Raw genomic sequence first — 57671 nt, forward strand, 5'->3', positions numbered from 1 at the left:
CGAGCAATAACCCGCCCAGTAAACCCAGTGCAATACCCAATAAGGTCACTAACGACAAATGCAGTCCGAATAACACCCGAATTTGCTTGCCTGAAGCGCCAAAGGTTTTCAGCATGGCCACAACATCATAGTGGCGTTGACAGTAACGCTGCGCTGCAATACCAATCGCGGCGCACGCTAATGCAATACCGAGTAAACTGGCTAGCAGCAAAAAGCGCTCCGCACGTTGCACAGCTGAAGCTATCGGGGAATCTCCCGATTGCACATCTACCCAACGCTGGCTGTTATTGAGCAAAGGTTTAGCTTGCAGTTCAAAGGCCGTTAGCTGCTCTGCATCGCCAGTAAATTGGTATAAATACGTCACCCGACTACCAGGTTGAATAATACCTGTCGCCGCCACATCATCTAAACGTATGAGTAATACTGGTGAGGACGCAAACGGATTAAACCCTGCATCCGGTAAACGACTAATCTCTTCGGTTAGCGATAACTCACTATTGCCCAATTCAATGCTTTTTGGGTAGCCAAGCAAACCACCTAAACGATTTTCAAACCATGCTTGCCCCTTGCTTGGTAATGCTCGAGTGACACCGTTACTCAGTTCTATATCGCCTTTTAACGGATAGCCATCACCTACCGCTTTAACGGTCACTAATTGAAATTTATCGCCCGAATACACCATCGAGTTAAATTGCATGTTAGTGACGTGGGCAAGGCCTAACTCATTGGCAACTGTAAGGACTTGTGCATCAAGTTCAACCGGTGAGTCGATAATACGGTCGGCGGCAATAAAGTTAGAGGCTTCGCCATTAATGGCTACTTGTAAACGCTCACTAACCCGCGCGAGCCCGGTCACGGATAACACCGCTAACGTAATAGCCAACACGATAAGAATTAATTGTCCTTGAGCGAGTTCACGTTTAAACAATCTCCACGCAATTTGCCACTCCATTAATTAACCTCCGCAACAGGTTCCGCGCTCACATGGGCAGCCTTAAGATTATCTGCGTATGGTTCTGACAAATGGCCATTTTCCATCACTAATTGGCGTGCGCAACGTTTTGCTAAATGTAAATCATGCGTCACTAACACCAACGTGGTGTCACTTTCTTGGTTTAACTCAAACAACATATCAGCAATTTTATCACCATTCACACTGTCTAAGTTGCCTGTTGGTTCATCTGCAAACAGCACTTTGGGTTCACAAATAAAAGCTCTGGCAATAGCCACACGTTGCTGTTCACCACCCGATAACTGTTTAGGCAAATGATTTAATCGATGAGATAAACCAACGCGATTGAGCATGGTTTGGGCTTTCTGCTTGGCATCTTTCACCCCTGCAAGCTCTGCGGGTAGCATAACGTTTTCAAGCGCTGTTAAGGTATCAACCAGCATAAATGACTGAAAGATAAAACTGACTTTTTGCTTACGAAGCGCTGCTTTTTGCTCTTCATTTAATCCGGATAAGGCCACCCCATCCAACACTATCTCACCAGAGGTAGGTGTATCTAATGCTGCAAGTAAACCCAATAGTGTCGACTTACCTGAACCTGATGGTCCCAAAATGGCGATACTGTCTCCTTGCTTGACTTCTATATTAATGCCGTTGAGGATAGTCAACTCTCCCTCTTGGGTCACGACAGTTTTATTGAGGTTAGTTACAGTAATGGCACTGGTATTTCGATCGATATTATTAGACATACAATCCTTCTTATATTCGTCACTTAAACGCGTGCTTACCAGCGTGTTTATACTGATAGTTATGAGTGTACCGACCTATGCTGCCACGATTTTGATATTAGGTGATAGCTTAAGTGCAGGCTATGGCATGCCAGAAGATCAGGGATGGGTACAATTATTACGTAACCAGTTGCCTCAGCATCAGATAATTAATGGTTCTGTTAGTGGTGAAACAACGGCGGGAGGATTACGTAGACTCCCGAGTTTACTGGCTTCAAGCCAGCCAGACCTGATTGTCATTGAGCTAGGTGGTAATGATGGGTTGAGAGGTTTTCCACCTAATAAACTGAAATCAAATCTTACAAAAATCATTACCCTATCGCAGCAACAAGGCGCGAAGGTGTTATTAACTGAGATTATGGTACCACCGAATTACGGCCCGAGGTATGCCAAATCTTTTACTCAGATTTATCATCAGTTAGCCGAACAATATACTATTAAGTTAATCCCTTTTTTCATGCAAGATATTGCCACCGACAAAACGCTTATGCAGCGCGATGGCATTCATCCGAATGAACAAGCTCAAGACACTATTACGCAGTTAATGTTACCTTGGATCACACAAGTTTTATCCGAGTAAACACTTAAATTTGAACAAGTTTTGTTCGACATGTTAAAAACATTTTAATAAAGTGATCGAAAGTCATTTTAATTTAAGCATCAATGTTTAAAATGGACACTCAGCAAGCGCATTAAATAAGCATAAACATATAACGATAAACTTTAGACAACAACTAAGGCAATAAGGAAATAATATGTCCGTCAGTCGTCAAAAAAAAGTATACTTGCCAACAGCAACACGTAAAAATCAATACATTACCATTGGTTTTCCGTTAACTGATGAATATCTTAATGCATACAGTGATTTAGAAACTTGTTACGATGAATTTAGCAAACTCGTCTATCAACTAGCCGAAAAGCAAGAATTGTACAACGTGCACGTTGTCACTACCGATAAATTGCCTATGGTACGCTTCCACAGTGAAGCTTATTGCTTAACCACAGATGAGCAATTACGTTTTTTCTATAACCCAGCCCACCATGAGGCTAACCGTTTACACAGCGTTGCAGGCTTTAGAGCTAGAAAACTTAGAATTGTATTTTTAGCCACTGGTAATGACCTTCGCAGTAATTCGGCTGAGTTTCACTCTCATGTGCAAAAATTTATAGCTGAACTAAAACCATTATTACCCGTTAAAAATGTGCCAATTAAAGTCCGTGACCACCAGCATATTTCTTATGATTTCTTTGCTAAAGCAAAAGGACTAAAAGAAACCTACGGTTATAAATTACGCGCTGTTGATAGTCGCTATCAACGACGTCATTGCGAGCTACCAGAAAATGTCAGCACGCTCAATTATGTCACCATAAACATTCCAGTTGACCGCCGTATCAAAAAGCAGTTACTCGCAAATGATACCACCGACTTTACCAGTGTTTATCAAAAGGTATGTGACAAGTTTATCGAAGCGACTAAAAGCAAACAGCTTAATCGTGTTGCGGTGGTTGCCAACGGCAAAATACCACTTGTACGTAACAGTAAGTATGAGCAATTAACCAGTACTAACGAATTTCAGATGGTTGGGTTTGATCCTCATGCAGAATCACCAGAGCCGATTTGCCACTGGGATGCGAACAAGCTTGTAGACGTTTTCCGATTTGTGATTGTCGCAGGTAAAAGCGATGAAACAGACGAAGGCTATGGTCGTTTTATGAATCAAGTTGAAGAAGCTATACGTGTATTTACCAATGAGTTCGATATTGATAAAGAACACGCCGATGTCATTTTACGTTTCCATCAACACATCAGTTACAAAGCTTAGTCACTCATAAGCTTTACAGTATAAAAAACGACAGCCTAGGCTGTCGTTTTTGTCTTTAATCAATTGCGTTGTGGTAATGTTGCTGTACTACACCGATTGATTACGCTCCGCAAAACGATTCATCATAGTTGTCACTGATAGTGAAACGCCATGAGCAATTTTATCCGCTAGCTTTTTCTTCATTTGATATTGAATTTTAATCACTTGATGGGTGTTAACCAAGTCTAAAATTACATCATCGCTGGTAGAAACCGCATCGATAAGCCCTAAGTCAATTGCTTGCTGGCCATACCAATGTTCGCCAGTGGCAACTTTAGCAATGTCCATATTAGGACGATAACGGCCGACAAACTCTTTAAAAAGCACGTGAGTTTCTTCTAATTCCTGTTGGAACTTAGCTCTGCCTTCATCAGTGTTTTCACCAAAAACGGTTAAAGTACGTTTAAAGTTACCTGCGGTGTGCTGTTCATAATCAATATCATGATTTTTTAACAAACGATTAAAGTTTGGTATTTGCGCAATCACCCCAATTGAGCCCACTATCGCAAACGGTGCGGCGTAAACCTTATTAGCCACACACGCCATCATATAGCCACCACTTGCAGCCACTTTATCCACGCAAATCGATAATGGGATATTAGCTTGACGCAAACGATCTAACTGACTTGACGCTAGGCCATACCCATGAACCATACCGCCACCACTTTCAACATTGACCAATACTTGGTCATCTTTATCTGCGATGGTTATAATAGCGGTCACTTCTTCGCGTAATGACGCGACTTCATTGGCATCTATACTGCCTTTAAAATCAATAACGAATACTTTGCCTTTGGTTAAGTTTTGTTTCTCAGCCGCTTTTTCGGCTGCTTTTACTTGCTTTTCATAGGCTTTAAATTGTTTTTTAGGCAGTAACTCTTCTTTCAACTGATGCTTTAATTGCATTAGCTCATCTGAAATATCAGTCAGTCTTAGCTCACCTTTATCAGATTTGTTTTTCATGCTTGCTGCCAGCACAAATATTACTACCGCTAAAATAGCGACAACAATGGTTACCGCTTTTGCTAAAAACAGGCCGTATTCATATAAAAATTCCAAAACTCGCTCCATACAGGGATGACAATCTTGCGGTATTTTAACAGTAATAACCGACAAGTAGACAATAAAAAACCCAGCTAATTGCTGGGTTTCTTAAGATATTGCGTACTAAATAGTAAACATTAGTTACAGCTTTGGATCACATCGCTGTTAGTCACAACAATCGTAGCTTGTCCTAAACCTGCTGTTTTTGCAAAACCAGCAACTTGAGACTGCATTTCAACAGTCGCAGCAAGAGCCATTCCGTCTGTTACACCATCTACTTCACCTGGGCTAACAATCGAACTGTGATGGCCTTTAGAGAAGCGTACAGCACCAGAACCTGGCGTTGTAGTATCAACACATCCTAGCGATAGCGAGGTAATTAACGGTTCAGTACCCGATAATGGGAAACCTTCAACGCTGTTAGGTAATGTTTGGTCACCTAAGTTGCCTGCCCCATCGCCAACCACTTCAATTAAATGCACTGGTAAACCAGTAGCCGCTAATTTTTCGCCATGGTTAATTGGGTCAGCAGAATCGACAGCTGTTTGCACTGCAAAAGCAAATGTTGGTATAAACTCAGCATACACTGCTTGAACTAAAGCAGCATACTCGGCACTACCTTCCTCATAACCTGCAGTATTTGCAGCAGTAACGAGAGCGGCAAACGTACTAGACGCGGTGACATTGGCAAATAACTGTGGACCAAATGCAGCAGAACCCGCAAATGCACCAGCTAAACCACCAGCAGGCGCCACTAACGATGCTGCATTAATTGCATAAGCGTTAGGTAAAGCATCACCCGTCATAGGATTAACTAACCCAGTACTGGCATAAGTAGAGAATGTAGTGCCAACAATGCCACCTAAACTCAAACCTTGAGCACTGATTTTAGACACGTCGAATACTTGAACGTCACCGTCTGCGGCTAGTTTTTGCGCCATTCCAGTCAATAATAATCTTAACCCTAATTGGTCTAAGGTTGCTTGACGGAAATTGTCACGCACTGTCAATGTGCTGGCGATGTTAACAAACACTAATGGGTTACCATTGGTGAACGCATTAGGCTTACCGACTACAGGACCAAAAGCTGGGGCTGTTGCTGATATCTCATAAGTGCCGTCTTTGTCTAAATCAAATGAACGAGCACCGTGCAATGGCATATCAATCGCAATAGTGGCAACACCAGCTGCAGCGTATGTACCCGCATAAGCTAGTGCCATTTCTTTACCACCACCTAAACCATGCATTGCGATTGTGGTTGGCCAACCACTTGTTGGAGGCACAAAAGTTCCACCTTGCGCAGCGGTAAATGCTGCAAGCTTAGCCGCATTCGGTAAGGTAATTTGAACTGAAACAGTTTCATAACCTTTGATAGCCGGAATAGGGTTAAACTTGGTTAAATGTTTCGTTTTATCTGCAGCAGTACCATCGTCAAGTTTCCACTGTTTACCTGCAAGTAATGCAGGATTACCCAACGCTGCTTGAGGATCTACACCGTTATCAGATGCTTGTGCAAAAAAGTTAGCTTGGCTTAATGTACCCGCCTGTAAAGCTAGCAATACCGACACAGGGCTGTCACCTTGAGCAAACCAACGGCCATTAGGTGCTGTTGGAGCACCATCGACGATTGGGATCACACAGCCAGCTGATGAACAATCACCGTAGATTGGCAGTTTAATTTTGGCAGTATAAAGATCAGCCATATCGGCGACTACATAGGCTGCACCCGATGCTGGCGTTAACCCAGCAGCCTGAGCAACTGTCAATCCAGTTGGCGTAGGTGCTTGCACAAATGAAGGTGTGTAAGCAGGATTAGAAGCCATCAATAATTTAGTGGTTTCATACACATCAGCGACTGACTGAGTGGTAAATAAACCTGAAAAACTAATCGATTCAGGATCAACACCGTGTGTTTCAGCAACACCTTTTTCATAACTGTTGACCAGATACTGCAGCATTTTTTGTTGTTCTGTTTCAAGCTGCTGTGTTTCAAAATCTAACTTTAACAGACCATAAGTTGTTGACGGAGCAATAGCACGGCCTAGCGAGTCTTGAATAAGATCGGTAGTCACATAGATATAAGACTGACCAGCTTTTAATGGTTTAATCGGTACTATGGCAACTTTATTGCCTGATGCTTTTGATACAAAATCAACACCAAATTGAAGCTCTTCACCTACTTTACAAGCTGAAACTGAAGGTGCTGATTTACACTCAGCATCACTTGATAATGCTCCGCCCACCGTCGCTTCAAACATACGCACCGCACCAGGTTGAAACACAGAGGCTGCATCTAACGTTAATGCATTGCCCTGTAAATCATTAGCAAGTTCGACAGTAATTGAAATTGGTGAACTAGTTGACCATCCATCTAATGCACCTAATGCAATTTGAGGATCAGTATAGTTACCGCTGGCTTCGCCAGGGATAGATAATGTGCCATCAGTGGTTCCACTGAAGAGTAAGTCGTTTGGTAATGGTACTTTGCTATTAGCAGGATCAAACTGCATATGTGAAACAGGCACTAACGGCTCAGCATTATCTACTGCTTCGTTAAAACTGTCACCACCACATGCTGTCAAGCCAAGAGCAGATGTTATTGCAACACCCAAAATGAGTCTTTTCATCTTTTTTCCCCAAATCTTGTTTTAATAATTTTGTTTTCCCCAAGAATTGGTCACAATAGTCCTATCATGCGACCATAAGGACTTATGTTAGTCCTTAACTATTCTCAAGTTAACGTAAAATTATTGAGTTAGCTACAAGTTTGTTACATGCAAATGACCTATTCTCATACAATTATTAATCATTTGTTTCAAACGGTCGTTTATTTTTTATCCGGTACTAGATTTGACGGGCGATTGCGCTAAGAGGAAATAATCAATCATGTTGGAATATCAAGCTGCAAAAGATTTACTCAATAACAAAACAATCTTGGTTACGGGCGCTGGAGACGGTATTGGTCGTGCAGCATCAATCGAATTTGCCAAACACGGCGCAACGGTAATTTTGCTCGGTAAGACCGTTAAAAAACTCGAAAACGTATACGATGAAATTGTTAATGCCGGTTATCCAAAGCCAGCCATTGTACCGTTAGATATGAAAGGCGCGACCGAACAGAATTATATTGATATGGCAGACACCATTGCCGAGCAGTTTGGTCATTTAGATGGTTTATTGCATAACGCATCTCAGTTGGGGGCATTAGGTCCATTTGAGCATATCGATTTAACCTCGCTTGAAACCATTTTAAAGGTCAATGTCACGGCTCAAGCCATCATGACCAAGTCATTATTGCCTATTATGCGTAAAGCCGAGCATGCTTCAATTGTGTTTACTTCTAGCGGTGTTGGACGTAAAGGTCGTGCTTATTGGGGACCTTATGCATTTTCTAAATTTGCCACTGAAGGCATGATGCAAGTGTTAGCTGATGAATGTGATAATACCTCTGTAAGGGTTAATAGTATTAACCCAGGCGCGACTCGTACAGAAATGCGTGCAAAAGCTTATCCTGCTGAAGATCCACAAACACTAAAAACAGCTGAACAAATTATGCCGACTTATTTATTCTTAATGGGTAATGAATCTATCGACACCAATGGCCAGGCACTTAATGCACAATAGTTTACCTGTATTAGTTAAGCTGCATTAGTTAACCTGCATTTGGGCTCGCTGATATAAAAAACGGAAGCAATTGCTTCCGTTTTTGTATAAACAGGCGTCTCATTTAGAAACTCATATTCTCAGTATTCTGGCTGACTAACTTTTCACCAATTCCTGTCACCATGGTTAACTGTTTCAGATCGGTAAATTTGCCGTTTTTGGTTCGATAGTCAACAATCGCTTTTGCTTTGGCTTGCCCAATACCTTTCAGCGCTTGTAATTCTTCAGCGCTGGCTTTATTGATATTGACCTTTTGCATAGCCGTTGACTTTTTCTCCATCGATTTTGTGGCTTGTTTTGTGGGCTCTGCCATTGTCTTTACCGTTTCAGCGGCGTAAGAATGACTACTTAACAAACAACATAAACCCATTAATAATGCAGTTAATGACAATGATTTCATTAGATTCTCCTTTCCTTCCTTAGTTTGCTGGTATGCGTCCTTCTCCATTACCAAGCTCGAACGATTCGGAACGCGTAGGGTTTCCGGATCGGAGGCTAACTGTAGTCAATAAACTCACATTGTACAAAAAAAACACATATTTTATTCGTTCTTATCAACAGGCTGAGTTTGTTTCGATTTGTTTTTGGACATCATTGACGAGGTAAACTGCTTTAATTCACCCAATAAATGCTGATGAACGTGGGATAATTTAGGCTTATTGTGTTTATTAAATGCAATAGGGCGACACAAACTCATAGCTTGATAACCGAGTCTTGCGGTAAGTAAACCGCCACCGAGCCCCTGTGCAATTCGGGCAGATAACTTGCCGGTCATTTCCACCGATAATAATTGGGTGCCTAAATCGGTAATCACCTCTGTGCTCCCCGCGTAAATAAGATTAACCACAATGCTACGAATAAGTTTTATCCGACTCCAATAACCTAACTCAATCGCATAAATAGCAGCGACTTCATTGATCATTTTTTGATTACGCCACAAAATAATAGCCATATCCAGCGCGGCGAGCGGACTGGCTGCTAATAATAATGCCGACTCTGCAGCAAAACGATTAACTCGCTTTTTAGCGAGTAGATCACGTTCAGACAACACGATATCTTCAAATAATACAACGATTTCAGCATCATTATGTTCATGGCTACAGGCTTGTAGATATTGTTGCTTTGCCTCGTTATTTGGGTATTTGGCTAATATTGGTGCCAGAAATTGTTTAGCTTCACCCATTTGCATGCTTTGCGACAACCGTTCAGCTTTCGTTTGATGGTCACTCACCTTTTTAAGATTAACTAATTTACGCCATTCTTTAAGGGTCAACACCATCGCCCATACACTAACAATGGATAACACAGTTGCATAAAAGCCAAATAACCACGGACTTTGCTGAAGAGAGTCAATTAACCCCATCACGGTTTGAACTATGACGAAGAACACCAAACCAATAATCGATAATCTTGCCAATAGTGACCAACGCTTGGGTGTTGCAGGTTTAATGCTGTCTTCCATTGAGGCTGGTAATTCTATTAAGGATTTCTCACAAATAAAGTCAATGTCTTCAAACGGTTTAGCGGGCTTAATAGGATCCGCTTTGGAATGCGCCTCTTGAGTCACGATTAAGTCTGACTCCGTAAATATTTGCGATTTCTTTATCGGCGAACTATGTGTAGATTCATTCATAACTAAGGCCCAAATTATTGCTCAAAATAAATCCATTAAGACAATTTATCGCCTAATAGGAACTCTAAAAGGTGATCGAGACGAATGTGTTCAAATTGCGGATTGTGATCATGAATATGACTTAAATTAGGCGGCAGAAAAGCACTAAAACTAAATCCTTGTTGTTGCCAAAATTCAGCATCAGGTAATGATGCCGGAACATCGCCAGGATATAAGGTCACTTTCTTGCCATCAAGCCCAGTCCCTTTTACCACTTCTTGTTGAACACCATCAATATTGACCATCCCATGTTGAGTGGCCTTAATCGCACTTATTGCCATGGTTTCAACTTCACTGCCTTCAAAATTGGCATAATGCTGGCTTTGTTGTAGCATTGCGGTTAACAAACTGAGCACATGACTCTGTTGATCACGGGTCACTCTGTCTACTTGGCTAGCAGCAAATAATACTTTATCAATCCGCGGTGAAAACAGACGTTTTATTAAACTCGACTGACCAAATTGAAAGCTCTCCATAATGCTGTTAAGTGCACGGCCCATGTCATTAAATTGCGCCTGACCATGATTAAGCGCATTTAAACAATCAACTAATACCAATTGGCGATCAAATCGAGAAAAGTAGTCACGATAAAAGGGCTTAACGACTTGTGATACGTACTGTTCATAACGCCGTTTAAGTACGTGATAATTTGAATCACTTGAGCTTGCAGATAATTCCGAATGCTGAATTGGACTCAAGGTAATCAATGGAAAGAATGTCAGTAACGGGGTATTTTCATATTCACCCGGTAATAACATACGCCCTGGTTGGGCGTGATAAAACCCCTGTTGCCGAACCAAATCAACCAATAAGGTTTGATACAAATCAGCAATGTGCTTAAGGTGCTGTTCATCAGCTAATTGGCTTAACTCTAACGTCTCTACAGCTTGATTGAATGCGCTAAATAAGGGCGAGTGACGTAAACATGTCACATTAACCTGTTGTGATAAACACCATTGAGTAAAATCTTGTTTAAGCATCGGTAAATCAAGTAACCACTCACCTGGATAATCAACAATATCTACGTACAAGGTTGCGGTATCTGTTAATTTAGCTAACAAACCTTGCTGAGGCTGATACTTAATGGCTAAACGTAATTCGGTAATATTTTTGGTTGAAGCAGGCCAATAAGGAGGCGACGAACATAATGCATTCATTGCACCTTGATAATCAAAACTGGCAATGTCTAAATCGGGTTGCATAGCGCGGTTGACAGCAATTAACCGACCTTCGCGTGCCACTTGCCATAATGGTAAAGGATTGTGCTTGGCGCTTTTTCCTGCATGCAATAACTGATTGACTAAGCCACTAATAAAAGCGGTTTTACCTGCACCGGATAACCCAGTAACGGCTAATCTGACATGACGATCGGTACTGCGGTTAACAATAGACTGAGCGGTTTGGCTGACTTTAAACAAGGAACGATCTAAAAATCTCATGATGGCTGATGGCTCCCCAAAAAAGACGGGCGGATAACCGCCCATTAGAAGGATTAAAGACTATTGATTTGGCGTTTAAGATCAAAGTTGTCTGAGGTGACATGTTCTTCGAGTCGTCTTAAACGGAGTTCTAATCCATTAAATTGACGATTAACATCAAACAACGCTTGCTTTGCAGGTTCACCTGCTTGCCAAATTTTCTTTTTAATTTCAATATCTTTGTGATTTTCTTTGTTATCTAAGTTTTGTGGTTTGATGTCTAATATCATCCATAAGGCAATATAAACAACAAACACAATCCCTGTTCCACCGAGTAAGAATATCGACACAGCAATGACTCGCACTAGCCATGTTTCAAAGTTAAAGTAATCTGCAATACCTGAACACACCCCAGCCACTTTACCATTTTTTGGGTTGCGGTATAGAGTACGACCATTAGATGGGACCATGTTTTGCTCTCCATTCTGGTGATTCAGTATCTAAAATCGCTTCTAATGTTTCAATGCGACCGCTCATTTTTTCAGCTTTCGCAATGAGACCATTAAGCTGGTTAAATTCTTCCTCGGTGAGCCCCTGGCTCACTTGTCGCTTACTGCGATAATGAAGAACCAACCAGATAGGTGCCACAACAACCATAAAGATGATAATTGGTGCAATAAGAAGATCCATATCCATAACTCACCTCTGAATAAATTTACGCTTTAGATTTAGGTTGTGCTTTCGCACTCATTTTTGCTTTTAATGCTGCTAATTCATCATTCACAGAATCTTCTGCTTCTAATGCTGCAAACTCGTCAGCTAGAACGTTCTTTTTACCTAAATCATATGATTCTACTTGTGCCTCAAGTCCTTCAACTCGGCGCTCGTATTGTTCAAACTTCATCATTGCATCATCGATTTTGCTTGAATCAAGCTGCTTTTTGACTTCTAAACGTGAAGTGGCAGTTTGCTTACGCATAATGATGGTTTTTTGACGAGCACGAGCATCATTCAATTTTTCTTGAAGTTGAGCGATTTCATCTTTTAAACGAGCGACATGCTCTTCAACAACTTGCAGTTCCATCTCAAGTGCTTGCAATAAACCAACCGTTTTTTGCTTTTCACTCAACGCGGCTTTGGCTAAGTCTTCACGATCTTTGGATAACGCTAACTCAGCTTTATTCTGCCAATCTTGAACTTGCTCTTGAACACGAGCAATCCGGCGAAGTAATTCTTTTTTCTCTGCCAATACTTTAGCGGAGGTTGAACGTACTTCAACAAGTGTGTCTTCCATTTCTTGAATGATAAGACGGACCATTTTTTCTGGATCTTCGGCTTTATCAAGTATTGCGCTGATATTTGAATTAACGATATCTGCGAAGCGAGAGAAAATTCCCATAATGTGTTCCTCAAAATTAACGTGGATGTCGCAGTTGGTATTACACATTACGTGCCAACATTTACAAATGCAACAACATCATATACTTAAACAAATATTTAACTTTTGCTTTCTTTTAACACTCAAGCCATTTATTATGATTTTCACCAATTATTAGTCTAATTCACTAACAATTTTGCGAGTAAGCTAACTGTGAGCAAACAATTCCAGCAAGACAATCTCATCGGCCAATCTAATGCACTGCTTGAAGTATTAGAACATGTGTCTAAAGTCGCGCCATTATCTAAGCCGGTGCTCATTATTGGTGAGCGCGGTACGGGTAAAGAATTAATTGCCGAACGACTACATTACTTATCCCCTCGTTGGGATCAAAGCTTTATTAAACTCAATTGTTCTTCATTAAGTGAAAACTTACTCGAAAGTGAACTCTTTGGCCATGAATCTGGTGCATTTACGGGTGCGAAAGGACGACACGAAGGCCGTTTTGAACGCGCCGATGGCGGAACACTGTTTTTAGATGAATTAGCCAACACTTCTGGATTAATCCAAGAAAAGTTATTACGTGTCATCGAATATGGTGAATTTGAACGAGTCGGTGGCAGTAAAACGGTTCAATCTGATGTGCGACTGATTTGTGCCGCCAATGAAGATTTACCTACCTTGGCTGACAATGGTGAATTCCGAGCGGACTTACTCGATCGTTTAGCCTTTGATGTGATCACCTTGCCACCATTAAGACATAGAACCGAAGACATTATGCCATTGGCCGAACATTTTGCTATTAGCATGGCAAGGCAACTATCACTAGAATATTTTAGTGGTTTTAGTCCGTTGGCGGTAGAACAATTAATGATGCACAGCTGGCCAGGAAATATCCGAGAATTAAAGAATGTCGTCGAGCGAAGTGTTTACCGTGAAGGCGCTGATGGCCAAGAGATTGATCATATTATTTTAGATCCTTTTGCATCTCCCTATCGTCCTGTAAATCGTGTCAAAACCCGCGAACGTCAATTAAATCAAATAGAACATGCACCAACACCAGTGACGGAATCGGCTGAGTTAAATATTAAAACGGAAACATCTGTGATGCTTAATAGCATCGAATTCCCGATAGATTTTAAAGAATACACCGAAAACAGCGAAATAGAACTATTGCAACGAGCATTAGCTGAAGGCCAATATAATCAGAAAAAAACCGCCGATTTATTGGGCTTAAGCTACCATCAGCTTCGAGGTATTTTGAAAAAGTACAATTTACTCGACAAGAGCTGAATCAAGCTTGGATATGCTCATTGCCCCAATGCAATGAACACTGTTAAAATACCCACTCAAAGTCGATAAAAAATGATCACACTATGCCTGTTATAGTAAAACGCTGGTATCAGCAGATGTCTTTATGTCTCTCCAGCATCATGCTGGCTGCATGCGGACAAGTGCAATTGCCTTCTGGCCTTGTGTATTGCAGTGAAGGTAACCCTGAAAGCTTTAACCCTCAGCTTGTTACATCAGGCACCACTATTGATGCAACTTCACATCAAATTTACAGTAGACTCGTCAATTACAGCCAAGAAAAAGCCGAAATCACACCTGGTTTGGCGACATCATGGCAGGTGTCCGATGATGGTTTAAATTATCTATTTACTTTACGTCAACATGTGAGTTTTCATAAGACCCGCCATTTTACTCCTGCAAGAGACTTTAATGCAGATGATGTGTTGTTTTCGTTTAATCGGATTATTGATCCACTGCATCCCTATCACTTAGTCAGTAGAACCGGTTATCCATTTTTTCAAAGCATTGGTTTTGCTGATTTAATTGGCTACATTGAAAAAGTAAACGACTACCAGGTTATGTTTCATTTAACTCGGAAAGACGCTTCTTTTTTATCTAATCTCGCCACTGACTTTGCCGTAGTGTTGTCGGCAGAATATGGTTATCAACTGTTAGCGCAAGGCACACCTGAAGATATCGATTATTACGCGGTAGGCACAGGACCTTTTCAGCTTAGCCAGTATGTGAAAAATGAATATATTCGCTACAAAAAGAATCCAGTTTATTGGGGCCCTAAGGTCGAGCTTGATCAATTAGTGTTTGATATCACCCCCAGAAGCACCGCACGTATTGCTAAATTAATTACCGGAGACTGCAGCGTTTCAGCATTACCTAAAGCTGGTGAACTGGCAGTGCTTGACCAACATAAAGATATTATTATCGATGCAAAACCTGGATTGAACGTCGCATTTTGGGCATTTAACACTCAAAAACCGCCATTAGATGATGTTCGTGTAAGACGCGCACTTGCGCATGCTATCGATAAAAATAATATTCTAGACGTGGTATATAACGATACCGCTGTCGAAGCGACAGGCGTTTTACCTCCGGCATCTTGGGCTTACAGCAAAAACTTATCTCCAAATGAATATAACCCTGAAAAAGCCAAAGTATTACTGCACCAAGCAGGTGTATCTAACTTATCCATTAATGTGTGGGCCATGCCAGTGGCGCGAATTTATAATCCGAGTGCATTGAAAACAGCGGAGCTCATTCAGGCCGATCTAGCCCGTATTGGCGTAAAACTGAATATCATTAGCTATGATTGGAGTGTATTCACCCAGAAGTTAGCCAGTTCCAATTATGATTCAGTGCTTATTGGTTGGAATGCGGATAATAGCGATCCTGATAACTTTTTCACTCCACTATTAAGCTGCGCCGCATTAGCTTCTAATAATAATCGCTCTCGTTGGTGCAACAAAGACTTTGAACATCTGTTAACCCAAGCTCAGAGCGTATCGACTCAACCTGAACGTAAAGCATTTTATCAATCAGCAGAAGCTATTATTAGCGATCAAGTTCCGCTAGTAACAATCGCACATGCCAAAAAAGTGGTATTGAAAAAGAGTAATATTACCGCCATGCAAATTAGGCCTTATGGCGGTATTTCCTTCGCCAAAACAACTCAAGCAATAGAGGGAACTGAATAAATGTGGCGTTATCTTTTTAGTCGCATAACCCTGTTTATGGCCACGTCGCTAGTCATGGTGGCCGTACTCTTTATGGCATCAGGACAGTTTCCTGTCAGTAAAGCATATTCTCTGTCTGGGGTTCAATATCCCACGCTTGAACAACAACAGCAAATAGAGCAAGACTATCAACTAAATGATAACCAATTACTGCAGTTTACCGCCTACTTGCGCCAGCGCTTATCGGGTAACTTTGGTATTTCCAGTAACTCACAGCAAGAGGTATTGGAGGAGCTTGAAGCAGTACTACCTGCGTCTTTTGAATTATCATTGTTTTCTGGTTTTATTGCCGTATTTTTTGGCGTGCCCATTGGCGTGCTAGCCGCATTAGGTAATAACAAAGCACTGCAACGCAGTATTTTAGCCATCACCTTAACAGGCTATTCTATCCCGGTATTTTGGCTCGGCTTGACCTTATCTATGTGGTTTGGGGTGAATCTCGGCTGGCTGCCTATTTCAGGGCAAATCAATTTACTTTATGAAATTGAACCTGTGACAGGTTTTATGCTGGTCGACACTTTATTATCCGATTCTAGTTATCGCATTCCGGCGTTTCATGATGCTTTATTACACTTGATTTTACCGGCGGTCACTTTAGCGGTACTTCCTTTTACATTGGTAGTGAGGATCACCCGGCAAGCCATTTTAAATGTGATGAATCAAACCTATATCCGCGCAGCTGAAGCTCGCGGTTTACACACGGCTAAAATTCTACTCCGTCATGTTTTGCCCAATGCCTTAATTCCGGTAATAAAAAGTATTGGTTTAATGCTGGGATCATTTGCAAGTTATGGCATTGTGGTTGAAGTGATATTTTCGTGGCCAGGGGTTGGCAGTTGGTTAGTGTCGGGCATTTACCAGCGTGACTATACTGTTATTCAAGCGGGTATCTTATCTGTTTCATTATTAATTATTTTCTTAAGCATTTTGATTGATTTACTGCATACCGCAATCAATCCTATGAGCAGAAAGGAATTGTATGCCTCGAATTAAAATATACCAAGAAGACCATATAGCCTCGCCTATGTGGCGAATGTGGCAAACATTTTCTGCTAACCCATTTGCGGTGATCGGTCTATGGGCAGTTATTTTTTTATTAATATTAACTATTTTCGCCCCGTTTATAGCGCCTTATTCAGCAGAGATGCAAGACCAACAAGTATTACTTTTACCGCCATCATGGGATCCAGCAGGTACTGTAGAACACTTCCTTGGAACTGACGATCTAGGACGAGATATTTTTAGTCGAATCTTACACGGCGTACAATTGACCTTTGGCATGTCATTATTAATTGTTACTGCATCGCTGATATTTGGTTTTATTATTGGTTCTCTTTCAGGAATGATGCACGGCATAAAGTCGAGTGTGTTAAGCCACTTGCTCGATGCATTATTGTCTATCCCATCGTTATTAATGGCTATTCTAGTCGTCGCAGTTATGGGGCCTGGGCTTAATAATGTGTTTTGGGGCGTTGGGATTGCGATGGTTCCACAATTTGTGCGTGCTATCCATCTAGCGGTTCATGAAGAGCTTCAAAAAGAGTATGTTACCGCTGCCAAATTAGACGGTGCCAACTCGTTACAAGTTTTTTGGTATGTCATCATGCCCAATGTATGGGATGTGGTGATTATTCAGGTCACTATGGCAATATCTGCCGCAATACTCGATATTGCCGCTCTCGGTTTTTTAAACCTTGGTGCACAAGCACCGAGTCCAGAATGGGGTGCAATGGTCGCACAAGGGCTTGATAATTTACTGCTTGCGCCTTGGACCGTTACTATCCCAGGTGTCGCGATTTTGTTTACTGTATTATCGGTCAACTTAGTCGGCGATGGTTTACGTTCTGCGCTTGCACCGATAAGAAATTAACCTATGCCTTTACTCGATATTCGTAATCTCACCATTGAATTAGATACACCTGAGGGCACTGTGAAAGTGCTCGAAAAAGTCAGTTTGACTATTAATCCAGGTGAAATCCATGGACTTGTTGGCGAATCTGGCTCTGGGCGCAGTTTATTGGCCAAAGCGATTCTAGGCGTACTAGGTCCTAATTGGCATATTATTGCTGACCGTATGATGTGGGATGGAAAAAACTTATTAGAAATGAGTTCCAAGCAACGACGCTGCCTGATGGGCAGTGAAATGGCGATGATTTTCCAAGACCCTTCTGGCAGTTTAGATCCGGTTAAAACCATTGGCAGTCAATTGATTGAAGCTATGGTACCCAACAAAAATATTCCTTTTTGGCGACGTGGAAAGGCGACCTATTTAAACGCGCAGAAATGGCTCCACAAAGTCGGTATAAAAAAACCAAAACAACTGATGAAGTGCTATCCATGGGAATTGTCTGAGGGCGAATGCCAAAAAGTGATGATTGCGATGGCTGTGGCGAATCATCCTAAATTGCTGATTGCCGATGAGCCAACCAACTCAATGGAGCTCAACACCCAAGCGCAAATTTTCAGACTATTGTCGCAACTCAATCAACTGCAAAACGTGTCTATTTTATTGGTTAGCCATGAGCTAGAAACCATGGTGCACTGGTGTGATAACTTAACGATTTTGTACAGTGGTCAAGTTATGGAATCAGGCCCTGTTAGCGAAATGGTCGCAATGCCTTATCATCCTTACACACGGGCATTATTAAAAAATCTACCTGACCATACTGAAAAAATGCGTCATAAAGCTAACTTACCCACACTGCAAGGCTCTTCGCCGTCGATGCAGCATTTACCTGCCGGTTGTCGGCTTGGTCCACGTTGCCCAGAAGCCCAACGCCAATGTGTAAAACAGCCTAATCTTGAACATATTAAAGACCGCTATTTTGCCTGCCATTTCCCTTATAAAAGTGAGCAAGAAGATGACGATGCCATTGCTTAAAGTAACCGACTTAAGTAAACAATACTTAACCGGTTATAAGCATTTTAAACCTCAATATTATCAGGCTCTCTCTCCGGTTTCATTTGAACTCGGTCGTGGTGAAACCTTGGCTATTGTGGGGTCGGTCGGCTCGGGTAAAAGTACCCTCGCCCGAATTCTAGTGGGTGCTGAACAACGCAGTGGCGGCGACATATTTTTTGAAGGTGAAGCTTTAGAAACACGTAATTTAAAACAACGGTGTCGGTTGATCCGGATGATTTTCCAAGATCCGACAACCTCGCTTAATCCACGTTTATCGATTGGTAACTTACTTAAAGAACCGTTACGGTTTAATACCCAATTAAGTTCAACTGAACGAAAAACATTGGTGATTGAAACCTTAAGAAAAGTCGGCTTATTACCTGAACACGCAGAGTTTTATCCACACATGATTTCCGAAGGCCAAAAACAGCGTGTCGCTGTTGCACGTGCCTTAATGCTTAACCCTAAAATTATTATTGCAGATGAAGCACTAACGGCTTTAGATTTATCGGTCCGGTCTCAGATTATTAATTTGCTATTAAAGCTGCAAAAAGAGATGGGATTATCGTATATTTTTGTATCACATAATCTGAATATTATTCGTCATGTAAGCGATAAAATTATGGTGTTGCAAAATGGTCATATGGTCGAGAAATCAACTACTGAGGCCTTATTTACTTCACCACAACATGAATACACCCAACGACTCATTCAAGAACAAAGTCAATTTATGCAAAAGCGCTAAACTGCTCCAACCACTGTGGTTTTGAGGGCGTTTTAGAAAAAATCAGTGCCATTTGGCCGTCGAACTATTTATCCTAGAGCCAATGTTAAAGGAAGAAGCTTAAATATGATTATTAAACCTAAAATTCGGGGCTTTATTTGTACCACTACTCATCCAGTAGGTTGTGAAGCCAACGTTAAAGAACAAATCCAACTCATTAAGGCCAAAGGCAAAATTGCTAATGGGCCTAAAAAAGTATTAGTGGTCGGTTCTTCAAGTGGCTATGGCCTTTCATCTCGTATCACCTCAGCATTTGGTAGCGACGCTGCCACTATTGGTGTGTTTTTCGAAAAACCAAGCTCTGAAACCAAACCCGGTACAGCGGGTTGGTACAACACCGCGGCATTTGATAAGTTTGCTAAAGCAGAAGGCTTGTATTCAAAAAGCATTAACTGTGATGCATTCAGCCATCAAGCAAAGCAACAGGTGATTGAGCTTATCAAGCAAGATTTAGGTCAAATCGACATGGTGGTTTACTCACTGGCTTCTCCAGTACGTAAAATGCCTGACACCGGTGAAGTTATCCGTTCATCACTTAAGCCAATTGGCCAAACGTATACTGCCACGGCTGTTGATACCAATAAAAACACCATTATCGACACTTCGGTAGAGCCTGCGACTGAGCAAGAAATTGCTGATACCGTCACTGTAATGGGCGGCCAAGATTGGGAATTATGGATGAGTGCGCTAAGCGACGCTGGCGTATTAGCTGACAATTGCAAAACGGTTGCTTATAGTTACATTGGTACCGAATTGACTTGGCCTATTTATTGGCATGGCGCTTTAGGCAAAGCCAAAATGGATTTAGATCGTGCAGCTCACGCCCTTGATAGCAAATTATCAGCTACTGGTGGCTCAGCTAACGTTGCAGTGTTAAAAAGTGTAGTGACTCAAGCGAGCTCAGCAATTCCAGTAATGCCACTTTACATCGCCATGGTATTTAAGAAAATGCGCCAAGAAGGCTTACATGAAGACTGTATTGAACAAATATACCGTTTATTCAGTGAACGCCTATACCGTGTTGATGGCCAAGCACCAGCTGTTGATGGCGAAAATCGCTTACGCCTTGATGACTGGGAACTTCGCGAAGAAATCCAGCAGCATTGTCGTGATTTATGGCCGTTAGTGACCACAGAAAATTTAAGCGAACTCACTGACTATGATGAATACAAACAAGAGTTTTTAAAGCTGTTCGGTTTTGGTATTGATGGTATCGATTACGAAGCAGACGTGAATCCTAGTGTAACGTTTGATGTTATTGAGCTATAAGCCTAATTTCAACAAGTGTTAACGTAAAACCATAATGCACTGCATTATGGTTTTTTTATGAGCGATACATTGTGAATATTCATATTTATAACAGTAAAGTCTGTCAAAATGCGGCGAGTTTAGCTAATTAACATACCGTTATTGCTAAGCCGTGCTAAAACAACCGTCTTATTATCTGAAATCGGGCCTGAAGTATTTCGAATTGAATTCAGCGACATCATTTTATCATACAAATAAATGTAACTCAGCCATGAGTTCATCAAGGCTTAATAACTTAAGTTAAACAACGGGTAAATAAATGAGTACCTGTTGTGGAGATAACGCTTGTCTTGGCTCATGTTGCGCTAACTTATTATCATTAATGTCGAGTCGTTCTAAAAACAATGGGTAATTTCGTAGTGTAATATCATTAGCATTAACCCAATCGCGATACAGGTAATCTATTGCCGCTGTTAGACCATTGTCATCACCACTGTATTTAATCATCGCACATCGTCCCTGAGGGATTGATTTGAGCTTAATCTGGCTCGACTCAGACACTATAGCTTGTGTCTCGGCATTTAACGATACACCAAGATCAATTCGATATTGCATTTTAACAGATAACTCAGGGGTTGAGTAAAGCAGGTTAAAGGTTCTGCAACTTGTAGGAAATAAGCCAAACTGTCGACGCCATTCAATAAATCTCGCAATGGTTTGAGGTAATAAAGCCGGATCACCATGATGTTCCATCACCGCTAATGCCTGCGCATCAAACGATACAATATCAACAGAGTAAGATTGCTTATCTTGCTGATTAGCATCTACTCGAAATGATTTAAGCGGTTGTTGCTTCGCAAAAAAATTGCCCCAATCAGGTGCTTGCTGAAACGATTCAGGGCTTTGACCTATACTGCGAGTAAACGATTCGATAAAATGCTGTTCGTTACGATACGCTAATTTAGCCGCTATAGTAGCCAGAGAAACTTGCTTGCCAAAACCTAATAAATGGGCAGCTTCTAGGCTTTTGAGCAATTCAACATAAGCGTCAATAGACATATGGTACAGCGCAGTAAACAATGGGTCGAAATGACATAGTGGGATGTGGGCAATGTCGGCCAACACTTGTCGATCAAAAGGCTCATTTAAGTGTTGATCTAAATAGGCTAATGCACGCTCAAATGCCTGATCAAGTCTGTGGCTCATGCCCTCTCCTTTGGATTAAATTGTTACTGTCGATTATTTATTATAACTAAACCAATGTAAATTAACGATTTGTACACATGCAATAAACACACTTTTGTGCTAACAATGTGGCAATGTACACTAGTCGACTAATTGAATATCTAAACCTTCTAGTAAACTTAAGGCTTCGAACCGACTGAATTTGGCTTGCTTAACGTTATTAGCAGTAATATTAATTTGGTAATTCAACGCATCGGTAAAATTCGCCTTCGTTAAATTTGTATGACTAAATTGGCTTAAATTAAAATCGGTCAGACGCAAATCTGCTTTGTTTAAATTAGCTTCTCTAAAGTCGACATCATGAGCGCGGCAATCAACAAGTGAAAACTCGGGTAAATGCAGCGCATAAAAATTACTGCCATCGAGCAAACATCGTTCAAACTTAATTGTGGTTTGAGCCATAAACTGTGGCCACTGAGCTTTAGTCCAATCAATACCTATGGCTTTACTGTCGCTAAAAGTCACATCATCAAACTCTGTCGCAACAACTGACATTACGCTTAAATTACATTGACTAAAAACACACTCAATAAAATGGCAATGATAGAAATCACTTTGACTAAAATCACATTGGGTAAAATGACAGCGTTCAAAAGTAATATGTTTGAACTGTAAAGCAACGCCCTTAATCGATTCGAATAAGTCATCGCTGTAGTGCGATAACCCAAACAATTCACTAGATTGTGTATTAGAGATGGTCTTCATGGCTTAATACCTTATAAACAAAAAGACCTAGACGTGAGCCTAGGTCTTTTAGTATTTCATCTGTTGCGACGACTTAACTAGTCGGCAACTGGATACTCAATTTCAGCATCAGCTTTAAGTGAGGCAACCACTGCTCGATAATCAGCTTCGCTGTATTGAGGCGCAATACGTTGTTTAAGCGTATTGATGAGGTTGTCATTAATGCCTTCAGCTTTATTGACTTTATCAACCACAATAACCGCATAACCTGTCGCTAACGCTGCAGTATCAATTGTGACACTATTTTCAGCAGGAGCGGCAATTTTGAAGGCTTTATTGGTGATAGCTTGATCAATATCCTGATTAAAGCGACCTAGTTTAGCTAATGTCGTCAATGAAGCACCTGTTAGCGTGTTATTACCCGCTTTTAACTGTGCCATATATTCCGCAGCTTTGTCACGAGCACCGTCATTCGCTTTATCTTGCTGTAAACGTTCAACAATACCAGCTTTTACTTCAGCAAATCCCATAACGCCAGCTGTCTGATGTTTTTTCATGCGAATAACCACTACATGGTTTGGCGCAAGTTCAATCACATCGCTGTTTAAACCACTTGCTAACACTTGGTCAGAAAATGCGGCTTTGATAAATTCAGGATTGTTAAATTTAGCCGGTACGTCATCACGCGAGAATAACTGCGTTGATTGTACTTTTGCATTAACCGCTTGCGCAGTTTCAGCTAAAGTATCAGGAATTTCATAACTGGTATCAGCCAACTTAGTTTGTAAGCTATAAAACACATCTAAGGCTTTCTTTTCTTGTAGCTGAGCAACAATTTTCGCTTTAACGTTTTCAAAAGCGGTTGCTTGGCTAGCTTGTAAATCAAGCAGCTTAATAATGTGGTAACCAAACTCACTTTTCACAATTGACGAGACTTGATCTTTTTGTAATCCAAAAAGTGCTTCATCAAATGCAGGGTCCATTACGCCTTGTTCAAACCAATCTAACTTACCGCCCTGTTGAGCACTAAGCTGATCGTCAGAATCAGTTTTTGCTAACTCAGCAAAATCTTCACCCGCGGTTAACTTGGCTTCAATAGCATCAGCTTTGGCTTTATCTGCGCTGTCATCGTCAGTTGCGGCGACAAAAATATGCGCAGCAAGACGTTTTTCAGCCGTTTGATATTGCTTTTGATTCTCTTCGTAATAAGTTTTCACTTCTTCATCAGAGGTTTCGCTGTTTTTAGCCATGTCGGCAACATTCAATTCAACATACTCAAGGCTGACTTTTTCAGGGCTCATGTATTGCGAAACATTAGCATCGTAATAAGTTTGAGCTTCTTCATCAGCGACAGAAACAGTTGATAAAAACGGTGTTGAGTCGACGACTAAGTAGCGAATATCACGGGTTTGGCCTTGAACTTCTGCAAGCTGTTTAGCTTCACCGTCCAGCACAAACTCACTACCAACAAGCGCATTTAATAACTGACGACGGGTCATATCTACACGCATCATGTTTCTAAAGCTTGTGGTTTGATAACCTAGTTGACGCAATACAGCTAGGTAGCGTTCGTTATCAAATTGACCGTCGGTTTGAAATGCAGGCTCTTCGATAATCGCTTTCTTGATTTGCTCATCTGATACACGTAAGCCCAACTTGTTGGCAGCTTGATCAATGAGCTTATCGGCAATTAAACGATCCAATACACCTTGCTTAATTCCGTTCATGTAGGAGTCGTCAGCCGCTAATGCAGTAAACATTTCGCCTAGCTGTTGCTCAATACGCGAGCGTTCATTTTGAAAAGCCTGTTCAAGTTCGTTGGCGCCAATTTCGTCACCATTAACAACTGCAGCAGGTACACCCGTGTTTGAGCCTAAATAACTGCTCACACCGGCAAAAGCAAAAGAAAGTATCACAAGTACTAGAATTGTTTTAGCAACAATCCCCTGTGATCCTTCACGAATTTTTTCTAACATCTGAATTCTCGCTTGTTGCGATTAATAAAATAAAAAGGCGCATCACCTTGTGGATGCGCCTTATTGTAAATTATATGGAGTTATCAGACGCTACCACGGGTATGACCCAATACTCCCAATATGTATTATGCTTTGCATAACAATATTGCTTTTCGTAAAAAGCACCGCCTAAGCAGTGCTTGTATTACGAATGCCTTACAAAGGCCACGTTATTAACTATTTAGTTAACAGCGTCTTTTAGCGCTTTGCCAGCTTTGAACGCTGGAATGTTCGCAGCAGCAATTTTAATTTCTTTACCCGTTTGTGGGTTACGGCCAGTACGTTCAGCACGTTGACGTACTTCAAATGTACCAAAACCAACTAGAGAAATCTTATCGCCATCTTTAAGACCTTCCGTTACCGCAGCGATAAAAGAATCTAGTGCGCGGCCAGCAGCAGCTTTAGAAATATCAGCACCAGATGCGATTTTCTCGATTAGTTCAGATTTGTTCATGTCATCCCCTTGAATGTTATTGTCGCGCCGCAACCAAATCTATGTTTAGAGCGGTCTGCGGAGGCTTTATTTTATAAGCTTGATAACACACCAAACTTAGTACGAAAACCAAAAAATGAAATTGGATACTGCTCAACGCCAGATGCCCCAAGGGCTTGGTGCGTCTGACTATCCACAAACCTAGGCTACCACAGGTCAGCGTTTTGTTAAGCCCCTTTTTTCATTTTTTTCATGCTCTACAGCAATTTTTTAACTAACAAGCTATTTTTTAACCACTTCAAAGCCTTCAACTGGTCGCTCAAGCGCCAATTTCAACACTTCATCTATCCAACGCACTGGATGAATGATTAAATCAGCAATCACATTTGCAGGAATTTCTTCCAGATCGCGTTCATTTTCTTGAGGAATTAATACATGCTTAATTCCACCGCGATGGGCTGCTAATAGCTTTTCTTTTAAACCACCAATAGGCAATACTTCGCCACGTAGAGTAATTTCACCTGTCATGGCAACATCACTGCGCACTGGGTTACCTGTTAAACTAGACACTAACGCTGTACACATTGCCGCACCCGCAGATGGACCATCTTTTGGCGTCGCACCTTCTGGTACATGCACATGAATATCTCGTTTTTCATAAAAATCATTGTTAATACCAAGATTTTCAGCACGAGCACGTACTACTGTCATTGCCGCTTGAATCGATTCTTTCATCACATCACCCAGCGAACCGGTATAGGTTAATTTACCTTTACCTGCTACTGAGGTGGCTTCGATTGTTAATAAATCGCCACCAACTTGAGTCCATGCAAGACCGGTTACTTGACCGATTTGGTTATTCGATTCAGCTTTACCGAAATCAAAACGTTGCACACCAAGGAATGACTTTAAATTTTCCTGGTTAACTTCAACCATTTTGACCGTTTTATCAAGCAAGATATGCTTAACCACTTTGCGACAAATCTTCGACAATTCACGTTCTAATGAACGCACACCCGCTTCACGAGTGTAATAGCGAATAATGCCTAAAATAGCGCTGTCATCAACCTTGATTTCTTTTTCTTTAAGACCGTTACGTTCAATTTGCTTAGTCAGTAAATGCTTCTTAGCAATATTGAGTTTTTCATCTTCGGTGTAACCCGATAAACGAATAACTTCCATACGGTCAAGTAAAGGGCCAGGTATATCCATTGAGTTTGACGTAGCAACGAACATCACATCTGATAAGTCATAATCAACTTCAAGATAGTGATCGTTAAAGGTCGCATTCTGTTCAGGATCGAGCACTTCTAATAACGCTGACGATGGATCGCCACGCATATCAGAACTCATCTTATCGATTTCATCGAGTAAGAATAATGGGTTTTTAACCCCTACTTTAGCCATCTTTTGAATGACTTTACCTGGCATAGAACCAATGTAGGTACGACGATGACCACGAATTTCCGCTTCATCACGTACGCCGCCTAAAGCAACACGAACATACTTACGGCCGGTTGCTTTGGCAATCGACTGGCCCAATGAGGTTTTACCCACACCTGGAGGTCCGACTAAACACAAAATAGGCCCTTTAAGCTGCTTAACTCGGCTTTGAACCGCTAAATACTCAAGAATACGTTCTTTGACTTTTTCAAGCCCATGGTGATCGGTATCGAGTACTTCTTGCGCCTTGGCTAAGTCACGCTTTATTTTTGAGCGCTGCTTCCAAGGTACCGCAGTCATCCAGTCAACATAGCTGCGCACAACTGTGGCTTCAGCTGACATAGGTGACATCATTTTGAGTTTGTTTAACTCAGCAGTGGCTTTTTCTTTGGCTTCAACTGGCATGCCAGCTTCTTCAATCTTACGCGCCAATACTTCAAATTCGTCGTGGCTTTCGTCAATATCGCCTAACTCTTTTTGAATGGCTTTCATTTGCTCATTCAAATAGTATTCGCGTTGACTTTTTTCCATCTGTTTTTTAACACGAGTACGGATTCGTTTTTCGACATGAAGCAAGTCAATTTCCGATTCCATCATCGCCATTAAATATTCCAGACGCTCACCGACATTGATCATCTCAAGGACAGATTGTTTGTCTTCAAGCTTCAATGGCATATGTGCAGCCATGGTATCTGCTAAACGAGCGGCTTCATCAATCCCCGACAATGAAGTTAATACTTCAGGTGGGATTTTTTTATTTAACTTGATGTAGCCTTCAAATTGACCGATAGCACTGCGAACTAACACCTCTTCTTCTTTATCACTTAATTCTTCAGACTCGAGGTATTCAGCTGTTGCGGCAAAGAATTCTTCTTCTTGGGTGTATTGCTTGATTTTGGCACGCTGGCCACCTTCAACTAATACTTTTACCGTGCCATCTGGTAATTTAAGCAACTGTAAAATAGAGGCAACAGTACCAATATCGAAAATATCGTCTTTGGTAGGCTCATCAAGATCAGCATCTCGCTGAGCGACTAATAAAATTTGCTTGTCTTGTTCCATTGCCGATTCTAGGCAACGAATAGATTTTTCCCGTCCCACGAATAGCGGAATTACCATATGCGGGTAAACTACCACGTCTCTAAGTGGTAACACGGGGAGTTCGATATGCGCTTCACGCTCTTTAGTCATGGCTCGATTCCGTTTAATGAAATTGACTTATTACTGAGTATATTGGGGTGATGTTATCAGTTTCAATGGCTAATACGAAAAAAGGAGCCCAATGGACTCCTTATTTTTCAACTTCCTGACTATCAGTGCAATTATTGCTCGCCTGAAGCAGCCTGTGTCTCAGTGTTTTCGTAAATCAAAATAGGGGCTGACTCGCCTTTTACTACTGATTCATCAACAACGGCTTTAATCACGCCTTGTGTCGACGGAATATCATACATTGTATCGAGCAAGATGCTTTCAACAATAGAACGTAATCCACGTGCACCGGTTTTACGTGACATTGCTTTTTGAGCGATGGCTTGTAATGCATCGTCACGGAATTCAAGTTCGACATTTTCCATCTCAAATAATGCACTATATTGTTTAGTTAATGCATTCTTTGGCTCAGACAGAATCTGTACTAATGCAGCTTCATCTAACTCAGTTAGCGTAGCAACAACAGGTAAACGACCAATAAACTCAGGAATTAAACCAAACTTCACTAAATCACCAGGCTCTACTTGGCTAAGGATTTGTGAAATAGTCGCTTTATCCGCTTCGCCTTTTACTTCGGCACCAAAGCCAATTCCGGTTCCGGTGTGTGCACGTTGCTCAATGACTTTTTCAAGTCCAGCAAACGCACCACCACAGATGAACAGAATTTTAGACGTATCCACTTGCAAGAATTCTTGTTGTGGATGCTTACGTCCGCCCTGTGGAGGAACAGAAGCAACGGTGCCTTCAATTAACTTAAGCAACGCTTGCTGAACACCTTCACCCGATACATCACGAGTAATTGAAGGATTGTCAGATTTACGACTGATTTTGTCAATTTCATCAATATAGACGATACCGCGTTCCGCTTTCTCAACGTCGTAATCACATTTTTGCAGTAGCTTCTGAATGATGTTTTCAACATCTTCACCCACATAACCAGCTTCGGTTAATGTGGTTGCATCTGCCATAGCAAAAGGGACATTAAGTGAGCGAGCTAACGTTTCAGCCAATAAAGTTTTACCGCTACCGGTTGGACCTAATAGTAAAATGTTACTTTTACCTAGTTCAACGCCATCTTTAATAGCGCCATTACGTAAACGCTTATAATGATTGTATACCGCTACGGCTAACACTTTCTTAGCCTGATCCTGACCGATTACGTAGTCATCAAGATGTTTGCGTAATTCATGCGGTGTCGGCAATTTGTCTTCATCACGTTTGGGTGAAATCTCTTTGATTTCTTCACGGATAATGTCATTACATAAATCAACACATTCGTCACATACATAAACTGATGGACCAGCAATGAGTTTTCTGACTTCATGCTGACTTTTTCCGCAAAAAGAGCAGTACAGCAGTTTGCCGCTGTCACCGTTATTTTTGTTATCGCCCATTATTCTACCTCTGTTTACAACTTAGGTTGAACCTAAGCTCTGCTTGTAGATACTTATCATAACCACATTGATGACTGAACGCCTTTCAATACAGAATACCTGAAAGTATCTAGAAAATCAGCTACCAGTTTTAGCCGCGACTCGTGAGTAATGAATCGACAATACCATATTCAACAGCTTGAGTAGCACTCATGAAGTTATCACGGTCGGTATCACGTTCAACAACCTCTAACGGTTGACCAGTATGGTCCGCTAACATTTGGTTTAATTTATTCTTAATACCAAGAATTTCTTGAGCATGAATGGCGATGTCGGATGCTTGACCTTGGAAACCGCCTAATGGCTGATGGATCATCACTCGAGAGTTCGGTAAACAATGACGTTTACCTTTAGCGCCACCGGCTAACAAGAATGCGCCCATACTCGCGGCTTGTCCCATACATACGGTACTCACATTAGGCTTAATGAACTGCATAGTGTCATAAATAGCCATACCTGCTGTGACAGAGCCACCAGGAGAGTTAATGTACAAATAAATATCTTTATCTGGGCTTTCTGACTCAAGGAATAATAATTGAGCAACAATAAGGTTAGCCATGTGTTCTTCAACTTGACCAACTAGAAAGATGACTCGCTCTTTTAATAGACGAGAGTAGATATCATAAGAACGTTCACCTTTAGCTGTTTGTTCAACAACCATAGGTACAAGAGCATTGAGTACTGATTCTGGTGCTTTATGCATTATTCATTTCCCTAAAATAAAAATGGCCCGCATGAGAGGAACCTCATACGAGCCATTATAAATGGCGAACGGCTTGTTAAGTCAAGCTTAGCTTACGCTCGTCCGGTAGCCTTGTTCATAAATTCTTCAAAAGCGACGTCTTTAACGGTTACTTTTGATGATTTTAACAATGCTTCCACCGCTTGCTCTTCAAGCGCTACGTTGCGCATGTTTTGCATGAGTTCTTTGTTTGAGTTGTAGTATGAAACAACTTCAGATGGATCTTCATACGCTGAAGCCATAGATTCGATCAATGTATTAACACGATCATCTTCTGCTTTTAGTTCGTTTGTCTTGATGACTTCGCCTAATAGCAAACCGATTTTAACACGACGTTCAGCTTGTTCAGTGAAAAGTTCAGCCGGAAGTTCAGGCATATTTTCAGTTTGACCACCAAAACGCTGCATAGCTTGTTGACGAAGTACATTCACTTCACCCTCAATAAGCGCTTTAGGAATAGCGATGTCGTTTGCTGCAAGTAAACCAGTAATAACCTGTTCTTTCACATTCGCTTTTAACGCTTGTTCTAGTTCACGAGTCATGTTTTTACGGATTTCAGCTTTAAGTGCATCTAAGCCACCTTCAGCAATACCAAACAATGAAGCAAATTCATCATTCACTTCTGGCAGATTAGCCGCTTGAACTTCAGTTAAAGTAATAACGAACTTAGCCGCTTTACCTTTCAAGTTTTCAGCGTGGTAATCTTCAGGGAAAGTCACTTCGATTTCGAATTCATCACCTGTTTTATGGCCTACGATACCGGTTTCAAAACCAGGGATCATACGGTTGCTGCCTAATTGAAGTTCGAAATCATCAGCTTTTCCGCCTTCGAATTCTTCGCCGTCAATAGAACCGATAAAGTTCATTTTAACTTTATCGTCAGCAACTGCTGCACGTTCAACAGCGGCAAAAGTGGCATGTTGCTTACGTAATGTTTCAATCATAACATCAACGTCAGCATCATTAACTTCAGCTTTAGGCTGTTCAACTGCAATGCTATCTAAACCCGTTAGAACAACTTCTGGGTAGATTTCAAATGTTGCAACGAATTCAAAAGAATCACCTTCAGTTGAACCAGGAGTAAATACTGGTGCACCTGCAGGATTTAACTTTTCAGCTACGATTGCTTCAATAAAGTTGCGTTGCATCACTTCACCAGTGATGTCTTGACGAATGGCTTTGCCATAACGCTTGTTGATTTCGCCGATAGGCACTTTACCTGGGCGGAAACCTGGAAGACGAGCACGCTTAGCTTCGCGCAATACATTGTCTTTAACCAATTTCTCGATTTGCTCAGCAGGTACAGAAATAGTTAGGCGACGCTCTAGGCCTTGAGTTGTTTCAACAGAAACTTGCATTGTTTTACCTCGAAATATGTCTGACGTTCTTTGTAATGGTCGACAACTCAACCATTAGATATTCGTTTCTTGACCATGGATTTAGCTCTGAAACCCAGCACAGCGATATTATTGATGCTGAAGACGCTGTTGGTACAGGTAGCTTATTTTTGATATTTATCAAGACGCGACATTATAGCTACCGTTTTTAACAGAGTCGAGCCTGAAAAGGTCGATTTACATGATAAAAACGCCGACTTATGTTCAATTTTGACGTGTTTGCACGTTTAATGTGCGAAATGAGTTTTTGACTTACGCTCGAAAGGACTAGGAGCAAAATAATTATCGTGATCAAATCAAACTTATCTGTACCCGTTAAAAGGGTTATACACGATAGTTTGATTTAATCAGAAAATGGGGTGACTGATGGGGCTCGAACCCACGACAACCGGAATCACAATCCGGGACTCTACCAACTGAGCTACAATCACCATTGAAATGGTACACCCGGCAGGATTCGAACCTGCGACCACCCGCTTAGAAGGCGGGTGCTCTTATTACCACCTAAGCAAAGTTACCTTACCTTACCTGTCTTGGCAACGGACGAGTGAATTATAGGTGTTTTTTTTTGTAATGCAATACTTTTTTAAAATGAGTTTACTTGTGTTACCACCAGGTATAAAGTTACCTGTATATTTATTCGACATTGATAAAGATAAAGGAATTTTGAAATAATGATGAATTCAACTACCCCTCAATTTCATACCATCTTAAATCAAGAAGTCGAATATATGAATGGTTTGCTCATACCAGTGCTCTACCTCAATACGGTCGATGGTATTAAACGAATGGAGTCACTGGTCAATTATTCTATCGCCAATTCTGATAAAAGCATTTCATGGCATCGAACAAGAGTTAGAGCTATCGGACTCTTCTACGACTTTTGTCAATGCGAATGCAATATTTCAATTTTAAAAGGCTCAGCTCCACATCGGACTATATTCAGGTCTTTTTCCAATTCATTATTGATGGGAACAATAGACATAAAATCAGGATTAGACTCGACAAAACTATACTGGCCACCAAGTTCAATTGCTGTGACAAAACGAGTATGTTCTGCAATTACTGATTTTATTAGTTATCTGAATGACGAAGGAATTTCAAACAGCACGTTTTTGAAAACCGAAAGTTTAACAACTCTCAACAATGAGCCTGCATCACTCAAATTCTTAATTCAAGCAATCATCATAAAAAAACTTTCATTTTTGGGGCATCTTTCCAGTGCCAGTAAGCTGGCCAAAAAATTACAAGATCAAAAACATCTTGAGATTATTAAACATAGCTCCTCTACTGTAACTACATGGTCCGCCGAATCAGCAAAGCGCTTCCCTACAGACCTAATAGGGCCGTTGTTCAAATATGGTTTTATTTTGGATGATAAATCTGAAATTCCACACGAACGAGAAGATATAACAGCTAAAATGATCACTTTATTACTATTTTTTTCTGGTACGAGAAATAGTGAGCCCCTTCATCTATGGTTCAACGACGTAACTCCTGACTACTCAGGAAGTGGTTTGTGTCAAGTTCATTTAAGACATCCTAGTGACGCTAAGACTTTTATTATAGGCGAAGACAAACTACGTTCTCAGTATTTAGCAGAAAGAGGACTTATGCCCAGAACCAAAGGACCATCAAAGAGCTACAAAGTCGGATGGAAGAATTTATTGACTGATAAATCGTTAACAGCACCTGTATTTTTTCTTCATTCAAATGCTCAATTTCTTTTTAATCAGATGTATATTTATTATCTCACCGTGTTTCGACCTAACTTGATTGAAGTAAATCGCAACCTAGGTAGACCCGAACATCCATTTTTGTTTGTATCTAATGGTGTAAACCGTGCGACTGGAGAAAGCTACATTGGAAGCCCTTATAGTTTAAGCGCATACAAAAAAGCATTTACAAGAGCTTTAGATCGGGTAGAGAATATATTAGATATAGTAATACCCAGAGGTTTAGAATATGGAACAGTTCCACATGGGGGAAGACATTTTTTTGCAGGTTCGCTAGCAGACATGGGAATTCAGCCTAAAATCATCCAAAAATGCTTAAGGCAGAGGAGCGTACTTTCTCAGGGAGCCTATACTGCACCCACATTTCAACGAATCCAAGATAGTCTCAATCAAGCAAAACAAAGCATGGACAATACCATGCCAGCACTATTAGACAATGTCGGTATAACATTATGAATGACTTTAAGAAAATGCTCATGACATTAGTTAGCGGTGAATTAACTCGAACTCCCTCACTCAGAGCAGATAATCTAGAAAAAACCTCAAATAATTCTCTTTCAATAGACATAGAGAAGTATTTTAAATTAGTAAATATTTATAAAAATACAAGCTCTGTTACTAACAAGCGACTGATTAAGAGAAACATTTTTCAAGTAACAGATGTTATCGCTGGATATCTAAAAATAAGTAAGATAAGTGACATAACCCCAGAGCATTGGACCACAATGCTAAATCAAGTAAAAACTCCAGAGCTTCAATACGATCCAGATTTAAGTCAACAGTACATAATCGCGATTCGAGGAATAGGTGAAATTCTTTCTAAAGTAAATAAAAATCTATTTTATTTCGAGTATGCCAAGGTTAAGAGGACAACCAAAGCACGATTACAATTAACCGAAGGCTTAACTCCTAATTTAAAAAAGTGGCGAAAACTGTTTATTCGCTGGATTGATGAAGTATTGCATATAAAGAGTTCAAAACTCCACTACGAAGCACTTACTCATTTTTTTTCCTACCTTGCATTGCTAGATGAAAAAGATATTGATCCTTTAATTTTTCTATCTAATCAACGTAGCAAGGAAACGCTAGAATATTTCAGAAAAGAATACCCAAATTCTTACGCTAGATATCTAAGTTACTTATATCGATTCACACAGTGGATTGTAGAAGATCAAATGTCTGAACTTGATGACAATGGTTTTTTTGTTTCAATTGGTCACCCATTAATTACAACTTACCAATATGATAATTTGCAGAACAAGACAAAGTCTACGACATCTCATTCTGAAACAGTTCAAGTAAAAATTCCGACAAGCTTCTTAATCACAATGCAAGAAATCTTGACTGAAGATGATTATAAATGGCCAAAATCATTGTCAAATCAATATTTTGATTGGTTAAATCCCCGCACAGGCAAATTAGAATCAATTTGGAGTCCAGTACATACCCACACTTTTTTAACCATGATAGAAATACCGATCCGCAAAATACAAGTCTCCATGCTCGATTCCGGTGAGGGAGATCTGCAACGCTATAACCCTCGAAATAAAAGATGGCAAACGAATAATTCTCCACATAAAGGCTACTGGAATGATCTAAGAGCAGTAAAACCAGATCGTGGTGCCATCACAAAGGTCATAGACGGACTGAGTGAAACGGTTGGTTTTTATATCAGTACCAATAAAACAGCAGATATCGCTGTCGGTTTTGGACCTGAATCAGGGTATACAATACCATGGAACAACGAAATTTTAATTAAGCAATTTGACGAATTGAGAACATGGCAGGAAAAATATTTTCCCGTACGTGGACCACTTCCATATAGAAATCTTATTTCGGGTTCTACTAGCGACAGTAAGCCATCTAAGTCAGTGTTAGAGCAAACACCCGATCGTTTTTACCTTTTCCGATGTCCAATTTCCTCATCTATTGGCTCTCCAGCTAGCAATAATATCTTAATGAGATTTTGGTGGTCGCTCATGGAAAAACTAGAACAACGTCTCAATGAACAAGGAGAAACTGTTAAAATTGTACTGAAAGTCAATGAGAAAACAAATCAAGTAGAAAGAACTTTGTTTACACCACATGGTTTGAGAGTTGCAGGGTTAACAAGCTTAGCCGAGGCTGGCGTCCCCATAGAAGTTCTCAGCAAAATAATCGCTGGACACGCTTCAATATTAATGACTATTTATTACTTAAAATATGGCAACAGCTACATAACAGACACATTAAATAAGGCTAGGCGAGAAATAGAAGATAATGCAAAAAAAGATCTAAAAAATTGGTTAATTGAAGCAACATATGATGAAGCTAAACGTTATATGGTTGCAAATAATGAAGCTGGTTTAATGACTTTACTTGAAAATAAAGCTTTAAGTGCAATATGGGGTGGAACTAGTTTAGGCATATGTCCATTCGGTGGTAGACGCTGTGATGATGGTGGTCCTTTAATCAAAAAAGAGACCGCTTCCACTAAAGCAAAATTTGGTCCAGTTCCTGGAGGCCAAGGTAATTGCATGATGTGTCGACATTTTGTAACCGGATTACCATGGTTAATAGACTTGTGGCTACATGGTAACAAGCTGCTCGAAGAAATAAGCTTTCAAGCAAAGGAAATTAATGTACTTCGATCAAAACAAACAGTACTGACCAAGCAGCGATATCAGCTTGCTAAAAATAATCAATCACATTTGATTATGCCAGATATGATATCGAAGATTAAAAACCTAGATGCGCATATTGAAACGAAGTCTGAGCGACTAGAACAGACCATTTACAATGCTCATGCCACATACAATTACATTACTCGTGTCCGAAAACTAAAACCATTAAATAGTGAATGTAACACTGCAAATGAATTTGAACAAAATTCTGTAACAACAGTAAACAATGATCTAGGAATTGATTTAATCGAAACAACCGACTTCCAAGTTAAAAATCTACTAGTACAAGCAAGTAGAGTGTATCCAGAAATTGCGGATGCCAGAGTAGAAATGGAGCGAGACCATTTTGTGGATCAGATATTGGTAAATAATGGTTTACCACCATTAACTTTTTCGCCGTTAACCAAAGAAGAAAAAAGTTCAGCAAGCGATGCTTTATCAAGCCTTCTTTTAAGTAAAGTCGGGGCTGCTGAATGTGAAAACTTAAATAAAGGGTTAACGATGTTTAGCGATGTGGGTATCGAAAAAAAAATACATAAAGTTCTTGATTCGGCACAAAAAAATCAATCAAGATTAGTAAATAGGAGTAGAGGATGACCCACCATGACCCATTGAATGAAGTTAAAAGTCTTTTCATCCTGCTTCAATCCGAAGTCAAAACTTTAAGCACTAAGAGTATGCTTGAACATATTAATAATGCTTGTGTGATAATACATAAAAATGGCGGACAGGTAGCTATAGCACCTATCGTGTCCATGTTAAATAGCAGCGGAGTCAAGATATCGAAACGCACTATTTATAATAAAAAAGATGGACCATATAGGAGACTTATAGATGCATGGATTAAGGTTTCAAATAAAACAACTATTAAAGGCAGTTTCAAAGGAAACATTAAGCCTGAAAATGACCTTCAGCTAATTACTGATGATGAATTAAAAACCATTAGCAATCACGTATTGCGTTATAAGTTATCTCTTATTACAGGTCAAATAAAAGGACTGCACAATCAATTGAATACAGCTAGAAGCTTGAAAGAAATGCCTTTGCTTAGTGCTACAATCACAGATCCACATCAACTCGATCATCAGGTACAAGATAATATGAGATTAAATGCCTACGATATTGATGTTTTGAAAGATTTTATTAAACAATCTAAATCGAAGAAAATAAGCTTCGACGAAGATGAAAGTCTAGTTGCTGCTCAAGCAATCACAAGACACGAGGTCCTTAGCCAGCCGGGGCTCAAAGATATTATAGAAAGGATTATCAAATCTTTTACCCCACCAGAAAGTTAAATGCCAAAGAAAGCAATAAAACTTAAGCCTTGCTATTAATCTAATTGTTGTGGTTGAATTAGCCGAATATTTCAATAAAGGCATATAATGCCACTAGTGAAGTGAATATGACAAACGAATAAATAAGCAAAATAAGTTTAAAAGGACTACAATTTACTGTTGAATAACTTTGGACACTATCTTCCCTGTTGTGTTATCCAAACGATAATTTGAGATAGTTCCATCTACAATACATTGGATTACATCTAGAACGGTTGTCAGCGGAACATTAAACCATTCTCTAGGGGTATAAATTTGGCCACTATGGCTTTTGAGAGTAACGTTTAGGCGCCTAGCAGCAAGGAATCCATGCACCAACGCTTCTAGCTTCTGGGCATTAAGATTAAAGCACTGACTGGTTGAAACAATTCTGACAGGCGCTTCAAGAAAGGTACTATCCTTCTCGGCGTGCTTTATTCGTTGCTCTACCGCAGTATCAGTAAAACCAATCTTATAAAGATTTTGTTTATAGGGAGTTAATACAGGATCTGTACTTAACGTTGCCAGCACATAAACCCATCCTGTTGGAATCGCATCATCCGATGGCTGCAATTTATGGCTGCTGAGTTTTACTTTACGTCCTTCTTTATCCCTCACCAAACCATGAGTCAACGACTGATACAGCATGTTCATTTCAGTGCCGTTTTCAAACACTAGATGTAAACGAGCATTATAACCCTTATATTCAGCAAGACGTTTGCCCACGCTTGAAACATAGCCCACCAAGCCATTGAGAATAAAGAAATCCCCTTCAGCAATTTGCAATTTATGGGTGAAACGCTCTACCCCAAAAGCTCCCTCTTTTAATCTTTCATGCAAGGTATTAAATAGAGGGGCAAAGCGAGGAAAATCAGCACAGGGTTGGCGTTGGGCAATTTCATCGGGTGATTCTTTTTTGTCAGCAGAGACATGTTTTAAGCTAAATATGTCCGGCGTCTCAAAGTCTAGCAAACCATCATCATCATCATCAAAAATATCTTCAAATGAAGTAACCAACTCAGATTTGTTGATATAGCTAGATGGCTCTGGTTCGGCGATTAAACCGAAATCAGAATGCTCTGCGTTATTGAATATCAACAGACCATACTCATCGAACTTGCGCAAATGTTCGCATTGCTCAATATTTCCTCTGATGCTGCGAAGCCGTCTGGCAAGGAGCTTCTCATCAAGCCGTGCAACACTATTATCCTCAGGTGGGCGGCCATGCTGGGTGTAAAACGCAACGATTTCAGCGAATTGACTTCCTGCTAGATCTACTGGCAAAACTTTAGTCTTTAAGGGCTGTACATCCAGTAGATCGAGTTCATCCTCCTCACCAAAAATGTCACCTAGAGATGATTTATTTGCCAAGCGCTGTGTCGATAAGTGGATCATCTCACTACCCCTGCTTAGCCATTTGTTGTTGCTTCACCTTACGAATAAAAGCCAGCGCCTCGGCATAGCGCACTTCGATTGGGTGACTTGAGTTTAACGATGGATCGCGATCATTATCGCGTTTGAATTGTTTAATCTTGGGCCATAGAATAACCGCTTCCTCTTCGGATATTTGCGATTTACTGGCACTAACTGCTTCCTGAATCGTTTTCAACATAGCCGCTGTCACTTGCTTTGATAAGATTTCATAAGCACCGTGGAACGGATTAACGGCATCAATCAGGTCGATGTCCAGATTATCGATGCAGATAAACTTCTCGCCCATTTTCAAAAACTGTTGACCCACTACATTTTTGTTTGAAGACTCATCTTTTTCATCTTGGTTGCCTTCTCCTATATCCACCTCCGCATCCGGTGGCAGATTTTCTCCATCAATCAATCCACCCGCTTTACCTATCAAGATGCTTTGTAACATACCCACGCGTACCTGCTCTTGCTCTTCTTCTGTCAAATTAGGATAAAGGGTCTGAATAACCGCAGGTAATGCCACTTGAGTAATTGTTTCTGGAGGCGTTGTTTCTGCAATAGCCTCCTTAACAACTTGTTCTTTAGCTATTAGGGCTGCCATTATTTCGTTCTTATCACCGTTAAGAATATCTATGACTTGCTGGGATACCTTTTTACCAGCAGAGGTATCATCAACAATGACTGTATTGGGAGGTACAGTCTTGCCGTCCCATTGTGAACGAGGTTTAAACTGAATGGTGGGAGCAAGGATTTGTTCCATTAACAGGGAAGTGGTGATCGCCTTAAGCATATTATTGACAGATGATCTAACATCATCATCCTGAGCATCAGGCTGAGCTATCAGGTTGGTAAACTGGGCATGTTTCTTACCGGCGCAATCACGCGTTGCACGACCAATAATCTGTACAATCTCTGTTAAGGAACTACGATAACCTATGGTTAAAACATGTTCACAGAAAGGCCAGTCAAACCCCTCTTTAGCCATACCAAGGGCGATGATGATATCCATGTCATCCGCTGTCTTTATATCCCTCAAGTAAGCTTGGATTTTCGGCCGTTCAGTGACGTTATCATCGACCAAGTTGGCAATATTGAGCTGGCGGCCATCTTTTCCCAGCACATGCAAAATACCGGTTTCAGGGTCTCGCTTCGACACTTCCCCCAATACATCCAAAATAGCGTCCACTTCAGCATGCTTATCCTTGGTCGATTCGCCGGAGTTCACATTGGGGATATGGATAATTGTTCTCTTACTTGGATCGAGTACTGTCGGCAAGGCATCTTTGTATTGACCTTGGTAAAAATGATAGCCGATACCTAATGACTTAAGGTGTTTATAGCCATTTAACTGCTCGTAATAGGTGTAGGTCACCTTAGTAAACTTGGCCTCATCCTCAGCAAGTAGAATAGGCACAGTATCGCCACGAAAATAGGAGCCCGTCATGGCCACTATATGGGCACTCGACTCTTTCATTAAACTGTCGATAAGGCCGCCCAAGCGATTTTCACCATCCGCAGAAACATGGTGAAACTCATCAATTGCCACTAAACAATGATTAAAATCGCTTACGGGGATTGTTTCGAAGGCAAAGCGAAGGGTGGCATGAGTGCATACTAAAATGCGATCTTTACTTGCCATAAAGCGCTTAAATGCATTGACTTTGCCTTTATCACTGCCATCCACACACAAATTATTCTCAGGGCTTACAACCCAATCGACAAAAAAGCCAAATTCTGTGAGCTGGGTGTTTTGAAAAGAGCCGCCGATAGATTTTTCCGGCACAGCCACGATCAGCTTACGCAATCCTTGGTGTTCCAATTTATCCAAGCCGAGGAACATCAGGGCGCGGGACTTACCACAGCCTGGCGGCGCTTTAATCAGCAAATACTGGCTTGCTCGCTCAGTAAAAGCACGGGCCTGCATCTCGCGCATACCCATGTCATTATGATTTGAGCTCTGGCCGGTCTGGCCATACTCGACATGCAATAAATTGTTCATCACGGAATCCTTTCGTCTATTAGTTCCAGCCTCCTTCACTATGTAAGCGGCTGGGTTAGAAATTAATTTATTGAGAAACCAGTGCCTCATAGCGTGCCAGCAGACAACTTAATCGGTCGGCCGAATCTTTAAAGGGGCGTTCACGATAGAGGCTATCGACTGCTTTATCGAGTGCTTGATGAGCAATCAGTAACTGAGGTGGCATCTTATCGGGATCATAAAGCTCTGCCAAAGTGCGGCCTGGGAAGTCTGCTCGAGTAAGGATAACCTCTTCAGCCAATTGCTCTATCTCTTGGCGCTGTGCTTCTGTAATATTTGGCCATGGGAAAGGATTGTAAACTACAGATGCAGAATAGCGATAATCACTTTTTAAGCGACCCGCAACCAATCGCATCCAATCGTTATGCAACAATGAGGTCAGTATTCCAAACTCATATAATGTGCCATTGGGGATAAATAAATTCGCATCGCTGCATATCACATCAGACGAAAAAAAGCCTATAGGTACGTATCGTCTTCTTTCTGATGAATGGCGCGGAACAAGAATGTAGCTCAAAGGCGTATTCAGGTCTCGAAACTGATGTGGTCGTTCTGCTAACTTCCGAGCTCCTTTATCAATGCTTCTTAAACGAACCTCAGCGACTTTATCAACTCGAGCCTGGACAATTGGCATCTCTTTTATCTCAGTTTCTGTAGCTTCGGCTAACCACAAACACCAACGCTCTTTACCATTCAAAAACTCAGTTGCACCGAGGACTTTTTTAATCCAACGTTCCGCTTGCGGCTCACGTAATAATAAATCATCTCGTTCATTTCGGGTTAGAAAAAGGTGACCACCATCTGTGGGCTTGTTTCCATAAACAAGTGGCATCACATTACTTACTATCGGTGTAGATCTTCCTAAAACAGCGGTGTTGTTGCCCTCGACTAAATATGGACTGATATTAGTAACTAAACGACTATGCAAATTTGTCTCAACCTGTTGGAATAGACGACGTGAGGTGACTCTTGAAGAAAGACCTACAATAACCACATGAACAGCTGCTTTATCTCTAGCGTTATTAGTCCAGACAAAAGTAGGGTAAGCAAAATGAATTTTAAGACCAATAGAAAAAATATTTGGCCAAAGTGAGGCGACTTGTTCGCCCTGACAAATGGAATTAGTAGAGACCAGAGCTAATTCAGCTCTGGAATTCTGGATATATCTAGCCCCTAACCAGAACCAGCAAGCCACATAATCTAGATTCCCAAATCCAGTAAATTCACCAAAAACGACTTGCATATCCGACTTTTGCTCATCAGTTCTGCCAAGAGTGCCTAAAAATGGCGGATTACCGATGACATAAACTTCATCCTCAGTCTTTTTTGGACAAATTGCATTCCAGTCAAATTGCAGGCTGTTGCCGCTATGAATATTACCGCTCTCACGAAGGGGCAATGCTGGCGGCGCAAAACCGAACTCCAGTTGCCATTGACTATTGAGCTGATGTTCGGCCAGCCAAAGGGACAAACGGGCAATTTCACAGGCGAAATCATCAATCTCGATACCGTAAAATTGTGACAGATGCAGGCCACTCATCGCAAAACCTTGCAGCTCAACCTCAGCCAAGGCTTTGATAACTGTCATCTCCAGTTTACGCAGCTCTTTATAAGCGACAATCAGAAAGTTACCCGAACCACACGCAGGATCGAACACTTTGATCTGTCCCATACGTACCAATAAGGCTTTCAGCCCTTTGGATCTCTTAATGGCTACTGACTGCAACTGTTTATCCAGCTCAGCTTGCAAGGGGTCAAGAAACAGTGGCTTTATCACTTTCATTATATTGCTATATGAAGTGTAGTGTTGTCCTAGACGGCTGCGCTGCTCCACGTCAATAACGGCTTGGAACATGCTGCCGAAAATATCTGGATTGATCTCACTCCAATCCATGTTGCCGCATTCGAGTAACAGCCTACGGCCCTTTTTACCTAATTCGGGAACGGGCTCATCTGAGGCAAACAGTCCACCGTTTACATAGGGGAACGCGGTAAAGTGTGCGGGTAAACTTTGCCGTTTCGGGCTGGTGCTGTCTGTGTTTAGCACCGAGAATAACTGGTAGAGGAAGCTATCTAGGTCGCTTCCATCCTCTTCGGTATAACTCTTAATAGCGGAAGTGAATTGGGCAGAAGAAAAAATACCAGTGTCCTCGGCAAAAAAGCAGAATAGTAGCCGAGTGAGGAAGACATTTAGGGCATGAATATCTTCTGGTGTACTGAGGTGATTGTGGGTACGGATAATATCGAACAGCTGACCCATTTTCTCAGCAGCCTTCACATCAGCAGGGTTTTCGCTGCCGATGATGGCCTTCTCAAGACCCACCAAGGGTAAAAAGAAGCCATAATTGCTGTGCAATTCGTCTAACTCTATATCGAGCCGCTCTTTACTCAGCGTATCCCAAACCAGAATTCGCACAAAATCGGTGATAATTACGAAGCGGATCTTATTTTTGGCTATCGCTGTATCTGCAATACGCAGTTCAAAGATAGAGTCGAGATCTTCGCCTACATGGACGTTTTGATAGTAAAGCTTATTTTTTAACGCAACATGACCTGCTTCTTTCGCGACGTTGCGAGCGCCACCTTGACGAACTTGAGTAATCGTCGCTTTGGGGAAATCATAGGCAGTCATAAAGCCATAAATGAATTCTTCGCGGTTCAGCTCATTGGTTAATTGTTCGAGCTGTTCAAAAATCTTTGCCTGATTGACGGCCATTGATGATCCCAAGGTTTTATAAATTGTAAATTACGAAAAATTAATTTAATAAACACTTTACTCTCACTACCAATGACGAGCAACATAAAAAGTGATTAAAAACATGGTCTAATAAGGTTTTTACTAACAAAGGTGTTGATTAATAGTGTAAAGTAAAAAGTGGATATATCTAAGGCCCCCACCACTCACTTTGAGCATTAATGAGATACAGATAAAAGGTTTATTCATTTTATTAAACTCAATGTATTAAATATTTTTAAAATAAATAAATTCAACATTTACATTTAGTTAGCGTATTTTTCATTTGTGAATGACATTATCAATTTATCAAAACTGAAAAATTTTGTCATACAGACTAATCGATTTTAACTTTATAGTGGGCTCTCGAAGGCATAATTTCTTCAAATTCACAATCCAGTGCCGTAGCAATTTTATACAGTGTTTCTAATCTAATATTGACAAGACCTCTCTCCATTTTTCCATAATTGCCTCTTTCTATACCCGCTAATGTCGCAAAATCTTCTTGAGAATATCCTGCACTTTTTCGTTTTGCCCGCAACATTTCTCCAAACTCAATCACTAAATCGCTCACCCTAATTGTCCCTTCAGGTAAATTGATTAGATTTTCATGTTGAGGTGAAAAGAACCACGCCCTATAATACCCATTATCGAAATTATTTTAGGTTACGTCGAAATGTTAGACCCGGTTGTAGCTCAAATCATTAAAGCCATTAACTTTGACAATTTCACAACGAGTGAAGTGAGGTCAGCTTTTTTAGCATTAAAAAAAGATCCAGAACTTGAGCCTGCGAATGTTAGACGAATGATTTATGCAGAACTGATGAAACTCGTTAGAACAGGATGGCTGATAAAGAATATCCCTAAGTTAAAAGGTCAAACCAAGTTCAGTAAAACAAAACTTTTCAATTCTAATAATATACCTGTTAAACCTATGGTTATTGAGCATGGAAATACAGCTAAAACTGATCACAGCCATCAAAAACTATTAAGCAAATTAATTCATTACAAATCAGAGCTATTGCAAAGCTTAGGTGAGTCAGAAGCTTACAAAGAGATATATCACGACATGCCTGAACTGGCTGATGAAATCCAGCCTAAATATGACATGGCAAGAGATAAAAATACTAAGTTGCTAGGTAAAATTAAGGCTATAGAAGAAATCATAAAACAGAGAACTATATGAAACTTAGAACATGGCAATCAGAATGTATTACCAAAATTTTAAGACAATATCGCAATGGCAAAAGTCATTTTTTAACACTAGCAACACCAGGAGCTGGTAAAACATTAATGGCATCTGTTCTAGCTGATGAACTTTTAAAAAATAATCTAGTCGATTTGGTACTTTGTTTTTCCCCCTCTTCAATTGTGGCTCAAGACTTTGCTGAGAGTATGGCGATAAGCATTAAAGGAAAATTTGATGGGCTGATGGGGGCAAAGGGCGAATCACTCACTTACCAAAGCTTGTTACACCTCGATGAATCATTTTGGAAATTATTCGACACTAATAGAATATTGGTCATTTTTGATGAAATTCATCACTGTGCGGGGTCCAATCTTGAAAATGCCAATGCATGGGGCGAGCAGATCATACTAAATATTCAGAACAAAGCTAAATATACCTTAGCATTAACAGGCACGCCATGGAGATCAGACGCAGCACCAATCGTTTTATCCCAATACTCTAACCTAGATAGCAACATTTCATGTGATTACATCTATGGGCTTGCTGAGGCACTTAGGGATAAGGTATGTCGTGTACCTCAAATTATCGCTGTAGATAATAATCAAATATCGTTACTTAAGGGGAATGAAACATTAGCTTTTCACAGCTTTAGCGATTTACTATCAAATTCAAATACGACCTATCAAGAGGTTATCGATAATGAAGATGTTATTAAATACCTCATATCTTCATCAAATAAAAAGTTATCGCAAATCAGGCAAGTAAACCCAAATGCTGCTGGGCTTATTGTGGCCTCATCAATTAAGCAAGCTTATAAAATTTCCTTGTTAGTTAAATCATGGTTTAACGAAGCTGCCGTTGTCGTTACTTACAAAGAAAACGATTCAAGTAGTATCATTAAAAAATTTCGCAATGCTCAGACTAAATGGATTGTTTCAGTTGGCATGATCAGTGAAGGTACTAACATTCCACGTCTACAGGTTTGTTGCCATCTAACGAATATTAAAACCGAAATGCATTTCAGACAAATCTTAGGACGAATTTTAAGAGTAACGAAATCAGATGATCAACAAGCCATTTTGTATATGCCAGCAGAGCCTAAATTGCTGGAATATGCTTATAGAGTTAAAGATGATATTCCGTTTGAAGCCGATGTTGTAAAATCCGAAACCATGAAATCGAGAGATGAGTTAAATGAAAGTAAAAGCAGTTTACCAGTCTCTTTTGATACTCCAACATCGAAGTCTGTAGATATTGATTTTCAATTAGAAGAGACGTTTTCTGAGCTTGCTGAATCATTAAATAACTTGTATTCAGAAACGGTTTACGAAGACATTTTACATCGTAAATCAGAACACCAATTATCGGCGGCTTATGATAGTGGAATCAATATATTTGGTCGCTTCAAGCTAGAGGCTATAGCGCTAGGCTTAACAGATTTGAGATAATTAAATACATGAACGCATTTACACAATAATTTGTTGATAAACTGGACTGAACAATACTACCGACGAGGTTTACGATTAATGGCTAATGGGCAACAAAAAGCAAAACAAAACCTTGATGCATTTCAATCCTGGGTAGCAACTCAACAAGACGAGGACTTTAAACAAATAATATTTAGAGGTCAGTTGAGTCGATCTGAAGTGGCCAAAGCAACAGGTTGTGGTAAATCTGCACTGAATCAAAATCCTGAATTACGACAATCTTTAAAACAATTAGAAGATGACCTTCGCGATAGAGGTGTTCTTCCTCCCCTGACCCACATTGCAAAAAAAGAAATTGATAAGCCTAAACAATACGATAACACTGCTAATCGTAAAGCAGTTGATTCAAAGCGTTTATCTTTATTAGAGGCCGAAAATATTGAGCTAAAAGCCAAAGTAAAAGAACTTGAAGGTCAACTTCAACGATTTGGGGAGCTGTCTGAAACTTTGTCAGAAATGGGATTCATGCCAAGATGAACTTAGTCCTCAATGAAGATCAATTCCGAGTCACCAGCATCCAATTCACCTCAAAAAAATTACTAGTATTCAGCGGTGTACCACTAAATAAAAACTCTTACAGAACCTACAGCGGTAAATACTTTGTCACGATAAAAATAAGTCCTGACGCATTGCCTACACAACCGGCAATTGGCCAGTATTGGTCTGTAACAGGTGGAAGAAAAATCCAAGACATGGATACGGGTGATTACCTCATGAAGCAACATGTCTATGAGTCACCAGAGCATGTTGAATGTCGATTACCAGAAACAGGTGAACAATTGATCCGATTCATCGCCAGTGAAAGTGCATTTAAGGGTATTGGCGAAAGTAAAGCCAGAGCGCTTTGGGAGCTTCTAGGCAAAACATTTCATGAAACTTTGATCAATGACAGTCCCGAATCAAGAACATTGCTCAAAGACGTTCTGAGCGAATATTCCATTACCTCGTTATTTGAGGGGTATGCTAAATACAAAAATCTTGCCCACTGTAACTGGATGTCTGAACATAAAATACCTGGCAGCGTTCAGCAACGGTTACTCAAGTATCATAATGAACAATCCATTACCGCGATTAAAGCAAATCCTTACGTATTAATTGGTTTTGGTATGCGTTTTAGTGAGGTTGATGAGCTTTTTCAAAAGCAGCTTAAAGGCTCTGCACATGATGACAGACGATTGAGCGCAGCCCTTGAAATCACACTTCGCAAAGAAGTTTCGAAAGGTCATACTTATACGAGTCAAGCCAACTTACGCCCTCTGTTACTCAAGTTACTCCAAGAGAAAGAGTTAGTAGCCAAAGCTTTTCAGGCTGGACATGACAAAGCTCAGTATTTGCTGAATCAATCAACAGGTACATATCATCCAACGGCCCAATTGCTAATGGAAAATGTCGTTGTCAAACGACTTAAGGCGCTTGCAAGTCAAAATAACCTCTATGATGAACACGCGAATTTAGCTTACGGTACTGCGGCTAATGAATTACCTTATGAGTTAACACAGAAACAAATTGAAGCAGTAACCACTTGCTTAGGCAACTCAATAAGCTGTATCACCGGTGGAGCAGGAACGGGTAAAACAACTGTGCTTAGGACCGCTTTGCGTGCCTATAACACAATGGGATTTCAGATACATGCCGTCGCACTCAGTGGACGTGCAGCTATGCGCTTACATGAATCTATTGGTTTTCACACATCAACAATCGCTAAGTTATTAAGAGATGAGCCTATTGATGCTGATCAGCATAAACATCTGCTCGTTATCGATGAAGCCAGCATGATTGATTTACCAACCATGTACCGCTTAGTTAATCATATTCATCCTTCAGTTCGAATTATCTTCACAGGCGATCCGGATCAACTCCCCCCAATTGGTTGCGGTAAAGTGTTAGCTGATATCGTCATTTCTAAAGTAATAGCCAATACAATGCTCGACATTGTGAAACGTCAAGAAAGCGCAACGGGAATCCCTGAGTTTTCAAAACTAATTAATCAAGGAATAGTACCAAACCGACTTTCGACTGGAACAATTCATTTTCATGAAACCAACAAACTACAAATTGAACAAGTTTGTTGCGAGCTGTACCAACAATCTCCTCAAAACAGCCGAGTCATGGCACCGACTAAAAAACTCGTATTTGAAATCAATAAAAAGTTGCAAGAGTCAATAAATAAAAATGGCCGTATGCTTCAGTTCAACATAAATGGTGAGCTGTTTTATCAATACCTGCGTCTTAATGACGCTATTCTATTTACTCAGAATATCTATGACAAAGGCATCCAAAATGGATCTCTTGGTGTTCTTACTAGTGTTGAGTTATTTGGGAATACTTATGGAGAAGTGACGCTTGATACCGGTAATAAAATTAAAGTAACTCAAGATGTGTTGGATTGCATGGAGCTGGGTTATGCAATAACCCTGCACAAAGCCCAAGGCTCTCAATTTCCACGCATTATTGTTGCATTACAGAAAGGCAGAATTGTAGACAGAGCATGGCTTTATACTGCTATAACTAGAGCTGAATCAGAAATCCATATTGTTGGTACAGAAGAGGATTTCAGAACGATTACTGAAGCACCAAGCCATTCACATCGACGTAATAGCTATCTTGCTGAGCTTTTAAAAGGATCATAATAAGACTTCCACTATTTTGCTTTATTACAGGCAAAGTATTACGGCTCTGTCTCATTGAGGGGAAAAAATGTGTTACTCAAGCTAACTTGAAAATGGACAGAAATGCGCTAGAGCACATACCCAAGTGCGAGTGGCTCAGATGAGGAAAAGTATCTCAAATCCCCTAATTCACTTCGATCCCTTTATCCCCACCACTACAGTTAGCCATAAATTCAGTCGATACAAGTCTGGTTAACATAATTTTTGCATCTCTGCTTTACCTATGCCAATTAGTGACCTAAGCCTATTCTAAGCATATATTTTTTAATGTAGTATCTATTTAATTACTATAAAACTGATATGGATGTTGGGTGCCTACAAAAACAACAGTAAATTCGACATGGAAGATAGTTCTCGTAACTAGTCTCATTACAGCCTGCTTCTGTTTACTCGCCGTATGGGGAGCATTTCAGTTTTTTTCCGTACCATCCATATTGAAGTACACTGGTTTTGCAGAGTCTTTTTTACTCAAAGATCCTCAAGCTTTTACTAATAGAGAAAACTTGTATGCACTAGGAGAGATGGTAAAAGCTGGAACCCTTCTCAGTGTTGATGATATTTGGTCTTTCCAGAGTTCCTTCTATCAAACCATCATTACAGTACTCATTGCAGTCAACGGTATTTTAGCTGTTTTTGCATTTATTTTCGTGAAAGCTTCATCTGATGATAAAGCTATTGAAGCTGCTGAAAAATATACAAAAGATTATATAGCAAGTAGTGAGTTCTCTGATAAAGTTAACGCGAAATTAGATGGTATTAGGAATGATTTTGATTTTTCAGTAACTGAGATTGAAGACATTACTAATGTTGTTGAACCTATGGTTTATGACCATGATGATGACATACAGAGCCTAAAACGAGAGACAAAAGAGTTACGTAGGTATGTAGGTATTCTTACACAACATCTCGCAGAAATGGATGTCTCGGATGAAGAAGGTAGTGACTTAGTAATAAGGAAGTAAAATGTTATGGCATTTATTAAAAAGAAACCTAAAACAGTAAAAATACCACCAATCTTCGAAAACATCGGAACAACGGCTGATGTACTTAGATATGCTGAAAAACAAGGTATTGAAACAGATCCATTAGATGTGTCTCAGCTTACAAAGGCTCTTGGAATTAAAATGTATTTTGAGCCTATGAAGGGTGAAGAATCAGGTTCTCTTATAAAGCATAAGAAAACAGGGGAGTGGCATATGACTGTAAATTCACTACACCACCCTCACCGTCAAAGGTTTACCATTGCCCATGAAATAGGACATCATGTCCAACATGGGGCGTTTAAAGATGAGTTTATTGACACCAATTTCTTCAGGAATGGCGATTCCAATAAGATGGAAGCCGAAGCAAATAGTTTCGCAGCGGAATTATTGATGCCAAAAGATAAGTTTGATCGATTTATCAGCGATGTATCTTCAAAAACTGAGGATATAGCTTCCCATTTTCAGGTTTCATCTATGGCTGTTCGTATCAGAGCAAAAGAGCTTGGCTACCAAGGTCATAACTTATGAGTAAGTTTGTTTATTTTCCTCTAATTAAAACTCGTGACGCTGAGCTTAGGGCATTCCAGAACCTCTCTAGCGAAGTTATGGAGCAAATATTACCAATTTATGAATTGACCAAATCCAGGACGACCAAGAAGGCTCCTGATGGTGATATTCATAGAAGAATGAGGCAGATATGCGAAATTCAAGATGGTCGACCGTTCATTCTGGATTTAAGTACTGATAATAAGTACATAAACCCTCAAATAGAGCAGTTAGTGTCTCCATATGATGGGTTTAAAGACTGGCAGTATTTTCTCAACCTTTATAAAGAACTTAACATCATCCCCATGGTGCATCTATATGAAGCAGATGACGATGACGAAGATGGGTCGACTTTTAAAGAAGTTGAGTCCTTTGTAGCCAATATATCAAAAGTAAAATCACAAATAGCGGTCAGGTTACCACATGATCTTAGTTCAGGTGATTATAAGTATTACCTAGAACCTATCATTCATAGCCTACAGAATGAATGTAAGTTAATTGTTTTACTAGATGCAAACTTTGTTAGTGAAGATGCTCAATCTGATGTAGCAGATATTGTAGATCCTCTAATTTTATCTGCTAAAGAAGTATTAGACTTAGATGGTTTTGATAAAATAGAAGATGTAGTAATGTTGTGTACCTCTTTTCCTTCAAGCCCTGCAAAAGCTGGAAATGAAGATGCTGAAGGAAAGTTCAAAATACTTGAAGAAAATATATATCAAGGTGTTATAGAAGAGGTGAATATTAAATACGGCGATTATGCTTCTATTAATACTCAACAAATTGAGATGAAAGGTGGTACATTTGTCCCTAGAATAGATATAGCTTTAGAGGATGGTTACAGCTTCATTTATAAAAGATATAGACGAAATGATGGTAGTTACCCAAGATGTGCTAAAAGTATGCTTATAGACTCCGAATATAGTAATTTAGATACTTGGGCTGATTCAGAAATACTACTTGCTAGCGAAGATACCCCAACCGGTATCAGTCCATCGTTTTGGATCTCAGTAAGGATGGTTTACTACATCAACACAAGAGTTAATTTACGGAATTCTGACTAGATGCTTTGGTGGCATTCTTGTAATGGTAAGAATGTCATCAGAATGGATAACGTCACCTAATTCTGATCTCAGTATATTAGATAATTGATGATATCTATTATATAGACTGGTACGAGAATGATGCCGAATAATATCTAAGGTATGAGTTCTGGCTACGAACTCACACATTTCATGCTTTGACCTGAACTGTTTATTGAATGCTTTTTTTAAGCGTTCAATTGACATAGTACTAGCTAGAGTTTCTTTATCATGCCTTTTGAACTGCTTAGATTTCCTAAGCTCAGCGATGCCATTTTCATCAACTAACAAGATACCGATTTCACGACCTATAGTCTTACGAATCTGAGTTAAGTTACTTTTCTCACATACAACGAAGCAATAATCAAAATATTTTTTATAGCTTTTTATTTGATAATCCAATCTTTCAGTACTATCACCAGCTCCCTTTATCTCATAGGCTGTAGCTATTTCGTCAAGGATTGAAACTACATCTGCTCGTCTTGTACCGAATTGAAAAGGAACCTCAGCGCCTACAACTACACTCGTATCGTTCTTAATGATGTAGTCGATAAGATGACGTTTGATTTCAATTTCTTTCATTGTACTAAGTAAAGTTCTATAAAATTTTGGACAAGTGAAGTATAGGTAAATCTGGATAAATGTACAGTGGTTTGGGGAGGATCAATAACACAGAAGCAAGCTCATCAGTTGGTGTGGCACCCATTGTAATGGCTAATTAATACTGGCTACCGTTTTAGATTTATTCTTGCAGAACATGTAAATTAGAAAAACTATGGCAAATCGAAATAAATATTCTAGATTTAGCAACAACACTAACTCATATTGGGGCGTGCGACGTGAGGTCGTATGAAGCGCTGTTCACCGCTTTTGAGTGAACCATCTGTATCACCAGATGAACCTAGGAGCCTGAATAAAGTAGCGGCTCTGACAATGTAATGAAGATTGGTTATAGACCAATCGGGATCCGAATCGTGAGAGAACGATCCTCCTGATAACCACAAATTGGGTGAGTGCTAGGCAGTCAGTATGATGAACATAAGTGAATCCGCGCAAGGTGCGTTATGTGATGAAACAGCGGAAGTGGTTAATACGCTGTAGCCAAAAGGCATGAGAGTTGGAAAGAGATTGCCCCATGCTCTTTCGTGATCGTTAAGCTCTTCGCACTATAGCGGGCATCTAACCTGACATTGCGCGACATACGGAACACGGTAAGCCCATATAGCTCCCTTTGGGAAAGCTAACTTGGCCGATAGCGATGTAGGTATAGGAGGTTGGAAAAAGCAAAGGCTGCATTGTAACGATGCAGATACAGACTTGTGTCTGGTCACGAAAGTGAGCCCACTTCCGACTGGTCTCCCGTTGCAAGATAATTTGAAGAACTTTATTCAAGGAGAAACGCAAATGATGATTTCAACAGAAATTAGTGCCTCTCCTGACAGCGCTCAATGGCAGTCAATAGACTGGAAATCCGTTGAACCGCCTGTATTAAAGCTTCAGATGCGTATTGCAAAAGCAACACGAGAAGGTAAACGCGGCAAGGCGAAAGCGTTGCAGTGGATACTGACTCACTCGCGTTCAGCAAAACTTCTTGCTGTTAAGCGTGTATCACAAAATAAAGGCCGTAAAACGCCTGGAATTGATGGTGTTATCTGGAATACAGATACCCGCCGCATGAAAGCAGTAAATCAATTGAGCAGGAAGGCATATCAAGCCAAACCACTCAAGCGTATCTATATCCCCAAAAAGAATGGCAAACTCAGACCTCTTGGTATCCCATGCATGATAGACAGAGCACAACAAGCGCTCCACCTTCTTGCATTAGAACCAATATCGGAGACGCTTGCTGACCCAAACAGCTATGGATTTAGACCAAATCGTAGCACTGCTGACGCAGTCGATCAGTGCTTCAAATGTTTGGCTCTAAAGAAATCAGCACAATGGGTTCTTGAGGGGGATATCAAATCCTGCTTCGACAAAATCGGGCATCAATGGCTAATTGATAACATCGCCATAGATAAACGAATGTTGGAACAATGGTTAAAGTCTGGTTTTATGGACAAAGGGCTGTTTTATCGTACTGATGAGGGCACGCCACAAGGAGGGGTTATATCCCCCACCTTGATGCTAATGACTCTTGCTGGACTTGAGCAGCGCATAAAATCTACAGCACTCAAAAAGGGTGCCAGAGCCAACTTTATTGGATACGCCGACGATTTCGTCGTCACTTGCGCTTCAAAGGAAGTGCTCGAGAACGATATCAAACCGTTGATAGCTGATTTCTTAGCGGAAAGAGGCTTAACACTCTCCGAAGAGAAAACGCATATTACCCACATCAACAATGGTTTTGACTTCTTAGGGTTTAATCATAGGAAGTACAAAGGAAAATTGCTCATTAAGCCGAGTAAATCCAACACGTTGTTGTTCTTAAGTAACCTGCGCGAACTCATCAAAAAGCACGCTACTATCCCTGTTAACGATCTTATCAAACTGATAAATCCAAAACTAAGGGGTTGGGCGAATTATTATCGTCATTGCGTTGCTAAACAAGTATTCGGGTATGTTGGGCACAAACTATTCTATTCGTTATGGCACTGGGCAGTAAGGCGCCATCCAACAAAGTCTAAGACTTGGGTAGCCCTTAAATACTTCATCAACCGAAAAGGCCAATGGCAATTTCACGGTTGGCAGAAGGTCAAGGATATGGATTGCCAATTCAATCTATTCCAAATAGCCAAAGTGCCTATTGAGAGACATGTGAAAATTCGAAGTGCGGCTATACCATTCGATCCTCAATACCAAGAATACTTGGCTAGGAGAAAATCGAAAAGGCAAGCTCGTAACGCTTGGAATGAACCTGCTCTCACTGCTTTATAAGTTGCTGGGTATCAAACGATACTTTTGTGGAGGCTTGAGCCTAGTGCAGTGAAAGTTGCACGCTGGGTTCTTAGGGGGGCGGCACTTGGCAACAAGTGTCGTCTACCCGACAGAAACGTGTTAGCACTTTATAAATGGCAACGATGCCCAACTTGTAGTGTATTGAGGTGTTAAATACTCCCTTCTCATAGCCCACTTATGCTCAATACCTTGTGCGGCAACGAAAACTGTATCGCATCCATAACGTTGATTAAGCATATCTAGCACCGCCATCATGGCTGGATTCGCCTTTGGCGGATTGAATAAATCAATTTGGCTATATTGCTCACTAACTAAATCAATCAACCCTACACCAACTCTGTAGTATCTAGCTCCTTCGCGAAATAACCTATTCTCAACCTCTGTTATTGCTTTAGTCAGCTCGACTGTACAATTCGTTGGACAAGGAAAGTGGACAATGGCTTTGTAACTTACAGGCCGTTCATCGTGAGGAGAATTACCAGCAAACAGAATCATTGTTTTGCAGTTTGAACCTTGCTTACGTGCTTTAGCTGCAGCAATACCTATATGCTTACTCAATGCTTGTGAAAGTGACGGTAAATCAGTGATGCGCTCGCCAACACTTCTTGTTGAGAATATCTGTTTTTTATCAGCTCGGGCCTCATCCCATACTTTGCAAGCTTGGCCGTTGAGCTCACGAACTGTTCTCTCTAACTCAATACTAAACTGCTTTCTTGCCAGCATGGCAGGCATAGATGCTAGGTCAAACGCCGTATGGATATTCATCAGTTCAAGTTTTTTACTTATTCGTCTACCAACGCCCCAAACGTCACCAACACTTAACTGTTTTAAGATTGCGTAGCGCTCTTGCTCATTACTTATAAAGCAGACCCCTTTGTAACCTTCTATCTTTTTAGCTGCATGATTAGCAATTTTGGCTAAAGTTAATGTTTCAGCGATACCAACGCACACAGCTAAACGGGCTTCTTTCCACACAGCACGACGGATTAACTGACCTTGAGTCTTAAGGCATTTGATTGCAGGATAACAATTCTTGAAGGAGAGAAAGCTTTCATCAATAGAATAAACATGTTGTTCAGGAGCAAAACGACCAATGATACTCATCATCTTGCTTGATAAGTCTGCGTAGAGCTCATAGTTAGACGAGCAAACAATGACTCCTCGCTTTGCGCATAATTCTTTAACTTGAAAGTAAGGTAAAAACTTTCCGATCCCGGCCTCTTTGGCTTGTCGATTAGCCGCTACAATACAACCATCGTTATTACTCAACACAACGATGGGTTTACCACGCCAATCTGGTCTGAATACCTGCTCGGCACTGCAATAAAAGCTATTTGCATCAACCAAGGCAAACATTTACTTCACCACCAATAGCGGGCTTTGTCGATGACAACGGATAGAGCGAGTGACAGCCCCTTCTATGCTAAAATCATCATATTCATGAATAGTGACAGGGTGATTTTTTTGATTAGATGACAGCAGTAGTCGGTGATGCGTGTCTAAAATTTTGCAAACAAATTCACCATTAAAATTGGCAACAATAACATCGCCATGACGGGCTGTTTCATAGCGATCTACGATAATAATATCGCCATCAAAAATACCGAAATCTTGCATCGATTCGCCTTGGGCAATGCCAAGAAAAGTTGAACTTGGATGCTCAACTAATAAGTCATCCAAACTCATCGCTAGCTGCCCATATTCTGCTGCAGGACTTTCAAAGCCAGTAATCCCTGCTTGGGCTGGTATTGGTATTACACGCATATTTACAACCACTGTTTTTACATACAGTCATTTTAGCAGTCAATAAAGAAGAAGCAAGCCTCTCTTTTGCAAAATAAACCCCTCTTGATAATGTAACATTATCAAGATATTGATCACCGACAGTCTGATAGAGAGTCGATAAAAACCAAAGAAACAGCATTTATTCAATGAAATAATGAACACGTACGCTCCCCATTATGCGGTATAACTAATGAGGACAATTCCTTTTGATCAACTAGTTGAACACATTTTAGTAATGTACAATGCTGGCTGTTTAACAATTCTTATCCCTAAGAGTATTTAATGAAACTCTATCAAATGCAGCTAGTTGATACAGTAGTCGATCGTGTTTGTGACGTATGTGGGAACAGCGTCATGATTGATTTAATTGGCCATAAATACGAAGAGGTTGGTGAGCTTAAAGCAATTTGGGGCTATGGTTCCAAAGAAGATGGCGCTTCTTATCATTTAGATTTATGTGAAGCCTGCTTTAAATTTACTGTTGCTGCTTTAAAAGAGCATAGAAAAGCTGTGATGCTTGATAAAAACCTAGATCTTCCTGGAAAGGATTTTGGGATAGATAAATCTTATACTCCCAACTAAAGCTATTGATAATGCACGTTTGATCCAAGATAATTTTGCCCTAATGCTTGTTAGGCCTTATCAGAGCGTTATTTTCCGTTAAGTCGTTAACCAATTTTTTTGTATGACGGAAAAGTAGTTAGTAAATCAGCGAACGGCTTCACTACTTGGATTTTAAATGCCTCGGTATACCGTTTGCATTTACTCATAACTTTATTACATTGTAACTGATGTAAGTATCTAGTATTCCTAGGCTTTACCACAATTAAAGGAAATGTTAGCGTGTTAATTTCTCGTACATCAACAGAAGAAGATCCTATTTTGGAAAGTTTTTTAACTTTTCTTGCAAATGATATGCAACAACACCCCGACAAACTACAGCCGCTCACAGCAAGTATGTGTAGAAGTGCTGAAAGTTTAGTTGAAAGTGTAGAAATTGATTTTGGTTTTCCGTTAATAGACGATGATGAATAAACTTGTCTAATACTAATCCGATTGTTGTATCTGTTAACTATAAATATCAGATCTAGAGTCAGCTCAGCTTCAAGGACTCCCCCTGTGTCAGGTGATTTGTTTTCACTGAGCATATTTGCACATATGCCAACAGCTGGTCATTGGAACCACATTTTCAGAAACTAACTCATTTCTGCCCGTGCGACGTGAGTCGTATGAAGCGCTGTTCACCGCTTTAAGTGAACCATCTGTATCACCATGTGGCCCTATGGCTCTGAATAAAGTAGCGAGCCAGACAATGTATGTGGTGGGTGAGTAAAATTGGTCATTAGTTTGTAGGTGATTCGACTGTTTTGCAGTAGCAGAGGAATCACAGTTTACTGAAGTTAATAACTCGTTTCTGCCCCAAAGCTTGTTTAGGTTATGGTCTGCGGCCACTAACGTCGTGGCGCTTCGCCCACACCAGACCAAAAGGAAACCAACGGCTGTTCCCTCTTGGATCACCCAGCCACCCCGCAACATTTTCAAACACCGAAAAGGTCGCCATGGGGTAGATCCAGCTTTTAACTTTATTTTTAGTCAGCCTCGGCCTTATTCGAAAATACTAACGCTTCCGATGGTACATCCTGTACCCCGAAAGCTAGCCTGACATCCATGTCAGGACTCACGCTATTTTCTTCAACGCCCTCAATTTAAATGTTGAACCGGTCCATTTCCAAGTCAAGAAAACTAACTCGTTTTTGCCCCAAAACGTGACAG

49 protein-coding genes and 1 tRNA gene (1 of these 50 only partly in view) are annotated in these 57671 nt (G+C 40.5%); 23 read left to right on the forward strand and 27 right to left on the reverse strand.

Annotation, left to right across the window (positions count from 1 at the left end; genetic code table 11):
- Both AAEY98_RS11855 and AAEY98_RS11860 read right to left on the reverse strand, forming a co-directional pair.
- Positions 1-952, reverse strand: the start of a protein-coding gene (locus AAEY98_RS11855) for an ABC transporter permease (protein ID WP_350996212.1). It extends 1532 nt beyond the left edge of the window; the window shows 952 of its 2484 coding nt (coding positions 1-952); it begins with the start codon at positions 950-952; its stop codon lies off the left edge, out of view.
- Entirely contained in the window at positions 952-1701 is a 750-nt protein-coding gene (locus tag AAEY98_RS11860; RefSeq protein WP_162022734.1) for an ABC transporter ATP-binding protein, read from the reverse strand. Before AAEY98_RS11860 ends, AAEY98_RS11855 begins: the two co-directional genes overlap by 1 nt.
- Before the next feature lie 61 nt (positions 1702-1762).
- Here AAEY98_RS11860 and AAEY98_RS11865 point away from each other — a divergent pair, with 61 nt between their 5' ends.
- Positions 1763-2320, forward strand: a complete 558-nt coding sequence (locus tag AAEY98_RS11865) for an arylesterase (protein WP_162022733.1) — start codon at positions 1763-1765, stop codon at positions 2318-2320.
- A gap of 175 nt (positions 2321-2495) precedes the next feature.
- On the forward strand, positions 2496-3563 hold the full coding sequence (locus AAEY98_RS11870; RefSeq protein ID WP_351017104.1) for a DUF3083 family protein: 1068 nt from the start codon (positions 2496-2498) through the stop codon (positions 3561-3563).
- Between the two features lie 87 nt (positions 3564-3650).
- Here the strand turns inward: AAEY98_RS11870 and sohB are convergent, their stop codons facing one another.
- Both sohB and AAEY98_RS11880 read right to left on the reverse strand, forming a co-directional pair.
- Positions 3651-4661, reverse strand: coding sequence for a protease SohB (sohB, locus tag AAEY98_RS11875; RefSeq protein ID WP_162022732.1), 1011 nt, complete (start codon positions 4659-4661; stop codon positions 3651-3653).
- 122 nt (positions 4662-4783) lie between these two features.
- Positions 4784-7273: a VolA/Pla-1 family phospholipase gene (locus AAEY98_RS11880; protein ID WP_351017107.1), complete on the reverse strand. Its 2490-nt coding sequence runs from the start codon at positions 7271-7273 to the stop codon at positions 4784-4786.
- Between the two features lie 259 nt (positions 7274-7532).
- Between AAEY98_RS11880 and AAEY98_RS11885 the strand changes: the two genes are divergently transcribed.
- Positions 7533-8270 carry a YciK family oxidoreductase gene (locus AAEY98_RS11885; RefSeq protein ID WP_011638022.1) on the forward strand — a complete coding sequence of 246 codons (738 nt, stop codon included), beginning with the start codon at positions 7533-7535 and terminating at the stop codon, positions 8268-8270.
- Between the two features lie 103 nt (positions 8271-8373).
- Here the strand turns inward: AAEY98_RS11885 and AAEY98_RS11890 are convergent, their stop codons facing one another.
- The 6 genes from AAEY98_RS11890 to pspA all read right to left on the reverse strand — a co-directional run bounded on the left by AAEY98_RS11890 (position 8374) and on the right by pspA (position 12798).
- The gene (locus tag AAEY98_RS11890; RefSeq protein WP_101087875.1) at positions 8374-8709 is read right to left on the reverse strand and encodes a ComEA family DNA-binding protein; all 336 of its coding nucleotides are present in this window, start codon (positions 8707-8709) and stop codon (positions 8374-8376) included.
- Positions 8710-8850: 141 nt separating this feature from the next.
- Positions 8851-9942 (reverse strand): TIGR01620 family protein, encoded by a 1092-nt coding sequence (locus tag AAEY98_RS11895; protein WP_351017110.1) that lies wholly within the window; start codon positions 9940-9942, stop codon positions 8851-8853.
- A 35-nt stretch (positions 9943-9977) separates the two neighbouring features.
- Positions 9978-11420, reverse strand: a complete 1443-nt coding sequence (locus tag AAEY98_RS11900; protein WP_351017113.1) for a YcjX family GTP-binding protein — start codon at positions 11418-11420, stop codon at positions 9978-9980.
- 53 nt (positions 11421-11473) lie between these two features.
- The gene (gene pspC / locus AAEY98_RS11905) at positions 11474-11869 is read right to left on the reverse strand and encodes an envelope stress response membrane protein PspC (RefSeq protein WP_101087871.1); all 396 of its coding nucleotides are present in this window, start codon (positions 11867-11869) and stop codon (positions 11474-11476) included.
- Complete coding sequence (gene pspB / locus AAEY98_RS11910; RefSeq protein ID WP_086019761.1) at positions 11856-12095, reverse strand: envelope stress response membrane protein PspB; 240 nt, start codon at positions 12093-12095, stop codon at positions 11856-11858. The genes pspC and pspB overlap by 14 nt, the downstream gene beginning before the upstream one ends.
- Positions 12096-12114: 19 nt before the next feature.
- A complete protein-coding gene (gene pspA / locus AAEY98_RS11915) occupies positions 12115-12798 on the reverse strand; it encodes a phage shock protein PspA (RefSeq protein ID WP_162022729.1) in 684 nt (227 codons plus the stop codon).
- A 192-nt stretch (positions 12799-12990) separates the two neighbouring features.
- On the opposite strand from pspA, the gene pspF reads away from it, so the two are divergent.
- The 7 genes from pspF (at position 12991) to fabV (ending at position 20773) form a co-directional block, all read left to right on the forward strand.
- Positions 12991-14070 carry a phage shock protein operon transcriptional activator gene (gene pspF / locus AAEY98_RS11920; protein ID WP_351017116.1) on the forward strand — a complete coding sequence of 360 codons (1080 nt, stop codon included), beginning with the start codon at positions 12991-12993 and terminating at the stop codon, positions 14068-14070.
- Between the two features lie 83 nt (positions 14071-14153).
- Positions 14154-15779, forward strand: coding sequence for an ABC transporter substrate-binding protein (locus AAEY98_RS11925; protein ID WP_101087867.1), 1626 nt, complete (start codon positions 14154-14156; stop codon positions 15777-15779).
- Complete coding sequence (locus AAEY98_RS11930; protein WP_101087865.1) at positions 15780-16811, forward strand: ABC transporter permease subunit; 1032 nt, start codon at positions 15780-15782, stop codon at positions 16809-16811.
- On the forward strand, positions 16798-17688 hold the full coding sequence (locus AAEY98_RS11935; protein ID WP_101087863.1) for an ABC transporter permease subunit: 891 nt from the start codon (positions 16798-16800) through the stop codon (positions 17686-17688). The genes AAEY98_RS11930 and AAEY98_RS11935 overlap by 14 nt, the downstream gene beginning before the upstream one ends.
- Positions 17689-17691: 3 nt before the next feature.
- A complete protein-coding gene (locus AAEY98_RS11940) occupies positions 17692-18699 on the forward strand; it encodes an oligopeptide/dipeptide ABC transporter ATP-binding protein (RefSeq protein ID WP_101087861.1) in 1008 nt (335 codons plus the stop codon).
- On the forward strand, positions 18680-19465 hold the full coding sequence (locus tag AAEY98_RS11945) for a peptide ABC transporter ATP-binding protein (protein WP_011638034.1): 786 nt from the start codon (positions 18680-18682) through the stop codon (positions 19463-19465). Before AAEY98_RS11940 ends, AAEY98_RS11945 begins: the two co-directional genes overlap by 20 nt.
- Before the next feature lie 105 nt (positions 19466-19570).
- Positions 19571-20773, forward strand: coding sequence for an enoyl-ACP reductase FabV (gene fabV, locus AAEY98_RS11950; protein WP_351017119.1), 1203 nt, complete (start codon positions 19571-19573; stop codon positions 20771-20773).
- A 279-nt stretch (positions 20774-21052) separates the two neighbouring features.
- On the opposite strand, the gene AAEY98_RS11955 is transcribed toward fabV, so the two are convergent.
- The 9 genes from AAEY98_RS11955 to AAEY98_RS11995 form a co-directional block, all read right to left on the reverse strand.
- The gene (locus AAEY98_RS11955; RefSeq protein ID WP_351017122.1) at positions 21053-21958 is read right to left on the reverse strand and encodes an AraC family transcriptional regulator; all 906 of its coding nucleotides are present in this window, start codon (positions 21956-21958) and stop codon (positions 21053-21055) included.
- Positions 21959-22078: 120 nt separating this feature from the next.
- Complete coding sequence (locus AAEY98_RS11960; protein WP_351017125.1) at positions 22079-22702, reverse strand: pentapeptide repeat-containing protein; 624 nt, start codon at positions 22700-22702, stop codon at positions 22079-22081.
- 77 nt (positions 22703-22779) lie between these two features.
- Positions 22780-24657: a SurA N-terminal domain-containing protein gene (locus AAEY98_RS11965; protein ID WP_123777858.1), complete on the reverse strand. Its 1878-nt coding sequence runs from the start codon at positions 24655-24657 to the stop codon at positions 22780-22782.
- Positions 24658-24877: 220 nt separating this feature from the next.
- A complete protein-coding gene (gene hupB / locus AAEY98_RS11970) occupies positions 24878-25150 on the reverse strand; it encodes a nucleoid-associated protein HU-beta (RefSeq protein WP_059745462.1) in 273 nt (90 codons plus the stop codon).
- A 261-nt stretch (positions 25151-25411) separates the two neighbouring features.
- Entirely contained in the window at positions 25412-27763 is a 2352-nt protein-coding gene (gene lon / locus AAEY98_RS11975; RefSeq protein WP_101087842.1) for an endopeptidase La, read from the reverse strand.
- 131 nt (positions 27764-27894) lie between these two features.
- Entirely contained in the window at positions 27895-29175 is a 1281-nt protein-coding gene (gene clpX / locus AAEY98_RS11980; protein ID WP_101087840.1) for an ATP-dependent protease ATP-binding subunit ClpX, read from the reverse strand.
- Positions 29176-29305: 130 nt separating this feature from the next.
- Entirely contained in the window at positions 29306-29917 is a 612-nt protein-coding gene (gene clpP / locus AAEY98_RS11985; protein ID WP_101087838.1) for an ATP-dependent Clp endopeptidase proteolytic subunit ClpP, read from the reverse strand.
- A gap of 92 nt (positions 29918-30009) precedes the next feature.
- Positions 30010-31314, reverse strand: coding sequence for a trigger factor (gene tig, locus AAEY98_RS11990; protein WP_101087836.1), 1305 nt, complete (start codon positions 31312-31314; stop codon positions 30010-30012).
- A 394-nt stretch (positions 31315-31708) separates the two neighbouring features.
- Positions 31709-31784: transfer RNA gene (locus AAEY98_RS11995), tRNA-His, on the reverse strand.
- A 243-nt stretch (positions 31785-32027) separates the two neighbouring features.
- On the opposite strand from AAEY98_RS11995, the gene AAEY98_RS12000 reads away from it, so the two are divergent.
- From AAEY98_RS12000 to gmtX, 3 genes are read left to right on the forward strand one after another with little or no spacing between them, the layout of a single operon-like run.
- Complete coding sequence (locus AAEY98_RS12000; protein WP_351017128.1) at positions 32028-33545, forward strand: hypothetical protein; 1518 nt, start codon at positions 32028-32030, stop codon at positions 33543-33545.
- Positions 33542-36349, forward strand: a complete 2808-nt coding sequence (locus AAEY98_RS12005; RefSeq protein WP_351017131.1) for a VPA1269 family protein — start codon at positions 33542-33544, stop codon at positions 36347-36349. Before AAEY98_RS12000 ends, AAEY98_RS12005 begins: the two co-directional genes overlap by 4 nt.
- Positions 36346-37047, forward strand: a complete 702-nt coding sequence (gene gmtX, locus AAEY98_RS12010; RefSeq protein ID WP_351017134.1) for a gamma-mobile-trio protein GmtX — start codon at positions 36346-36348, stop codon at positions 37045-37047. The genes AAEY98_RS12005 and gmtX overlap by 4 nt, the downstream gene beginning before the upstream one ends.
- A gap of 153 nt (positions 37048-37200) precedes the next feature.
- On the opposite strand, the gene AAEY98_RS12015 is transcribed toward gmtX, so the two are convergent.
- From AAEY98_RS12015 to AAEY98_RS12030, 4 genes are all read right to left on the reverse strand, one after another.
- Complete coding sequence (locus AAEY98_RS12015) at positions 37201-38460, reverse strand: GIY-YIG nuclease family protein (RefSeq protein WP_351017137.1); 1260 nt, start codon at positions 38458-38460, stop codon at positions 37201-37203.
- Between the two features lie 4 nt (positions 38461-38464).
- The gene (locus tag AAEY98_RS12020) at positions 38465-40486 is read right to left on the reverse strand and encodes a DEAD/DEAH box helicase (protein ID WP_351017140.1); all 2022 of its coding nucleotides are present in this window, start codon (positions 40484-40486) and stop codon (positions 38465-38467) included.
- Positions 40487-40553: 67 nt separating this feature from the next.
- Positions 40554-43241 (reverse strand): DNA methyltransferase, encoded by a 2688-nt coding sequence (locus AAEY98_RS12025; protein WP_351017143.1) that lies wholly within the window; start codon positions 43239-43241, stop codon positions 40554-40556.
- A gap of 355 nt (positions 43242-43596) precedes the next feature.
- Positions 43597-43833: a helix-turn-helix domain-containing protein gene (locus tag AAEY98_RS12030; RefSeq protein ID WP_351017146.1), complete on the reverse strand. Its 237-nt coding sequence runs from the start codon at positions 43831-43833 to the stop codon at positions 43597-43599.
- A gap of 102 nt (positions 43834-43935) precedes the next feature.
- Between AAEY98_RS12030 and AAEY98_RS12035 the strand changes: the two genes are divergently transcribed.
- The 7 genes from AAEY98_RS12035 (at position 43936) to AAEY98_RS12065 (ending at position 51197) form a co-directional block, all read left to right on the forward strand.
- Positions 43936-44445: a VspR family transcription factor gene (locus tag AAEY98_RS12035; protein WP_351017149.1), complete on the forward strand. Its 510-nt coding sequence runs from the start codon at positions 43936-43938 to the stop codon at positions 44443-44445.
- The gene (locus tag AAEY98_RS12040; protein WP_351017152.1) at positions 44442-45896 is read left to right on the forward strand and encodes a DEAD/DEAH box helicase; all 1455 of its coding nucleotides are present in this window, start codon (positions 44442-44444) and stop codon (positions 45894-45896) included. Before AAEY98_RS12035 ends, AAEY98_RS12040 begins: the two co-directional genes overlap by 4 nt.
- A gap of 78 nt (positions 45897-45974) precedes the next feature.
- On the forward strand, positions 45975-46412 hold the full coding sequence (locus tag AAEY98_RS12045; protein WP_351017155.1) for a VPA1267 family protein: 438 nt from the start codon (positions 45975-45977) through the stop codon (positions 46410-46412).
- A complete protein-coding gene (locus AAEY98_RS12050) occupies positions 46409-48565 on the forward strand; it encodes an AAA family ATPase (protein ID WP_351017158.1) in 2157 nt (718 codons plus the stop codon). Before AAEY98_RS12045 ends, AAEY98_RS12050 begins: the two co-directional genes overlap by 4 nt.
- A gap of 350 nt (positions 48566-48915) precedes the next feature.
- Complete coding sequence (locus AAEY98_RS12055) at positions 48916-49566, forward strand: hypothetical protein (protein ID WP_351017161.1); 651 nt, start codon at positions 48916-48918, stop codon at positions 49564-49566.
- Positions 49567-49572: 6 nt separating this feature from the next.
- The gene (locus AAEY98_RS12060; RefSeq protein WP_351017164.1) at positions 49573-50115 is read left to right on the forward strand and encodes an ImmA/IrrE family metallo-endopeptidase; all 543 of its coding nucleotides are present in this window, start codon (positions 49573-49575) and stop codon (positions 50113-50115) included.
- Positions 50112-51197 (forward strand): beta family protein, encoded by a 1086-nt coding sequence (locus tag AAEY98_RS12065; RefSeq protein ID WP_351017167.1) that lies wholly within the window; start codon positions 50112-50114, stop codon positions 51195-51197. The genes AAEY98_RS12060 and AAEY98_RS12065 overlap by 4 nt, the downstream gene beginning before the upstream one ends.
- Here the strand turns inward: AAEY98_RS12065 and AAEY98_RS12070 are convergent.
- Positions 51180-51797 carry a sce7726 family protein gene (locus AAEY98_RS12070; protein ID WP_351017170.1) on the reverse strand — a complete coding sequence of 206 codons (618 nt, stop codon included), beginning with the start codon at positions 51795-51797 and terminating at the stop codon, positions 51180-51182. The two genes, AAEY98_RS12065 and AAEY98_RS12070, sit on opposite strands and share 18 nt — an antisense overlap.
- 822 nt (positions 51798-52619) lie before the next feature.
- Here AAEY98_RS12070 and ltrA point away from each other — a divergent pair.
- Positions 52620-54092, forward strand: coding sequence for a group II intron reverse transcriptase/maturase (gene ltrA / locus AAEY98_RS12075; protein WP_351017263.1), 1473 nt, complete (start codon positions 52620-52622; stop codon positions 54090-54092).
- Between the two features lie 120 nt (positions 54093-54212).
- Here ltrA and AAEY98_RS12080 read toward each other — a convergent pair whose 3' ends face one another.
- On the reverse strand, positions 54213-55469 hold the full coding sequence (locus AAEY98_RS12080) for a Y-family DNA polymerase (RefSeq protein ID WP_351017173.1): 1257 nt from the start codon (positions 55467-55469) through the stop codon (positions 54213-54215).
- A complete protein-coding gene (locus AAEY98_RS12085; RefSeq protein WP_351017176.1) occupies positions 55470-55877 on the reverse strand; it encodes a LexA family protein in 408 nt (135 codons plus the stop codon).
- A gap of 303 nt (positions 55878-56180) precedes the next feature.
- On the opposite strand from AAEY98_RS12085, the gene AAEY98_RS12090 reads away from it, so the two are divergent.
- A complete protein-coding gene (locus AAEY98_RS12090) occupies positions 56181-56480 on the forward strand; it encodes a hypothetical protein (RefSeq protein WP_351017179.1) in 300 nt (99 codons plus the stop codon).
- Between the two features lie 243 nt (positions 56481-56723).
- Positions 56724-56933: a type II toxin-antitoxin system PrlF family antitoxin gene (locus AAEY98_RS12095; RefSeq protein ID WP_351017266.1), complete on the forward strand. Its 210-nt coding sequence runs from the start codon at positions 56724-56726 to the stop codon at positions 56931-56933.
- Positions 56934-57035: 102 nt separating this feature from the next.
- Here the strand turns inward: AAEY98_RS12095 and AAEY98_RS12100 are convergent, their stop codons facing one another.
- On the reverse strand, positions 57036-57416 hold the full coding sequence (locus tag AAEY98_RS12100; protein ID WP_351017182.1) for a hypothetical protein: 381 nt from the start codon (positions 57414-57416) through the stop codon (positions 57036-57038).
- Between the last annotated feature and the right edge of the window lie 255 nt (positions 57417-57671).

The organism is Shewanella sp. AC91-MNA-CIBAN-0169 (assembly GCF_040310165.1).
Lineage (GTDB): Bacteria > Pseudomonadota > Gammaproteobacteria > Enterobacterales > Shewanellaceae > Shewanella.

Coding starts and splice junctions, on each gene's coding strand:
- AAEY98_RS11865 (WP_162022733.1), top strand. CDS start 1,763: ATGAGTGTACCGACCTATGCTGCCACGATTTTGATATTAGGTGATAGC.
- AAEY98_RS12070 (WP_351017170.1), bottom strand. CDS start 51,797: ATGAAAGAAATTGAAATCAAACGTCATCTTATCGACTACATCATTAAG.
- AAEY98_RS11890 (WP_101087875.1), bottom strand. CDS start 8,709: ATGAAATCATTGTCATTAACTGCATTATTAATGGGTTTATGTTGTTTG.
- AAEY98_RS11925 (WP_101087867.1), top strand. CDS start 14,154: ATGCCTGTTATAGTAAAACGCTGGTATCAGCAGATGTCTTTATGTCTC.
- AAEY98_RS12060 (WP_351017164.1), top strand. CDS start 49,573: ATGGCATTTATTAAAAAGAAACCTAAAACAGTAAAAATACCACCAATC.
- AAEY98_RS12005 (WP_351017131.1), top strand. CDS start 33,542: ATGAATGACTTTAAGAAAATGCTCATGACATTAGTTAGCGGTGAATTA.
- AAEY98_RS11860 (WP_162022734.1), bottom strand. CDS start 1,701: ATGTCTAATAATATCGATCGAAATACCAGTGCCATTACTGTAACTAAC.
- ltrA (WP_351017263.1), top strand. CDS start 52,620: ATGATGATTTCAACAGAAATTAGTGCCTCTCCTGACAGCGCTCAATGG.
- AAEY98_RS11870 (WP_351017104.1), top strand. CDS start 2,496: ATGTCCGTCAGTCGTCAAAAAAAAGTATACTTGCCAACAGCAACACGT.
- AAEY98_RS11960 (WP_351017125.1), bottom strand. CDS start 22,702: ATGAAGACCATCTCTAATACACAATCTAGTGAATTGTTTGGGTTATCG.
- AAEY98_RS11885 (WP_011638022.1), top strand. CDS start 7,533: ATGTTGGAATATCAAGCTGCAAAAGATTTACTCAATAACAAAACAATC.
- AAEY98_RS11955 (WP_351017122.1), bottom strand. CDS start 21,958: ATGAGCCACAGACTTGATCAGGCATTTGAGCGTGCATTAGCCTATTTA.
- pspB (WP_086019761.1), bottom strand. CDS start 12,095: ATGGATATGGATCTTCTTATTGCACCAATTATCATCTTTATGGTTGTT.
- AAEY98_RS12020 (WP_351017140.1), bottom strand. CDS start 40,486: ATGAACAATTTATTGCATGTCGAGTATGGCCAGACCGGCCAGAGCTCA.
- clpP (WP_101087838.1), bottom strand. CDS start 29,917: ATGCATAAAGCACCAGAATCAGTACTCAATGCTCTTGTACCTATGGTT.
- clpX (WP_101087840.1), bottom strand. CDS start 29,175: ATGGGCGATAACAAAAATAACGGTGACAGCGGCAAACTGCTGTACTGC.
- gmtX (WP_351017134.1), top strand. CDS start 36,346: ATGACCCACCATGACCCATTGAATGAAGTTAAAAGTCTTTTCATCCTG.
- AAEY98_RS11940 (WP_101087861.1), top strand. CDS start 17,692: ATGCCTTTACTCGATATTCGTAATCTCACCATTGAATTAGATACACCT.
- AAEY98_RS12080 (WP_351017173.1), bottom strand. CDS start 55,469: ATGTTTGCCTTGGTTGATGCAAATAGCTTTTATTGCAGTGCCGAGCAG.
- tig (WP_101087836.1), bottom strand. CDS start 31,314: ATGCAAGTTTCTGTTGAAACAACTCAAGGCCTAGAGCGTCGCCTAACT.
- AAEY98_RS12015 (WP_351017137.1), bottom strand. CDS start 38,460: ATGATCCACTTATCGACACAGCGCTTGGCAAATAAATCATCTCTAGGT.
- AAEY98_RS11930 (WP_101087865.1), top strand. CDS start 15,780: ATGTGGCGTTATCTTTTTAGTCGCATAACCCTGTTTATGGCCACGTCG.
- AAEY98_RS12035 (WP_351017149.1), top strand. CDS start 43,936: ATGTTAGACCCGGTTGTAGCTCAAATCATTAAAGCCATTAACTTTGAC.
- AAEY98_RS12065 (WP_351017167.1), top strand. CDS start 50,112: ATGAGTAAGTTTGTTTATTTTCCTCTAATTAAAACTCGTGACGCTGAG.
- AAEY98_RS12045 (WP_351017155.1), top strand. CDS start 45,975: ATGGCTAATGGGCAACAAAAAGCAAAACAAAACCTTGATGCATTTCAA.
- AAEY98_RS11965 (WP_123777858.1), bottom strand. CDS start 24,657: ATGTTAGAAAAAATTCGTGAAGGATCACAGGGGATTGTTGCTAAAACA.
- AAEY98_RS12025 (WP_351017143.1), bottom strand. CDS start 43,241: ATGGCCGTCAATCAGGCAAAGATTTTTGAACAGCTCGAACAATTAACC.
- pspC (WP_101087871.1), bottom strand. CDS start 11,869: ATGGTCCCATCTAATGGTCGTACTCTATACCGCAACCCAAAAAATGGT.
- AAEY98_RS12040 (WP_351017152.1), top strand. CDS start 44,442: ATGAAACTTAGAACATGGCAATCAGAATGTATTACCAAAATTTTAAGA.
- AAEY98_RS11880 (WP_351017107.1), bottom strand. CDS start 7,273: ATGAAAAGACTCATTTTGGGTGTTGCAATAACATCTGCTCTTGGCTTG.
- AAEY98_RS11900 (WP_351017113.1), bottom strand. CDS start 11,420: ATGAGATTTTTAGATCGTTCCTTGTTTAAAGTCAGCCAAACCGCTCAG.
- fabV (WP_351017119.1), top strand. CDS start 19,571: ATGATTATTAAACCTAAAATTCGGGGCTTTATTTGTACCACTACTCAT.
- hupB (WP_059745462.1), bottom strand. CDS start 25,150: ATGAACAAATCTGAACTAATCGAGAAAATCGCATCTGGTGCTGATATT.
- AAEY98_RS11935 (WP_101087863.1), top strand. CDS start 16,798: ATGCCTCGAATTAAAATATACCAAGAAGACCATATAGCCTCGCCTATG.
- lon (WP_101087842.1), bottom strand. CDS start 27,763: ATGACTAAAGAGCGTGAAGCGCATATCGAACTCCCCGTGTTACCACTT.
- pspA (WP_162022729.1), bottom strand. CDS start 12,798: ATGGGAATTTTCTCTCGCTTCGCAGATATCGTTAATTCAAATATCAGC.
- AAEY98_RS12050 (WP_351017158.1), top strand. CDS start 46,409: ATGAACTTAGTCCTCAATGAAGATCAATTCCGAGTCACCAGCATCCAA.
- AAEY98_RS12090 (WP_351017179.1), top strand. CDS start 56,181: ATGAAACTCTATCAAATGCAGCTAGTTGATACAGTAGTCGATCGTGTT.
- AAEY98_RS11945 (WP_011638034.1), top strand. CDS start 18,680: ATGACGATGCCATTGCTTAAAGTAACCGACTTAAGTAAACAATACTTA.
- AAEY98_RS11895 (WP_351017110.1), bottom strand. CDS start 9,942: ATGAATGAATCTACACATAGTTCGCCGATAAAGAAATCGCAAATATTT.
- AAEY98_RS12085 (WP_351017176.1), bottom strand. CDS start 55,877: ATGCGTGTAATACCAATACCAGCCCAAGCAGGGATTACTGGCTTTGAA.
- AAEY98_RS12000 (WP_351017128.1), top strand. CDS start 32,028: ATGATGAATTCAACTACCCCTCAATTTCATACCATCTTAAATCAAGAA.